51 protein-coding genes and 1 pseudogene (1 of these 52 only partly in view) are annotated in these 43368 nt (G+C 34.2%); all 52 read right to left on the bottom strand.

Annotated elements, in window-relative coordinates; translation table 11 throughout:
- On the bottom strand, positions 1 to 242 hold a 242-nt coding region (locus Ctaglu_RS02380; RefSeq protein ID WP_124997822.1), incomplete at its 3' end, for a BMC domain-containing protein.
- Between the two features lie 89 nt (positions 243 to 331).
- Positions 332 to 631, bottom strand: a complete 300-nt coding sequence (gene eutM / locus Ctaglu_RS02375; protein ID WP_124997690.1) for an ethanolamine utilization microcompartment protein EutM — start codon at positions 629 to 631, stop codon at positions 332 to 334.
- Between the two features lie 27 nt (positions 632 to 658).
- A complete protein-coding gene (locus Ctaglu_RS02370) occupies positions 659 to 1309 on the bottom strand; it encodes a phosphate propanoyltransferase (protein WP_124997688.1) in 651 nt (216 codons plus the stop codon).
- A gap of 1 nt (position 1310) precedes the next feature.
- Positions 1311 to 2846, bottom strand: coding sequence for an acetaldehyde dehydrogenase (acetylating) (locus tag Ctaglu_RS02365; protein ID WP_124997686.1), 1536 nt, complete (start codon positions 2844 to 2846; stop codon positions 1311 to 1313).
- Between the two features lie 68 nt (positions 2847 to 2914).
- Complete coding sequence (locus tag Ctaglu_RS02360; protein ID WP_124997685.1) at positions 2915 to 3571, bottom strand: BMC domain-containing protein; 657 nt, start codon at positions 3569 to 3571, stop codon at positions 2915 to 2917.
- Between the two features lie 32 nt (positions 3572 to 3603).
- Positions 3604 to 4314, bottom strand: a complete 711-nt coding sequence (locus Ctaglu_RS02355; RefSeq protein WP_124997683.1) for a cupin domain-containing protein — start codon at positions 4312 to 4314, stop codon at positions 3604 to 3606.
- Positions 4315 to 4351: 37 nt separating this feature from the next.
- Positions 4352 to 4900 carry a BMC domain-containing protein gene (locus tag Ctaglu_RS02350; RefSeq protein WP_124997681.1) on the bottom strand — a complete coding sequence of 183 codons (549 nt, stop codon included), beginning with the start codon at positions 4898 to 4900 and terminating at the stop codon, positions 4352 to 4354.
- A 1-nt stretch (position 4901) separates the two neighbouring features.
- Complete coding sequence (locus Ctaglu_RS02345; protein WP_124997679.1) at positions 4902 to 6230, bottom strand: 4Fe-4S dicluster domain-containing protein; 1329 nt, start codon at positions 6228 to 6230, stop codon at positions 4902 to 4904.
- Between the two features lie 107 nt (positions 6231 to 6337).
- Positions 6338 to 6601, bottom strand: coding sequence for a EutN/CcmL family microcompartment protein (locus Ctaglu_RS02340; RefSeq protein WP_124997677.1), 264 nt, complete (start codon positions 6599 to 6601; stop codon positions 6338 to 6340).
- Complete coding sequence (locus Ctaglu_RS02335) at positions 6595 to 6900, bottom strand: BMC domain-containing protein (RefSeq protein WP_124997675.1); 306 nt, start codon at positions 6898 to 6900, stop codon at positions 6595 to 6597. The genes Ctaglu_RS02340 and Ctaglu_RS02335 overlap by 7 nt, the downstream gene beginning before the upstream one ends.
- A gap of 17 nt (positions 6901 to 6917) precedes the next feature.
- A complete protein-coding gene (eutJ, locus tag Ctaglu_RS02330) occupies positions 6918 to 7763 on the bottom strand; it encodes an ethanolamine utilization protein EutJ (RefSeq protein WP_124997673.1) in 846 nt (281 codons plus the stop codon).
- The gene (locus Ctaglu_RS02325; RefSeq protein ID WP_124997671.1) at positions 7745 to 8431 is read right to left on the bottom strand and encodes an ethanolamine utilization protein; all 687 of its coding nucleotides are present in this window, start codon (positions 8429 to 8431) and stop codon (positions 7745 to 7747) included. The genes eutJ and Ctaglu_RS02325 overlap by 19 nt, the downstream gene beginning before the upstream one ends.
- A gap of 1 nt (position 8432) precedes the next feature.
- Entirely contained in the window at positions 8433 to 8891 is a 459-nt protein-coding gene (locus tag Ctaglu_RS02320; protein ID WP_124997669.1) for a EutP/PduV family microcompartment system protein, read from the bottom strand.
- Positions 8888 to 9241: a BMC domain-containing protein gene (locus Ctaglu_RS02315; RefSeq protein WP_124997667.1), complete on the bottom strand. Its 354-nt coding sequence runs from the start codon at positions 9239 to 9241 to the stop codon at positions 8888 to 8890. The genes Ctaglu_RS02320 and Ctaglu_RS02315 overlap by 4 nt, the downstream gene beginning before the upstream one ends.
- A 43-nt stretch (positions 9242 to 9284) precedes the next feature.
- Positions 9285 to 10235: a choline TMA-lyase-activating enzyme gene (cutD, locus tag Ctaglu_RS02310; protein WP_124997665.1), complete on the bottom strand. Its 951-nt coding sequence runs from the start codon at positions 10233 to 10235 to the stop codon at positions 9285 to 9287.
- A gap of 115 nt (positions 10236 to 10350) precedes the next feature.
- Positions 10351 to 12891 (bottom strand): choline trimethylamine-lyase, encoded by a 2541-nt coding sequence (gene cutC / locus Ctaglu_RS02305; RefSeq protein WP_124997663.1) that lies wholly within the window; start codon positions 12889 to 12891, stop codon positions 10351 to 10353.
- A gap of 98 nt (positions 12892 to 12989) precedes the next feature.
- On the bottom strand, positions 12990 to 14480 hold the full coding sequence (locus Ctaglu_RS02300) for an aldehyde dehydrogenase family protein (protein ID WP_124997661.1): 1491 nt from the start codon (positions 14478 to 14480) through the stop codon (positions 12990 to 12992).
- 78 nt (positions 14481 to 14558) lie between these two features.
- On the bottom strand, positions 14559 to 14870 hold the full coding sequence (locus Ctaglu_RS25745; RefSeq protein WP_226099128.1) for a BMC domain-containing protein: 312 nt from the start codon (positions 14868 to 14870) through the stop codon (positions 14559 to 14561).
- Between the two features lie 6 nt (positions 14871 to 14876).
- Positions 14877 to 15170: pseudogene (locus Ctaglu_RS25830) on the bottom strand (BMC domain-containing protein); the annotation flags it as partial.
- A gap of 383 nt (positions 15171 to 15553) precedes the next feature.
- Positions 15554 to 15820, bottom strand: coding sequence for a hypothetical protein (locus Ctaglu_RS02290; RefSeq protein WP_124997657.1), 267 nt, complete (start codon positions 15818 to 15820; stop codon positions 15554 to 15556).
- Positions 15821 to 15824: 4 nt separating this feature from the next.
- A complete protein-coding gene (locus Ctaglu_RS02285; RefSeq protein WP_124997655.1) occupies positions 15825 to 16907 on the bottom strand; it encodes a DMT family transporter in 1083 nt (360 codons plus the stop codon).
- Positions 16908 to 17681: 774 nt separating this feature from the next.
- A complete protein-coding gene (gene lipA / locus Ctaglu_RS02280; RefSeq protein WP_124997653.1) occupies positions 17682 to 18542 on the bottom strand; it encodes a lipoyl synthase in 861 nt (286 codons plus the stop codon).
- A gap of 25 nt (positions 18543 to 18567) precedes the next feature.
- Positions 18568 to 19548, bottom strand: coding sequence for a lipoate--protein ligase (gene lplA, locus Ctaglu_RS02275; RefSeq protein WP_124997651.1), 981 nt, complete (start codon positions 19546 to 19548; stop codon positions 18568 to 18570).
- Between the two features lie 349 nt (positions 19549 to 19897).
- Entirely contained in the window at positions 19898 to 20332 is a 435-nt protein-coding gene (locus Ctaglu_RS02270; protein ID WP_124997649.1) for an MOSC domain-containing protein, read from the bottom strand.
- Positions 20332 to 20811, bottom strand: coding sequence for a cyclic pyranopterin monophosphate synthase MoaC (moaC, locus tag Ctaglu_RS02265; protein ID WP_124997647.1), 480 nt, complete (start codon positions 20809 to 20811; stop codon positions 20332 to 20334). The genes Ctaglu_RS02270 and moaC overlap by 1 nt, the downstream gene beginning before the upstream one ends.
- An 18-nt stretch (positions 20812 to 20829) precedes the next feature.
- Positions 20830 to 21789: a GTP 3',8-cyclase MoaA gene (moaA, locus tag Ctaglu_RS02260; protein ID WP_124997645.1), complete on the bottom strand. Its 960-nt coding sequence runs from the start codon at positions 21787 to 21789 to the stop codon at positions 20830 to 20832.
- A 77-nt stretch (positions 21790 to 21866) separates the two neighbouring features.
- Complete coding sequence (locus Ctaglu_RS02255; RefSeq protein WP_124997643.1) at positions 21867 to 22358, bottom strand: MogA/MoaB family molybdenum cofactor biosynthesis protein; 492 nt, start codon at positions 22356 to 22358, stop codon at positions 21867 to 21869.
- A gap of 147 nt (positions 22359 to 22505) precedes the next feature.
- Positions 22506 to 22820 (bottom strand): hypothetical protein, encoded by a 315-nt coding sequence (locus Ctaglu_RS02250; RefSeq protein WP_124997641.1) that lies wholly within the window; start codon positions 22818 to 22820, stop codon positions 22506 to 22508.
- 170 nt (positions 22821 to 22990) lie between these two features.
- Entirely contained in the window at positions 22991 to 23443 is a 453-nt protein-coding gene (locus Ctaglu_RS02245; protein ID WP_124997639.1) for a EutQ-related cupin domain-containing protein, read from the bottom strand.
- Positions 23444 to 23530: 87 nt separating this feature from the next.
- Positions 23531 to 24643, bottom strand: coding sequence for an ethanolamine utilization protein EutH (eutH, locus tag Ctaglu_RS02240; protein WP_124997637.1), 1113 nt, complete (start codon positions 24641 to 24643; stop codon positions 23531 to 23533).
- Positions 24644 to 24711: 68 nt separating this feature from the next.
- Positions 24712 to 24993, bottom strand: a complete 282-nt coding sequence (locus tag Ctaglu_RS02235; RefSeq protein WP_124997635.1) for a EutN/CcmL family microcompartment protein — start codon at positions 24991 to 24993, stop codon at positions 24712 to 24714.
- A 74-nt stretch (positions 24994 to 25067) separates the two neighbouring features.
- Positions 25068 to 25805 (bottom strand): hypothetical protein, encoded by a 738-nt coding sequence (locus Ctaglu_RS02230; protein ID WP_148097578.1) that lies wholly within the window; start codon positions 25803 to 25805, stop codon positions 25068 to 25070.
- 66 nt (positions 25806 to 25871) lie between these two features.
- Complete coding sequence (eutD, locus tag Ctaglu_RS02225) at positions 25872 to 26498, bottom strand: ethanolamine utilization phosphate acetyltransferase EutD (RefSeq protein WP_124997631.1); 627 nt, start codon at positions 26496 to 26498, stop codon at positions 25872 to 25874.
- Positions 26499 to 26511: 13 nt separating this feature from the next.
- Positions 26512 to 27267, bottom strand: coding sequence for a cobalamin adenosyltransferase family protein (locus Ctaglu_RS02220; RefSeq protein ID WP_124997629.1), 756 nt, complete (start codon positions 27265 to 27267; stop codon positions 26512 to 26514).
- Positions 27268 to 27418: 151 nt separating this feature from the next.
- Positions 27419 to 27715: a BMC domain-containing protein gene (locus tag Ctaglu_RS02215; RefSeq protein WP_124997627.1), complete on the bottom strand. Its 297-nt coding sequence runs from the start codon at positions 27713 to 27715 to the stop codon at positions 27419 to 27421.
- 45 nt (positions 27716 to 27760) lie between these two features.
- The gene (locus tag Ctaglu_RS02210; RefSeq protein WP_207669439.1) at positions 27761 to 29227 is read right to left on the bottom strand and encodes an acetaldehyde dehydrogenase (acetylating); all 1467 of its coding nucleotides are present in this window, start codon (positions 29225 to 29227) and stop codon (positions 27761 to 27763) included.
- Positions 29227 to 29832: a BMC domain-containing protein gene (locus tag Ctaglu_RS02205; protein WP_124997623.1), complete on the bottom strand. Its 606-nt coding sequence runs from the start codon at positions 29830 to 29832 to the stop codon at positions 29227 to 29229. The genes Ctaglu_RS02210 and Ctaglu_RS02205 overlap by 1 nt, the downstream gene beginning before the upstream one ends.
- Before the next feature lie 14 nt (positions 29833 to 29846).
- Positions 29847 to 30500: an ethanolamine utilization microcompartment protein EutL gene (gene eutL, locus Ctaglu_RS02200; RefSeq protein WP_124997621.1), complete on the bottom strand. Its 654-nt coding sequence runs from the start codon at positions 30498 to 30500 to the stop codon at positions 29847 to 29849.
- 30 nt (positions 30501 to 30530) lie between these two features.
- Positions 30531 to 31409, bottom strand: a complete 879-nt coding sequence (eutC, locus tag Ctaglu_RS02195) for an ethanolamine ammonia-lyase subunit EutC (RefSeq protein ID WP_124997619.1) — start codon at positions 31407 to 31409, stop codon at positions 30531 to 30533.
- A gap of 18 nt (positions 31410 to 31427) precedes the next feature.
- On the bottom strand, positions 31428 to 32792 hold the full coding sequence (locus Ctaglu_RS02190; RefSeq protein WP_124997617.1) for an ethanolamine ammonia-lyase subunit EutB: 1365 nt from the start codon (positions 32790 to 32792) through the stop codon (positions 31428 to 31430).
- Positions 32793 to 32814: 22 nt separating this feature from the next.
- Complete coding sequence (eutA, locus tag Ctaglu_RS02185) at positions 32815 to 34248, bottom strand: ethanolamine ammonia-lyase reactivating factor EutA (protein WP_124997615.1); 1434 nt, start codon at positions 34246 to 34248, stop codon at positions 32815 to 32817.
- 178 nt (positions 34249 to 34426) lie between these two features.
- Positions 34427 to 35836, bottom strand: a complete 1410-nt coding sequence (locus Ctaglu_RS02180; RefSeq protein ID WP_124997613.1) for a sensor histidine kinase — start codon at positions 35834 to 35836, stop codon at positions 34427 to 34429.
- Positions 35829 to 36401, bottom strand: a complete 573-nt coding sequence (locus Ctaglu_RS02175) for an ANTAR domain-containing response regulator (protein WP_124997611.1) — start codon at positions 36399 to 36401, stop codon at positions 35829 to 35831. Before Ctaglu_RS02175 ends, Ctaglu_RS02180 begins: the two co-directional genes overlap by 8 nt.
- 38 nt (positions 36402 to 36439) lie before the next feature.
- Complete coding sequence (locus Ctaglu_RS02170; protein ID WP_124997609.1) at positions 36440 to 36871, bottom strand: EutP/PduV family microcompartment system protein; 432 nt, start codon at positions 36869 to 36871, stop codon at positions 36440 to 36442.
- Between the two features lie 9 nt (positions 36872 to 36880).
- The gene (eutS, locus tag Ctaglu_RS02165) at positions 36881 to 37225 is read right to left on the bottom strand and encodes an ethanolamine utilization microcompartment protein EutS (protein ID WP_124997607.1); all 345 of its coding nucleotides are present in this window, start codon (positions 37223 to 37225) and stop codon (positions 36881 to 36883) included.
- A gap of 224 nt (positions 37226 to 37449) precedes the next feature.
- Positions 37450 to 38619 (bottom strand): 1-propanol dehydrogenase PduQ, encoded by a 1170-nt coding sequence (locus Ctaglu_RS02160; protein WP_124997605.1) that lies wholly within the window; start codon positions 38617 to 38619, stop codon positions 37450 to 37452.
- 196 nt (positions 38620 to 38815) lie between these two features.
- The gene (locus Ctaglu_RS25740) at positions 38816 to 38953 is read right to left on the bottom strand and encodes a hypothetical protein (protein WP_207669438.1); all 138 of its coding nucleotides are present in this window, start codon (positions 38951 to 38953) and stop codon (positions 38816 to 38818) included.
- Between the two features lie 228 nt (positions 38954 to 39181).
- Positions 39182 to 40087, bottom strand: a complete 906-nt coding sequence (locus Ctaglu_RS02150; RefSeq protein ID WP_124997603.1) for a sensor histidine kinase — start codon at positions 40085 to 40087, stop codon at positions 39182 to 39184.
- Between the two features lie 90 nt (positions 40088 to 40177).
- Positions 40178 to 40921 carry an ABC transporter permease gene (locus tag Ctaglu_RS02145; protein ID WP_124997601.1) on the bottom strand — a complete coding sequence of 248 codons (744 nt, stop codon included), beginning with the start codon at positions 40919 to 40921 and terminating at the stop codon, positions 40178 to 40180.
- A complete protein-coding gene (locus Ctaglu_RS02140) occupies positions 40914 to 41837 on the bottom strand; it encodes an ABC transporter ATP-binding protein (RefSeq protein ID WP_124997597.1) in 924 nt (307 codons plus the stop codon). The genes Ctaglu_RS02145 and Ctaglu_RS02140 overlap by 8 nt, the downstream gene beginning before the upstream one ends.
- Before the next feature lie 106 nt (positions 41838 to 41943).
- Positions 41944 to 42630 carry an ABC transporter permease gene (locus tag Ctaglu_RS02135; protein WP_124997595.1) on the bottom strand — a complete coding sequence of 229 codons (687 nt, stop codon included), beginning with the start codon at positions 42628 to 42630 and terminating at the stop codon, positions 41944 to 41946.
- Between the two features lie 18 nt (positions 42631 to 42648).
- On the bottom strand, positions 42649 to 43368 hold the 3' portion of the coding sequence (locus Ctaglu_RS02130; RefSeq protein ID WP_124997593.1) for a hypothetical protein. Its footprint extends 21 nt past the window's final position; only the last 720 of its 741 coding nucleotides appear in the window; the start codon falls outside the window, past its right edge; the stop codon is at positions 42649 to 42651.

The following is a 43368-nucleotide window of genomic DNA, read 5'->3' as shown; positions in this document are numbered from 1 at the left end:
TGTGGACGAGGGATAACATGAACAGAAATCAATTCTCCAACACGTTGTGCAGCAGCCGCTCCTGCATCAGTTGCTGCCTTTACAGCACCAACGTCACCTCTTACCATTACTGTTACTAGACCACCACCAACAAATTCTTTACCAACTAGATAAACATTTGCTGCTTTAACCATTGCATCTGCAGCTTCAATAGCCCCAACTAAACCCTTTGTTTCGATCATTCCTAATGCATCATATTTCATTTTTATTTCCTCCTAATTTTTTATTTTTTATTTTTTATTTTTGAAATTATTATCTATAATTTATATGAATTATTCTCATGCCGACTAATCTATTTTATATCTTCTTCCCTCTTTAACATTTTAGGAAGAATACCTTCAACTTCAACGTGTGGACGAGGGATAACATGAACAGAAATCAATTCTCCAACACGTTGTGCAGCAGCCGCTCCTGCATCAGTTGCTGCCTTTACAGCACCAACGTCACCTCTTACCATTACTGTTACTAGACCACCACCAACAAATTCTTTACCAACTAGATAAACATTTGCTGCTTTAACCATTGCATCTGCAGCTTCAATAGCCCCAACTAAACCCTTTGTTTCGATCATTCCTAATGCATCATATTTCATTTTTATTTCCTCCTAATTTTTTATTTTTTATTTTACAATTTTAATTTTTGATAAGGAATTAAGATTCATAGCATTTGCTTCTTCTGTGTCAATATGACATTCTAAAGCCGAAGCGTCATTTGCTCTAACGGCAACATTATTGTAAATGCCCCCGCGCGGACCACTAATTTCAATACTCACTGACTGTCCGTCATGCACGCCGAAACGCTTCGCATCTTCAGGAGTCATATGAATATGCCTCTGTGCAACAATCAGACCTTCTGTAGTCTGAATAGATCCCTTCGGACCAATTAGCGTAATTCCAGGTGTTCCTTGTAAATCACCTGATAGCCTTGCTTGTGAAACTACACCAAGCTTGAAGGAATCTCCTGTAAGAACTTCTATCTGCGATTTACTACGCACTGGACCAAGAATTCTAACTTTCTCAATGGCACCCTTTGGACCGCATATTGTTACTGTTTCCTTGCATGCATACTGTCCGAGTTGTGACAAATCTTTACTCTTAGTAAGTTGATAACCTTCCCCGAAGAGACTGTTCAAATCAGCTTGAGAGATGTGAATATGGCGATTAGAAACTCCTACTGGAATTTCATACATATCCCCTTTCACGTCACTAGAAGACATATTAGATTGAACAGCCTCTAGCAAAAGCTTCAGGGCAGTTTCATAGTTATCCATTTTAGTTAGCTCCCTTCATTGCATTTACTAGATCGCTTACCAACTTCAAAAGTTTTTCATTATCAGTAGAAGCGTCATTGGATGCATATGAGGCAGGACTTGTACCGCATCCTACGCCTTGCTTAACATAACTGGAAGATAGTTCAGGATGGTTGAATGCAGGATCTTCAGAAGCTAATGTACTACAATCTTTAATGCCATATGCGACTCTCTTGATATTAATCAAATGCATCGGACCAACATTTTCAGAAACAGAACTTCCTCCCCATGTACCGCAACCTAGTGTAAATGCAGGTAAAAGTCCTGTGCTTAAACCAGTACCTCCTTGAGTTCCACCAGTATTAACCAAAATACGAGCTGCTGGTTTTTTAGCAAACTTCATTACAATACCTTTATCCTCTGTATGAATGCTCATAGTGTGTCCTATACCATTTTGAAGCAGTTTGATACTGAGGTCACATGCCTCGTGCCAATCTCTAACTGTATAGAAAGCAAGTACAGTTGTCAATTTTTCGAAGGATAGTGGATAAGCATCACCAACACCTTGCTGCTCACCTATTAGAACCTTTGTTCCTTCTGGAATTGAAATTCCAGCAGCTGTTGCAATAACCTGAGGAGATTTGCCTACGAACTTGGCACTCATGCTATGACCACCATTCTTAAACAGTAGTCCACAAACTTTTGCAGTTTCTTCTGACGTCATAAAATAGCCGCCCTGCTTCTTAAATTCAGATACTACCTGATCATGATTGCATTCTTCAACAATAATAGACTGTTCGGATGCACAAATGGTACCATAGTCAAAAGTCTTACTTGCAATAATATTTTTAACTGCTTGTTGAACATTAGCACTTCTCTCAATATAAGCTGGTGAGTTTCCAGCACCAACACCCAATGCAGGCTTGCCCGCACTATAAGCGGCCTTTACCATTCCAGGGCCTCCAGTTGCGATAATCATAGAAACCTCACTACATTTCATTAACTCATTTGTAGCCCCTACAGATAGCGTAGACATACCGCTAATAATATTGGCAGGAGCTCCTGCAGCTACTGCAGCATCATTCATAAGAGTTATAGCCTTCAGTGTACATTTTAATGCAGCAGGATGTGGTGAAAATACAATTGCATTACGTGATTTAATTGCAATTATTGCTTTGTAAATAGCAGTTGATGTTGGATTTGTAGAAGGTACAATACCCATAATTAGTCCAACTGGCTCTGCAATATCAGTTACCCTATCAGCCACATTTTCACTAATCACACCAATAGTCTTCATATCTTTGATAGCATTATACACAATAGTGGAAGCCATATGGTTTTTATAAGCCTTATCCTCAACTTTTCCAAAACCAGTTTCTTCCACGGCCATCTTAGCTAAACAAACCACATTTTCTTCTGCTACTCTAACCATATTGCACAAAATCTTATCTATTTGTTCCTGAGTATAATCAGCTATCTGTTCTGTCGCTATTTTTCCGAGTCTTGCAAGATTTCTTGCTTCTTGTATAGATCGTAAATCCTTATCGAAATTTTCCATCTTATAATTCCTCCATTCGTTTTCTTGTAAAATTTTCATGATATATTTTTATAATTGTTATAACTGCTTTAATTATTTCCGTAATGTTCTCTGAATTTTGTAAGTAGCAACCTCTTATTTGCCTTAGAAACCGACCTTCCCGCAATACCAAAGTTCTTATATTCACGAGCTAGATTTCGAAGTTCTATAACCTTAAACTTGCTCAAAACCTCAATTGTTTCTTCCAAACCGTATTCAAGTACCATCTTATCTACAGCTTCCTTATTAGGTATCTCACTTAAATCCCTTTGCAAAGAAGCAGTTGTTTTTTCTGCATCGAATTCCGTAATTTTTGAATCTTTCACTACTAAATTTTCAACTTCAACCTCTGCAGTGTATTCTTCAATTATTTCAGCTTCGGATTCAGTTTTTGTTGCCTCTACAGTTGACATTTCTCTATCTTTCAGCGGTGCCTCTGGTATAATTATGTTTTCCAAATCCTCATGTGGGCGAGGAATCACATGCTCTGAAACCAGGGATGCGCTGTTTATTTTTCTAACTGCAGCGCAGCCAGCCTCTACAGCTGCTTTCACCGCGCCCACATCTCCAGTTACAACAATGGTAACAAGACCTCCGCCTACATATGTCTTTTCCAAGAGGTTCACATTTGCTGCCTTAAGCATAGCATCTGCACTCTCAATAGCTGCAACGAGTCCTATTGTTTCAATTAACCCAAGTGCCTGCATTTCCTAACCCTCCTTAACTTTAGTCAAGCCTTCTAATATGTAGCATAGAATGCTTTCATCTTGTCAGGTGAACCAAATGCTAATTTAGCTCCCTTAGGGAAGAATACTGAATCACCTGAATGTGCAGTGTAAATCTTTCCATCCACTGTTACTGTCAATGTACCTTCTATAACATAGTATAGCTCTTGGCAAGCGGTTTCCCAGTCGAAGGTGCAACCTTCAATTGTAATAACCCCTGCATTCATTTTGCAACCGTCATCCCCATTAATAATTTCCTGATAAAATACTTTATCGCTAGGGTTTCCAGTATCAAGAACTTCCATCTTTACCGAACTACCACGAACTACCTTTAAACCACAAGGATCAATCTCAGCAATATATGGCTTATTAGAAAAAGAATCAAGGATTCCATTTAAAAGCCCTTTATCCATCATAGCTTTGAATACCTTATAAATCATATCTGTGTCGATTCCACCATCACTGGCTTTTGCCAGTGATGAGGCTATTTCTTCACAAGAATTTTTTGCTGCACAAGCCTGCGGCTGGGAACTCTTTACCTCACAAACATTAGCTTCGGAACTCTTTACCGCGCATACAGGAGTCTCCGTAGAAAACTCTATTCCACAAGCTTTCGCTGCGTCTTTGGCTGATGGCGTAATAATTGTATTACTATCAATATAAAATACTTTTTGACCCTTCTTTTCCACATTCTCAACATCTTTTACACAAATCAATTTTTTCATTCCTTCACATCCTTTCATAAATATAAGTTCTCATATATTAGAACAAAGATGACAACAGTCTGCCTGAAGGCGAAGCTATAACTTCTGCATTTACAAGCAGTCCTTTTTCTTTTGCAATAGCCTTTCCTGTTTCAATACCGGTTTCAACCGCAGCCACATCGCCGGTGAAAGTAAAGAATGACTTACCGCCTAGTCCATTTCCCAACCGGAGCTCTATAGGCTGTAATTCCGCTGCTTTCAAGATTGCATCAGCAGCGATAACCATGGTTGAAAGAGAGAAAGACTCCATAATTCCTAGTGCCTGAATTTCATCTGGCATAGTTGCACCTGTGATTGCTGGGAATACTAACGGGCTGACATTTGGTATAACAATAGAATCAACCAAAAATTCTTCTGCTAACCGCTCACCAATACTTACGGAATCTTGAACTGATGCAACATCGCCCTCAACAATAACTATATACTTACCGGGGCAAACAGAACTAGCTGTTACTATTTCCACATCAGAAATTTTCAGCATCTGATCTGCTACATATATACCTCGTGCAATACTTGTAAATTCAACCATACCTATTGCTTTCGACATATCAGTCCCTCCTTATCGTAATAAAATCATTTCCACACTCTACAACCGTTCCTGAAATGCTAGCATGAATTGTAGCCCCCAAATTATCTTCAGGAATTTTGCCGATTAGCTGTCCCAGCTGCACATGATCGCCAGTAGAAACAACGGTCACCGCAGGTGCCCCTACATGCTGCCTTGTTGCAATACGTACCAATTCAGGTTTTATTTCAACTTTCGTCATAAGCGCTGGCTTGTCAAAATCATGTAGTCCCAGTCTAGCGACAATACGCTTACTTGGAACCAAACGATACTCACGGCTTTTGCGAGAAGCGAATTCTGATTGCATGGGCTTGTACCTTATATTCTGCTGGGCCAATTTTTCTTTAAAATAAACATTTGCAGATTTCGGATATAATCCTACCGGGCATGAGAATAATTCACATAAATTACACTGACAACATAACTGTGAAACCTTCTGGCCTTCAACATCCGTTAATGCATAATTTAAAGCTCTCATCATCTTATGTGGCTGTACATTATGTCCAAGAAGATAGCGAGGACACATATCCGTACACATACGGCACTGCTCACAAGAAGCCCTATTCACTCTTCTTGCCTGCTCTAAGTTCATAGATTTCTTGCGAATCAGAGAATGCTGCTTTTTCAAAATTACAAATCCCTTATTCTTCTTTGTAACATATCCATCTATATTACTCATGACAGGCCCCATCATAGGACCACCATCAATAACTGCATAATCATCAAAATTTTCTATACCACTCAGCTTTAGCACATCTATAATAGGTGTGCCTACTGGCACTTTTACAGTCAAGCTTTTAGGTATATCTCCTGCAACTGTGATATATTTTTCTGTAACTGACTGTCCCAGGGAAGCATTGTAAATATTTAATGCCGTTTCTGTATTGACTACTACACATCCAACCTGAATTGGGATACCCATTTCAGGAACAACTCTACCTGTCAATTCATAAACCAAAACTTGCTCATCACCTACAGGATAAACATCTGGAAGCTCTTTGACCTCAACGAAATCACCTACCTGCAATGCCTTAATTCTCTCTCGCAGAATAGAAATCCCGTCTTTATGCTTTCCTTTAATACCTATAATAGCTTTGCTTGCAGAAACCAATCTTCCTGCTGCTTCAAATCCTTTAATTACCTCATCGGGAAATAGTTTCATCAACTGCTGATCCACCCGAAGCAGAGGTTCACATTCAGCTCCGTTAAGAAGTATATATTCCGATTTTGATGCTAGTTTTACATGGGTAGGGAACCCTGCACCCCCTGCACCAATAACACCGGCTTCTCTCACCATATCAAGAAGACTCATTCTTACCCCTCCTGTTATTCTCTGGGGCACATAACAATTATCAATTGTTATGCCTCCTGTAATTGTCTGAGGCACATAAGAATTATTAATTCTTTTGCCTCCTGAATTTATCTGAAATTGCAATCATCATCAATAATTCCCACAACAACCGCATCTACTGGGATATCGTCATTACCTAGCATTCGGCGAGCCGATGAGCCAGTGCTTACAATAACCCTATCTCCAATACCGGCACCGATAATATCTACAACAATCAAACGCTCACCGGCACTACTACCGCCAATTACTTCTGCCAGCATAAACTTTAGTCCATTAAGTGATTCTGCTTTTCTTGTTGCCCATATGCTATCAATCAGTTTTGCTGTTAACATAAATCTTTCTCCTTTTTAAGCTGCTGCTTAATCTCTTGGATTGCAGATTCAACAGATGCAGTATCGCCAAAAATCGCAATCATTATCATGTTCTGCGGACAACTTCCTCTGATATCTTCTACTGTGACACCAACCGCCTTTTCAGCAATGTCCGCTGCGCAAATCATCTCTATCATTCTTCCCTGCACAAGACCAACTGCATCAACACAAATCCTGTTTTTGTCCACACCCGGCCCCATTCGCCGCATAAGAATATCTACAGTACCAACTGTCGGTGATTTAATAATTCGAAACTCCATATCTAAAATCGCCCCCTTTACCTTATACTTTGCTGCGTGCAGCTAAGTGCTATTCCTAGTGGGGTTACAAACATAGGATTTTGCGGCTTATGAGTGAAAATACCTGTCTGCTTTTCTATGATTTTTTCAATACCAGTTAGGCAGCATGTTCCGCCAACCAAACATATTTCCTTTACATCATAACCTTTGATATGCTGATTAATAATAGATGCAATTTTTTCAACTACAGGCCTCAGTACTGGTAACAGTTCCTTGTGATTTTTAGGATCACGCTTATACAATTCGCCTTCCGGAAAAGACATTTTATATGCACCTGAAACAACTAAGGAAAAATGTGTACCTCCTGTTGGCTCATCCTCAATGCAAACAACTTCTCCATCCTTTAAAATCGAAATTCCGGTTGTTCCACCACCAACATCTACAACTGCACCATCCTTAATTTTAAGGACATTATTGGCAGCTGTACATTCATCAAGCACATTTGTCACTTCAAAACCAGCAGCCTCAACCACATTCTTAACTGCTCCTGAATCCAAAGCATCTGTCCCCGGCGGAATGGCAGCCGCTGCATAAATAAGTTCTGTACCAATCTTCTCCTCAATCTCCTGCTTCAGTTCTCTTACAATTTTAATTGCACCCATATAATCTACAACCATACCATCTCGAACTACATCTGCATACCTATAAGCACCTGCCACGGGTTTGTAATTTTCATCCAAAACCGCTAAAACAACACATGCCGTTCCCAAATCAACTCCTGTATAATAAACAGAAGATTTACCCACAATGGGATGTTCCACTACATATTCAAAATCCCGGACAAGCTGATCACAGTATTCAAAATTTAACTTTTTTTCTGACATTTTCCACCTCCTAAAACCGAACAAATAATTTGGGACAAGGTATTAACAATCTGATTAACCTTCCCGATAATTTCTATGCACAGCTCATTATCCTCATTACTTCCCTCATATACTTCTAAAACAACTGGTTCAATTTCGCGAAGATTACAACGTAACCTATGCAAAATTATGATTTCTCTTCCCTTTGCAAGCTGCATATGGAACTCTGTAATTTCAAAACAGTCATCCAAATCATCAGAAAATTTATCTGCATTAACCCCTGTGCATTCAGCGCTACTGAGGTTCTCGGCAGAACCTTTCCCCTCCGCAGCATTTTTAATGCAGGTGAATTGTTTGCCTAAATTAATAACTCTCTGTGCCAAGAAAACATCCTCACTCAAAAGTTCTTGTTCAGATAAAAGAAACAATGCCTCCATGGACTTCATCTTGCTACTAAGTTTCTTCTTTTTCCAATTATTCTTCTTCTCAGGTACTTCAGGTGGCTGTTTTTCTTTTACATTTACAGTACTTTTCTTTGTAAAAGGATCATTTTCATACATATTGATCCGATGGTCCGACAGAAACTGACGTGCTCCAGGCGTAAGTCTTGCTCCTGGTTCTAACTCATAAGTTGTAAAAGGTTCTATTTTATTGAAATCCCGCAAATCACTTTCGGTAATAAATTTCATTTTATTCCCCCTTTACTTTTTTTTCAAAAGTAAATAAATATTCTTTTAAAGCAACCATGCCTACACCACTAGAAGCACTAATCTTATAATAAGGCTCAGGTATTCCTATTTGCTTTAGCTGCTGGAAACACAAATCCTCATTTTCCGCCATTAAATCACTTTTCGTTATTACACCAATTACAGGGCATCTAAACGCCTTTACAAAACCAGGTGGATAAACGTTACTGACTCTTGACTGATCAACTAAAATCAAAACATGTGATGCATCTTGCGCGGTTGCAATTAAATGTTTGTACATCCAGGGGCTTTCAATATAAGCACCTGGAGCATCTATAGTATTCTTTCCATAAATAATATCCTGTGTTTTCCTGAGTGGTCCATCATAATCATTAAGCGAATTAACCAATGTGGTCTTTCCGCAATTCATCGGTCCTATCACCATTACTCGCTTCTTTCTCATGTTCTTGTAATAGGAGCTGTCATAAAGTCTAGCAAATTTTTCAATGTATCATTTACCGCATTAAGTGCTGTTTCAACGCTCTGAACATCACCGGTGATAATTACAGACCCAGTAAAACGATCCAGAAAACCAATTTCAACATCCGCTGCCTTTGTTGCAACATCTGCTGCAATAATAGCTGCTTCGTAGGGTGTTATAGTTAAAATTCCAATTGACCCTTTATTGTCTATCCCCAAGCGCTCATAAATATCCGGCATAGGTGAGGCAATAACATGAGCAATTGTAACCTGCTTTCCTGGTACCGATTCTTCTATGACACGTTGTATAGATTTTTCACCAACTGTTCCCATAAAAGCTACCTCTCAATCTATTTTCTATTCTAACAATCATTTATCAGTGTTTGATAACCGCAACTGGGAAATCATATTTTTTAATCCAGCTCTCAATCATGTCAAGATCTTCACTGCTTAAGCTTGGATCTCCCTCTATTGGATAGTCCATTTCTAATTGTGTGTACTTATTTACACCCATTTTATGATAAGGAAGCAAATCTATTCCCTTAAAGTTTTTGTATTCACGGAAAGGCATCAAAAATTCAATTACACTCTCAATCTCATCCCGTCTATCATTTATACCTTTAAGCAAGGGCATTCTCACCTTAACATTATACCTACGTTTTAAAAGTTCCTTTAAGTTTTCTAGTATTCTCTCATTGTGAACTCCCGTAAGTTCATAGTGACGCTGGGCATCAACATGCTTTATATCAAAAAGGAATAAGTCTGTAAACTGTGCAACATTAAGTATTGATTCCAGTTTTGCATAGCCTGATGTTTCAATAGCAGTATTGATTCCTTCTTGCTTACATGCCATAAGTAAATTTGTTGCGAATTCAGGTTGCATAAGTACCTCTCCGCCACCTAATGTAACGCCACCACCTGATACATCATAAAACATAACGTCTTCTTGAATGATTTCCATAAGTTCGGAAACAGTTTTTACCTGCCCTACAATAGATAATGCAGATTCAGTACAAATTTCCTCACATTTTCGACAACCTATACAATCAATGCTATGGTTCACCTCATGTTTTAACTCTTTTGACATAGTATGTATAGAAACCGGACAAACACTAACACAGGCACCACAATCAATACAGGCATCTCTTTTAAACATAACTTGATATTTTCGTTCAAGTCCTTCAGGGTTAGCACACCATTTGCAACGCAATGGGCATCCTTTAAAAAACACAAGTGTCCTTATTCCCGGACCATCATACATATTATATTTTTGAACATTGAAAATCATTGCTTTTCTTTCTATTACAGCTACTTTTGTATTGCTCATAATATCTAATCTCCCGTTCAAATAAATAATTCAACTGCGCCCAATCCTGCATAACCTGCATCATAAAATAATTGGGCGTCAGTTAAGTCACTTTAAAGTCAATGGAATACCCTAATTAAAAATGTGTTAGCATAGTTCTGCTGATAATATCATCTTGAACACTCTTTTCCAGTTCGACAAAGAATGCACTGTACCCTGCCACTCTAACAATCAAGTCACGATAATTCTCTGGATTCTTTTGTGCTGCAATCAATGTTTCATTATCAATATAAAGGAACTGCATCTCTCCATTGCCAAAGGCACAAGCACTACGAAGTAATGTAATCATACCCTCTTCGCCTTCAGGTGTATCCAGTAATCCCGCCATAATCTTAAAGTTGTGAACCATTCCTATGTTCATAGTGTCACAAGCCATCTTGGAAACAGATTTAATAATAGCAGTCGGTCCCTTGAAATCTGCACCTTGAGTCGGACTAATACCATCAGATAACGGTGTCCAAGCTGCACGTCCGTTAGCAGATGCACCAAGCATCTGACCAAAAGGTGTATTGTTTGAGATAGACAAAGTGCCATGGCTTAGTACTGAATAAAGCGTCTTATACTTTCTATGTTCCCTCTCTGTGAAATTAATCAAATCGGAAGCAATCAAATCTGCATAATCATCATCATTACCGTACTTAGGAGCTTTCAGGCAATCACTTTTCATTTGTTCATATCCCACAAATTCAGCTTTTAATCCTTCATTTAGTTGCTTCAAAGTATACTTCTTCTCATCGAATACTAACTTCTTGATAGCAGCCATAGAGTCTGTATGAGTAGCCAGCCCAGACCATATAACACCAGGTCCAAAGTTGTACATAGCTCCACCAGCAGAAACATCCTTGCCACTCTCCATGGTGCCCTCAAACATAATGGACATTAAAGGTTTTGGAGCAAGTTCTCTGTGTACACGTTGAGTAATAACAGTAGCAACACTTGACCACTTTGTAATATATTTAATTTGTTCCTTAACAGCATTGTCGAACTGTTCATAAGTTTTGAAATTATCCAAGTCTCCCATATCAGGACAAACCTGCTTCTTATACCATAGAGGAACACCGTGGTTTAGAACTAGTTCAATACATATTGGCCACTGGGTATAAGCAGTTGAAGTCCACTGATACAAACGACCTGATTTTTGAGGTTCAACACAACCCATAAGGCAATAGTCACGGGCATCTTCCATAGAAACACCTTTTGATAGCATCATCTTAATATGAGCATCATCAAAATGGCAAGCTGGGAATCCCATACCAGCACGAATAACATCAACAATTTTCTTCATATACTTCTTAGGTGACTTAGCGTGAATACGTGTAGCTAGTGATGGTTGATAAATTTTAACATGACGAACAGCATCCATAAGTAGGTAAGTTAGGTCATTTGTTGCATCAAGACCCTCACGAGTAACTCCGCCAACACACATATTTACAAATGGCTGATACCCTGCAAAGAACTTAGAACCGCCTTCACTTGTAATCCACATCATCTCAGACATTTTAATAAGCATACTACCAGCTAGTTCAAATGCTTCAAACTCACTCATACGACCCGCTTCTATATCTGCCTTGTAGAATGGATACATATATTGGTCAACACGACCGATAGACATTCCAGTTTGATTTTCTTCAACTACAAGCAACGATTCAATAGTCCAAACAGACTGAATTGCTTCCCAGAAAGTACGAGGCTTATGTGCAGGAACATGTGCATTTATTTCAGAAATCTTCATTAATTCTGCTTTACGCTTAGGATTTGTTTCCTTTGCAGCGAGCTGCGCCGCATGATCGGATAAACGCTTAGCATAAATCATAACTCCTTCAGTAGTATCAATAACAGATTTATAGTAATAAATTTTTTCAATATCATCAGGGTTTTCGTAATTCAGTTTTTCCAAATGATCTTTTGCTTCCTGCTGAATATCTAGCATTCCCTTCTTCATAAGGATTATATCGTATCCAGGGTTTGAATCACCACCACCATTTATTGCATGGTAAGAGCAATCTGAAACGTAAGATTCCCCAGATAGTTCCCAAAGACCTGCCTCACGGAACTGATCTTCACAGTATTCATCAATGGATTTTCCTTTCCAGAAAGGGAAAAGTTCTTCACGCATAAACTTTTTATCCTCATCAGAGATATAAAACGGATCTTGACCACGTGTACCAATGGTATCAATTTCATCTTCCATCCATCTCCATGCAATATCAGGAGAACATGCTCCTGAACGAGGTGCACCACAAGGAGCTCCTACAATAAGTTCATCCTCTTGAATTAACAAAGGTGCTGTTTCACAAGAATACTTGAAACTTTTACCACGGAATATGCTTTTAGGCATACCAGGATTTTCCTTTGCAATCTTAGTAATTGCACGAGCACGATGAGTAGTGATAGTAGGCGTCCATTTTAAATAGCTTTCTTTCAGTCTTTTAAGACGCTGCGTAATTCCATCTGGAACTTTTCCATCATTCTCGTTAGATGCCACATAACTTACAGTATCCACTTTTGTAATTTCCTTTGAAACCCCTTCAAACATCTTCATTAAAGATGCTCGTTCTTCTGCAGACATATTTTTAGTTGCTTCTGCAAATTTATTTGTAAATTCACGAATATCCATATTTTTACCCCTCATTCTTTCATAATTATTTCAGATTTTGCATCTGATCTTTTTTAGTGTTTACTTCTTATTTTAATTCTCCATATACATCTGTACCGCTATTTAATCTCTTCGAGAGCTTTTTTTAAGATATTCTGCAACATCTTTATATTCTCTGGATTATACTCAGGCATCTTTGCAATGCTATCCACGGGAGTTTTTTCCTCTGCATGCATTCCATCAATAATATCCTCTATATTTCGCACACCATATCCTACTTTGCGGATATAAATAAGATTCATTGGTGAAACATTATCGGAGGTCATACCTAGTCCCGCAGAGCCACTGCCCAGAGTCAAAGCAGGAACCAAATTAGTTGTAGCACCCATGCTACCAAGGGAAGCAGGTGTATTAACAAGTACCCTGCCCACAGGTTTTTTTAATGCAAACTGGCGAATCACTTCTTCGTTTTTTGAATGTATAACAAGAGTGTGTCCATGCCTCTCACTTAAGAGTAACTCAATGCACTTCTCGCAAGCATGCATCCAATCGTCTTCGATGTAATAAGCTAGTACCGGGCAAAGTTTTTCCTTCGAATAAGGATTAGTCTCAGAAACATATTTCTGCTCGGAAATCAAAAGTTTTACACTCTCCATAACAGAAAAGCCTGCTCTCTTAGCCAAGTCCTGTGCCGATTTTCCCACCATTTCTGAATGCAAACTCCCATCAGAATGGTAAAAGAGAGAACCAAGTTTTTGTGCTTCTTCCTCTGTCATAAAATGCGCACCGTTACTTTGAAGTTCGCGTTTTACCTCAGCTGCAATACAGCTATCTACAACAATAGATTGTTCCGCACCTGATACAATTCCGTTATCAAAGGTTTTACTAGCAATAATATCATGCACAGCTTGTTTGATGTCAGCTGTGCGTTCAATAAATGCCGGTCCATTGCCAGTTCCTCCATAAATGACAGGTTTTGCAGACTCATAGGCTGCTTTAAGCATTCCAGGAACACCTGTATTCATAATAAGAGACGTTGCTTTATGATTCATTAGCTGGATTGTGCCACTAGTCGTCACAGTATGTAAATACGCAAGAGCTCCTACAGGAAGTCCAAACCCTTCTGCTGCTCGAATCATAATATCAAGTGCCTTGCAAATTGTCTTCTTCGCCCTAGGATGCGGTGAAAAAATAATCGCATTGCCGGACTTGATTGCAATTAAAGCCTTGTAGATGGTTGTAGAAACCGGACTGGTTGCAGGACATAAAGCAATAATTACACCCATAGGTACGCCTATATCCATGGTCTTGTTTTGAAGGTCCTCATCAATGATACCTACACAACGCATTCCGCGAAGTTTAACTAGCAAATACTCGGAGGCAAATCTATTCTTGATATATTTATCCTGCCATTTGCCATAATCAGTTTCATCTCGGGACATCATAGCAAGTTCGCAGGCATACTTTCCGATTTCCTCCGCCATACGTTCAACAATTTCATCCAATTTTTCCTGTGGAAAAGTTGCTAGCAGTTTTTGTGCTTCATCTGCATTTTCGGCAAGAATTCGAGCTTCTTGGATGGAGAGTAAATCATTGTCAATAATATTCATTTCTGACTCTCCTTTTCATTTCATTAACTAAGTATTGTACTTTTGCATTTTATGCATTGCTACCATATCAGCCAAATATTAAGGATTCAGTGTTTCAAGTGAATAAAGTGCAATAATTTTTTCAAGGTCCGGGTGTGGACTTGCAATAACAACTGAGCTATAAACTTCAGCACTCATATCTAATACAGCTTTTACGCCAGTATCTACAGCTGATCTACATGCACCTACGTCTCCACGAACTAACACCGAAATATAACCAGAAGCTACATTTTCAAAACCAATCAATTCAACATTTGCAGCTTTACACATTGCATCTGCAGCCTCTAAAGCAAAAACTATACCAAATGTTTCTATTAAACCTAAAGCTCTGTAACTACTCGCCTGTGGTATTTCCTTTGCATCGATGTCATATACTGAAACAATATCTCCAATATCTTTAATCGGTCTTGGCATAACATTTTGTGCTGTTAATGTACCTATTGCTGTAGCTGCCTCAGCTCCTGCTTCTACAGACGCCTTAACGGCAGCAATATCACCCTTTACCATAATTGTAACCAGAGTGGAACCTATATTTTCATATGCTACCAATTCAACATTGGCAGCCTTAAGCATTTTGTCTGCCGCCTCAATTGCAGGTACCATCCCTAATGTTTCAACAAGGCCTAATGCTTCTTCTCCATAATACCTCACTAAATATTCCTCCTTTTATATTATATTTTCTGGAATCTTTTAGACACTTACTTATTAAGGGTCTTGACTCCCTCAGAATTTAACTTTACTAAGCAAGACATTCTAAAACGTTTTCTTTATCACACTATTACCAACTCAACTACCATTTCACTTTATGTTAATAATAACTGAACAAGGCATTTTTTCATGGCATAAAGTGCGCTATTTTACCGCATTATATCCACCAGTTTTTTTGAAGTTTTTGTACTATCGTTACATTCTTGCACTAATAGTATTATTTTTTATTTTTACTCAAGATATTAAAGGAGATTTAGCCTCCCACTTACATAAGTAGGAGACTTTCTTTCTTAAATGTGATTAAAATAATACAAATACAAAAATTATTAGTCCTTAATGTAGTTATTAATTGTAGCTGCGCCTTCATCATTTGCATGATAGTAAATCCTTAAATTACCGGACTTATCCATACCAAAACTTTTTTCTTCAAGAAGACCATTCGCTTCAGCTGTCATTAAAGCTGCAGTAACAGCATCTTTATTAAAAGCTTTGAAGTTACCATATTGACCTTTTAAAGCTTCAATAACGTCGTCTGCACATGCTCCTTCAATTTTTGTAAAATGTTTTAAAATAGCATAATTAAGTGGTTTCATAGAATTACGCCTCCTTTTTCTTAAGTAAATCCATTGGATTTACTGCGATTATCAAAATACCAATTGCCATTAATACAGCACAAATCCAAGATATAGGAGAGAGTGACCAACCTTTTATCCCGAACCCCACACCAAGTATTATCCAGCAGCAGAATGGTCCGAAGAAAGAATAAGTACCATTAGTTGCCATACCAAGCGCAACACCAGTCATACTAGAGCCCTTATACCAACTCATAAATGAAAGATAAGCACAAAGACCACTAACTGCAAACCAAATCATAGCAGGACCGCTTGTAAATGCTTGACCAATAACATGGAATGAAAGACCTGCATTTCCTCCTACTATAGCTATGATAGGAATAAATATAATTAAATTTGCAAGGCCTGATGTTGTCTGACGAATAGCAATACCAATCTCTGAATCTACCATTGCTGTACTATAACCAGCTATACAGCCTTCAATACCCCAGCCAAGCGCAGCTATAATAGCAGCTATAATACCTATCCCTACACCCTTTTGTGCACCTCCAGTAATACTTGAGATACCAATCAAAGCACTTGCAGAAACACAGATACCAATTCCTAAAATCATACGTTTTGTTAATGGTTGTTTGTATAAAACTCTACCTAAAATAGCGCCAATAGCTGGGCAAAGGGCAGAAATCGGAACAATAATTGAACCAGCTGATGCAAGACCAATAACATAAGCTGAATTAGCAATAGGGCCTCCCATAAGTGCAGCTAACATAATCATGCGACCCGGTTTAGTATTAAGAGTTCTAAAGAAATCTCCAAGTTTGCCGCGAATTCCTGCCATACCTAATGCCCAAACTGCACTACAAGTATCATTTACGCCACAACCAAGTGCACCAAGCATATATACAAGAGCAAATGAAGATAAACCAGCTGTATTTGCTCCAAACCAATCGCTCCAAACCCCCTGCGTCATAGCATATGCCAAAAATGCTGAGAATAATCCATATGAAAATCCTGAGAACAAACCAATTGTAACTCCTTTTCTAAAAAATCCTGATAATAACTTTTTTTTAGCAACGACTGCAGTCGAATTAGCTACTGCTTCTGACATAATATTACCTCCAATATTTTGTTGTTTTTCCAAAAAACCTCATTTTAATAAAGTCTTTCAGACCTTTACGTGTATTCTAGAACAGACATAATAAGTTCCAATATTCATTGATGCACAAATCATCTTACCTACGGATTTAATAATAGCTACAGGGCCTTTAGTACTTAATCCCTGAATGGGGCTTAAAAAATCAAAAGGAATATTATTCGCACCCGTGATTACTGCTACCTCCCCCTTTTTTCTTTACATAGTAAATTACAAATTTCTTTGAAGCGTTTTCATTAACAATATGTTGCGGTCTGGAAGTACTATTTCACTTTATGTTAATAATAACTGAACAAGACATCTTTCTATGGCATAATTTTAAATATTTTACTGCATTATATCCCCGAGTTTTTTGAAACTTTTGTACTATAGTTATTTTCTTGCACTAATAGTATCTATTTTTATGTTTAATTCGACATCATAATCCATTTTTTCTTATAATTCCATTTATTTATTCCAAACTTTTTTATTTTATAATTTATTTGCCAATTAAACCTTTTTATAACAAAAATATAACCCCCATGATTATAAAACTATAATCACGGGGGTTATATTTAGTTGTTATGTTCCTCCAATATTCCTACATTTCTAATAATTAACAGTATTTAAAAGGTATTTTTTTAATTTTTAGTAATAAAGTCCTATTTCTATGTTAATAATTTTAATTTAAGTTATGTTGTCTTTCCAATAAAGCTGCATGCCCTTCGGTATAACTTGGTTTCATAAGCACTACAAAATATTAGAATTTAAAGCTTCAGCTGCATTATAGGAACTTCTAACTAATGGCGATGATGCAATATACCTAAATCCCATCCTCATTCCTATATCCTTATATTTTTTAAACATATCTGGATGAACGTATTCTACAAGTTCAATATGATCTTTTGACGGCTGAAGATATTGACCAATTGTAACTATATCACATTGATATTCTCTTAAATCCTTTAATAATTCTATAACCTCTTCCTCTTTTTCCCCTAGACCTACCATAAATCCTGATTTAGTAAATATACTCCTATCAATCTCTTTTACTTTCCTCAAAAGTTCTAATGAACGAGTATATATGCCTTGCGGTTTTACCCTTTTATATAAATTTGATATTGTCTCAATATTATGGTTCAATATCTCTGGTTTTTCATCTAAAATCACCTTTAAGGCCTCCCAATTACCTTTTAAATCTGGAATAAGAACTTCTATTGTTGTATCTGGTGTTATTTTTCTAATCTCTCTTATTACTGCTGCAAATTGACTTGCTCCGCCATCCTCTAAATCATCACGTGTAACAGAGGTTATAACTGCATGCTTAAGCTCTAATTGCTTTACAGCTTGTGCTACACGAATTGGTTCTCCAATATCTACATATTCACCTTTACCCGTTTTCACATTACAGAAGCCACAATTCCTTGTACACACACGACCAAGTATCATAAATGTTGCAGTTCCTTTACTGTGACACTCTAATTTATTAGGACAATTAGCCTCATCACAAACTGTATTTAAATTTAAAGTTCTTTTAATTACATTAACCTTTTTTGTATTATCATTAGATTGAAGTTTTATCTTTAACCATTCCGGTTTTCTTTTATACATATGCCACCCCTAAATTAATTATTTGTTAAAACATAAGGCTTAAAATCTCTTCATTTTTTATCCCATTTATATATTCATTAATATCAATATTGTCTAAAATCTCTTTTATATTTTCTTCGCTATGCTTAATTTCTTTAAATTTATCTTCCAATGACTTTATATCTTTCTTAAAAAAGAAGTCTCCGTAAAGTTTCATTTTTTTTATGTATCCCTTTTCAACGTTGAAATTAACTTGGATAGTACTTCCACCACACCTTGCTTGTTTTGAATAACTATATTTAGGCGAATTCCCAAAATTCCACTGCCAAGTAGAAAATCTATTCTTTGCTATTTCATCTATTTCTTTTAATTCTTTTCCGGAAAATTCGTACAATTCTTTTTCAGCAAAAGACTTCATTACATAATCTACTATATATTTTTTAAAATCCATCACATTCATATTATTATTTAAATGCTCACTTATATTTGTTACCCTAGATTCCACGGATTTAACAGATTTTTCTTTAAATTTTAATGGATTTACCTTAAGTGCTTTTGATAACTCTGTCATAGAAGTTAAAAACAGTAATGTTCCATGGTGTAAAACCTTATTTTTATAATAATACTGAGCATTACCTGAAAATTTTTTCCCCTCTATAACCAAATCATTCCTACCTGAAAATTCAGCTTTTACACCTAAAGCAATTAAAGCTTCTAATATAGGTTTTGTGAATTTTCTGAAATTCTCAACAACATTTTCGGAAGATTTGCCTATAAATGTGAAATTTATATTACCTAAATCATTATAGACAGCTCCACCTCCAGTTAATCTTCTCACTATTTTTATGCCCTTTTCTTTTACATATTCTGTGTTTATTTCTGCCATAGTGTTTTGATTTCTTCCTATTAATATGCTTGGCTCATTTCTCCATAGCATAAAACATTCATCCTCAATATTTTCTAATACATATTGCTCAGCAGCATGATTAAAATATATATTGGTATTATTATGATTTATAAATATCATAACTCTCCCCCTATCTTATTATGAGAATAATAATATAATGTGACTTCAAAATTAATTATAACAACCTTTTTTACATATTTGTTGATTTTATGAAAATTTAATTAGTAATATACAAATAACCATCCCTGGGGACTTAAATCCGTTATATTGCTCCCAGGTTTGGGTGCACAACAAAACCCCATGATTATAAAACATAATCATGAGGTTTATAAAATTTAACTATTATCCTCTTCCTATTCAAAAAATTGAACTTTCTCCATAATTCCTTACCTTCTATCACCTTAGTATTAAATAAATTTCCAGGTTTTAACTCCATTTTATTGCATCTATACTGCGTGCATCCATAATACTATGCCTCCACTACAATATCATCTCCAGCTTTGATATATCCCTCTGTAAGCACTCTCGCAAATATGCCTTCTCTAGGCATTATGCAATCGCCAACTAATTTCATGATTTCACAGCCTTTATGACATTCCTTTCCTATTTGTGTTACCTCTAAAACTACTTCTCCTATTTTAAGTTTAGTTCCCACAGGAAGCTCGTACAAAACTATTCCCTCTGTAGTAATATTTTCAGCGAACTTTCCGGAAGATAAGCCTTCTACTCCAGCAGCTCTCATTTTATCAATGCTCTCTTCTCCAAGAAAACTAACCTGTCTATGCCAATTTCCAGCATGTGCATCTCCAACAATCCCATGATCAATTTTTAAAAATCCACTTTCTATAGGATGTTTTACTACACCTTTTTTCTCACTTATATTTACAGCAGTAACCTTTGCCATTACAATCCCTTCCTTTCGAATATTCCTGATTTCCCCCCACTTTTTCGCGCGAGCATAATATTATTTATAACCATTTCCCTATCAATTGCCTTGCACATATCATAAATTGTTAGCGCTGCAACAGATACCGCAGTTAGTGCTTCCATTTCAATTCCTGTTTTTCCTACAGTTTTAGTTGTAGCAGTTATTTCAATCTTATTATTTTCAAAGTCTATTTTAAAACTAATATCGCAGCCAGATATCATTATAGCATGGCACATTGGTATTATTTGCGAAGTACTTTTCGCACCCATAATTCCTCCAACCTGTGCTACAGCTAGTACATCTCCCTTTGAAATAGACCCTTCACTTATTCTTTCTAGGGTTTCTCTTTTCATAGATATTGACCCAACTGCTATAGCTTCCCGGATAGTATCGCACTTTGCAGATACATCCACCATCTTTGCTCTTCCTTCTTCATTTATATGGGTAAGTTCCATTTTCTACCTCCTTTTTATTTAGCCCCCTATTTGGGACATTCCCTTAACACTTCTACTAGCACTTTCCTCTCGCAGATGATGTTCAAGTGGTTTACTCTCAATTGCCGATTTTATTGCATTTGTAAGCATCTTTTCATTATTGAGATATTTCCTAAGGTTTATCTCTTCCTTTGAATGAAGACAAGGCTTAATTGTTCCTGTGGAAGTAAGTCTTATTTTATTACAATCCCCACAAAATTTACAACTTACTGGACTAATGAACCCAATCTTTCCTTTTGCACCAGTTAGCTTGTACAACTCCGCAGTGCTACTTTTTTCAGTTCCAATTTTAGTGAGCTCTGGATGAAGTCCTAGCATCTCCATAAAGCTTAAATTGTTTTTTTCATAGATCTTAATACCTTCCCCTATAGGCATAAGCTCTATAAACCTTATTTCTACTGGTAATTCACGAGTTAAATTTAAAAAATTCTCAAACTCTACATCGTTTATGCCTCGCATTAATACCGTATTTATTTTAACAGGTTTTAATCCAAGTGATAAACACTTATCTATACTTTCCATTACTTTATCTAAATTTCCTACTCTTGTTATGCTTTTATACTTTTCACTATTAAGGGTATCAAGGCTAATATTAACTCTTTTAAGCCCTGCCTTTTTTAAATCCCCTGCCATATCAGATAGTAAAATACCATTTGTAGTTATGGCAATGTCATTTATTCCTGGTAGTTTAGAAGTTTCATATATTAGTTTGTCTATATCCTTCATAACTAGTGGTTCTCCACCAGTATATCTTATTTTATTAATACCTAGTGCCGTGGCTGCCCTTACAATTTTTAAAGTATCTTCAAAACGCAAAATATCTTCATGTTTTAAACTCTTGATGCCCTCTTCTGGCATACAATACACACACCTTAAATTACATCTATCAGTTACCGATACCCTTAAATAATTTATGTTTCTTCCATAAGTATCTCTCATAAAAACCCCTCCTAAACTTCAATAATTTCCCCCAAGCACTTTAGTTCAGTATTTTATCTTAAGTTGCAGCCCACTGGTTAGGTTCTAGCGCATTCACTAGCCTCTCCTTTAAGTATTTCAATCCCATGTGGAATTGCAGGCAATATAAATCCTAGATTTTCCACCGCAGCTTTTGGGCTGCCGGGAAGATTAATAATTAAGGTTTTTTTGCGAATCCCTGCAATACTTCTTGAAAGCATGGCCTTTGGTGTAATAGCAAGGGATTTCATTCTCATAGCTTCACCAATACCTGGTACATATTTCTCAATTACATTTTGAGTTGCCTCTGGAGTGACATCTCTTTGTGAAAACCCCGTTCCTCCATTAGTTAAAATTAAATCCACCTTAAGCTCATCACATAAATAAATAAGTTCACTTTCTATTTCCTGTTTTTCATCAGGAATCATTTTATAGTAGCTTATAATAAATCCCTTATCTTCTAATTCTCTTCTAAGTGCAGGCCCTGTTCCATCAATTCTTTCTCCTCTAGAACCTTTATCACTCATAGTTAATATTGCAGTTTTTATCATTTTCATCACTCCTAAATATATCTTTCTTAACAATTTGTGCGCTGGAAACTTAAGAACCTTGTTTTTTTCTCCTTGTTCAATAATTCTTCCCTTAAATACTATTTATAAAAAAAGAACTCCATTATTGGAATTCTTCTTTTGACTTTGTCATATGGTTTTATTAGCCTGTTCTACCAATCTAATTCCTTCAAAATCTATGTGTATTTTATCCTCACAAACTTTTTTTACATTATTATCATATTTTATGCTATGGCTGCCACCTTTTAAAAAAGCTTCCGCTTCTTCATATTTTATAAAGCCTAACCTTTTTAATTTTCTTAAATGGAAAGCAAACTCTTGTTTCTTGTCATGGGGATCTTTCTCTTCTAATTTATAATTTTGAATTTCAAATGGCATTCCTGGTAGCATATCAGCATCATAAATATCAATTATTATCTGATTTTCTAGTTTACTCAATTCCATATGATACTCTCCTCTATAATATAATATAATATAATATAATATAATATAATATAATATAATATAATATAATATGTATATTCTCTATGTCTTTGCAAATTCCTTCTAATTATTACATATTTAATTTGTTTATATTTATATTATGAGGTAGTACCCTTTAAATTAAAAAGTGTCTACTCTAACTCCGCCCAATTAGCAGGATATGTTACATACATAAACTTTGCATAATTTGGAACACTGAATTGAATTTTAGAGTTTTTAGGAATTAAAATTATTTCACCCTTATTGGCTACAACTTTTCTTCCATCAATGTTTACTTCTAAAGTTCCATCTATAACATAATCTATTTCATCATATTTTAATGTCCAATCAAAGCAAGTCTCTTTCATTTCCATAAGTCCACATCCAAGTCTTGGACTTTCTTCTAGTGTTAAAACATCCTTTAAAAGTACGTCATCTCCCTCTTTGCCAGTATCAAACTTATCCAGTTTTACAGTGTTTAATTTTACTGACATTATACCACTAGGATCTATGTGCTTTTCAAATTCACATTTTTCCTTTGATAAAGTTTCTATTATTATTTTTCTAACCATGTCTTCAATTAATTTTGCATCTATATTTTCCATTTTAACTCCTCCATTTAAGCACCTTCAAATAATTAGAAATCGAAATACTATTATATTTATTTGAGTGTGCTTTATTATTATATAATATTATGCTTTAACAGACCTATCTCTTTTACTATTTGAAGATATATTTTTTGAAAGTATAAAACAAGCTAAAGCAACTGCTGTAACTCCACCAACTAATTTTGCAACTATCATAGGGAATATCATTCCTTTCTCTACTCCAGCAACAAAACCTAAATGATCTCCAAATACGAAAGCTGCACTAACTGCAAATGCAACGTTTATTATCTTACCTCTATCATCCATGTCCTTCATCATTCCAAACATTGGTATACTATTTGCAAGACTTGCCACCATACCTGCTGCTGCAATATCATTCATACCTAGTAATGAACCAAGCTTCATAAGAGGTTTTTTAAATACTTTTGTTATAACAAAAACCATTGGGAAGGCTCCTGCAAGTACTATTGCAATAGATCCTACTATAGCTATACCATCAGATAATGGTGCCATACCAGGAATAAGAACTACTCCTGTTAGAGTTTTTATTATTATTGCCGCGAGACCTATTGTTATAACCACAACTACCCCTTTTCCAAAAACAGTAAAGCCTTTTATCATTTTTTCAGGAATTCTCCATAATCCTATAGCAAGAAGTGCTGCAACTATTATTATTGGTACAAGGTTTTTAAGTACCATTATTACTCCAAAGCCAGCTATAAGTCCTCCTATAAATGCTCCTATAGGAATTGTTATTATTCCTGCAAGTACGCCTGTTGCTAAAAACTTATGGTCTTCTTTTCTAATTATTCCAAGAGCAACTGGTATAGTAAATACAATAGTTGGTCCCATCATAGACCCTATAATTACACCTGAGAAACTTGCCGCCTGAGCTGTTTGTGCAAGTTCTTTTGCAAGAGGATATCCTCCCATATCGCAAGCAAGTAAAGTAGTAGCAAACATTGATGGATCTGCACCGAGTGCAGTGTAAATTGGAACTATTACAGGTTTTAATACACTAGCAAGTACTGGTGCTAAACAAACTACACCCACCATGGCTATAGTTAATGAACCCATTGCCATAAAACCCTCTTCAAATTGTTGCCCTAACCCAAATTTATTTCCTATGCACTTATCGATCGCACCTAAAACCATAAAAACAACCATTATATAAATAATAATTTCATTTATTCCCATATTTTTGTCCCCCTTACCATAAATGTTTTTTTAAAGATAAATATTATTTTTATAATTTTTCCATTTTATTATTTTAGAAATTCTTCATCAACTTCTAAACTATCTATTATACCCACTATAACAGCATCCACAGGTGCATCTTTTATATGTAGTGATGCCCTTGCAGCGCTACCTTTAGTTACTAATACATTATCCCCAATTCCAGCACCTACTATATCTGCGGCAACAAAAATTGTGCTTTCCTTACCAGTTGCAGATTTAGATGGTTCTATCACCAAGAATTTTAATCCATTTAATTTTTCATCTTTTCTTGTAGCCCAAACACTTCCTATAACTTTACCAATGATCATTAACTGTCCCCCTTCATTGTATTTGCAAGCTATTCTGATTAATCATTCATCTACTAAACTATTTTAAAATAATCCTATACTCTATTTATTTTTAATTGGTTTATTCTTATAAAGTCTTGAGCCAGTGGGGTTAATATAGCCTTCTTAATTAAGTTTACTTCCTTTATCCCATTCATATATAATTTTCTAAGGTCTGATTCTGTAATAAGTCTTTTGTTACTTATTTCTACTACTTGATGAGATTGCACACTATTTTCTAAAAGCAAGGATTTAGATGGCACTTCACTTTTACTATGAATATCACTGCCTGATTCTACTAAGCAATCTTTTTGCACTGACTTCTCATTGCAATCTGCACCTATTTCCATGCTTTTCAATAAATCTTTTTCATTTACTATAATCGCTCCATAGGACATGATTTTGCATTCATATTGACTATATAAATTATATAGTGCTTCATTAGCCTTTGTTGAATATTTTCTATATTGTATTCCCTCTTTTAATACATAAACCCTCTTACCCTTAAAAAGAGCCTCTACTATCAGTTCTTGTGACTTATCATTGCATAAACCAAGTGCCATTGATGATAAGCCTTTGTTACATAAATTTGTAACTATTATACTTTCATAGTTTTTCAAATTTATATCTTCCCCATCATAAACAATAACCTCATATTTATATTCTAAAAGCTCTTTAACTTCTCTTAATTCTTCTTCACATGAACTTATTACTAATACCTTTTTCTTTTGGGTTACCATGCTATTTGCACTGCTGGTAATTCTCTTCATAACTTCTCTCGTGATCATTTCCACTAATTTTTCCATCTCCACTTAAATCACTTCCTTTATATAAGAATAATAATTTTTAAAACAAGAATTCTATTTTACAATTTTTGCAGTAGAGCCCTTAATATATCCACAAGCATTTGCTTCATCATAATCTATGTGCATAGTACTCTTATATTCACTACTTACCCTGATTACAACATCATCAAAAATTAATGGTCTTTCTCCAGATACCTCAGCCTTTACTATTTCTTTATCACCTACCTTAAATAGCTTTGCATCTTCTGGTGATAGATGTATATGGCGCTTTGCAACAATTAAACCTTCTTTAATTGTTAAAGAAGCTTTTTCTGTAGTTATGGTTATACCTGAAGTACCTTCTAGTTTTCCAGATTCGCGAATTGGGGCTTTTACCCCTAAAATAAGACCATCAGTTTTAGATATTTCTACCTGGGTTTGACTTCTTTCTGGTCCAAGTATAACCACATTTTTAATTGTTCCTTTAGGTCCAGTTATACTAACTCTTTCGCTGCAGCTATATTGTCCTGGTTGTGATAATTCCTTTGCCTTTGTTAATTTATAATCCGTTCCAAATAATAGATCAATACTTTCTCTTGAAAGGTGAACATGTCTTCCCGAAGCCTCTACGATAACTCGCAGCTTTTCACTTACTCTTTTTATTACTTGTTCTACAATATATTCAATGTTCATATCTGTCATAAAAGCATCTCCTCTATTTATATTTTCCTGATAAAAACTTAAACATCATTATATATAAACAGCTACTTAATCTATTTAAATATTTCATAATATCATTTCTTGTTATCTCCCCATCAATATCTTTAAACGCCTTAAATCCATATACTTCAACTTCCCTTGTATTACTTCTTATGGAGTTAAGTGCAATAACTATTTCACCCATTTTATAACTAGGCATAAAATGATCCATATTAAAGTACTTTTTAGGATTATGTGATATTTCGCGAAGGTCATTCTCACTCATTCCCAGTAGCGAGAATTCAGGAAGCTTTTCTTCTAATACTTCTGCCCTTAATATATTCCGTACAAAATTTAGAATTTGTTCTAAATCTTTTACTACCCCTTCATTTTGAAGCTTTGAAGCTAGAACTTGAGTTTCTAAAATATTAGATTCAAGACTATCGAGTCTCCCTCTAAACTCTATCCTCCTATGATCTTTAGGTACTAATTTGTTTCCATATAACTGTGTCATATGCTCTGGTTTTTCCTCTAAATAACCACCCTGAATGCAAATATATTTCCGAAAAGTCTTTCCTTCGTCTTCTTTTTCACTTTTAGAATCATCTTGTTTACTGGCACCTAAGGTATCCACAATTACCAATTTAATATTTTTATCTTGCAGATATTGTTTTGCAGATGGTGTAATAATAACCCCCTTTGCTACTTCAAATTCTTTAATATCCGTATTTTTAAGTTGTTTTCTTAGTTCACTTTCGGTTATCAAACTCATATAACTCACATCCCCTTAATCATCACCTGCGGTGCTGCAATATTAACGACTTGGCGGAGACTTCCCTCCTACAATGTCGCTAAGAATGTTGTATATAAACATACTACCCACCATAGCTCTTTGAGCTGTAGGGATAGTATATTTCAAAATATTAGGCTTCTACTTCTGCTTTTACTTTTGGAAGTATTGCATCTACTTCAGCATGTGGTCTTGGAATTACATGAACAGAAATTAATTCTCCTACCCTCTCTGCGGCTGCAGCTCCTGCATCAGTTGCCGCTTTAACAGCTCCAACGTCTCCTCTAACCATTACAGTTACTAGTCCTGCACCAATATGTTCTTTCCCTACTAATGTAACATTTGCAGCTTTAACCATAGCATCTGCCGCCTCTATTGCACCTATTAATCCTCTTGTTTCAATCATTCCTAATGCATTTGTACTTGCCATTTTATATTCCTCCTAAAATTTATTTTTTATTTATATCAATTATTTTTATAATTGGCTTCTTAATTTTTCCATGATTTTTTCTACTATTAGATTTATAGAGTCTTCATTTAAACTTTCACTTTTGATACTGGAGCTCGCAGTATTATTTCTATCTACTATATCCTCTATTTCTCCTGTTCCATAAGCCATTCTTCTTATATTAATCAAATTCATAGGCCCGATATTATCAGAAGTTGCACTTCCCCCAACTGCTCCACAGCCTAATGTTAACGCTGGTACGAGACTTGTAGTAGCTCCGATTCCACCAAGGGACCCTGGTGTATTAACCAATAGTCTTGATACAGGCTTTTTAAGCGCAAACTCTCTAATTATAGCTTCATTATTTGAATGAATTATGAGAGTATGTCCTGCTCCCTCATTGTTTAATATTTCAATACATTTTTCGCAAGCCTTTTCCCAAGTTTCTTCACAATAGAACCCTAAAATTGGAGCTAATTTTTCTCTTGAATATGGATAATCATGCCCTACATTTGTTTCCTGGGCTATAAGTACTCTAGCTCCAGTTGAAACATTTAAGTTGGCCATTTTAGCTATAGCTTCTACACTTTTTCCTACTATTTGAGGATTCATTGACCCATTACTTCTAAGTATAAATCCTGCTAGTCTATCAGCCTCTTCTTTATTTAAGAAATAAGCTCCCTGCGCTTTTAATTCAGAAATTACTTTATCTTTAGTGCAAGATTCAACTACAATAGATTGCTCTGAGGCACATATAGTTCCGTTATCAAAAGTCTTACTGTCCAATATTCTCTTTACTGCTAGTGCAATATCTGCAGATTTTTCTATGAAAGCTGGTCCATTTCCTGGGCCTACACCTATAGCTGGGTTACCTGAACTATAAGCTGCTTTAACCATAGGAGTGCCACCGGTTGCGAGTATTAATGAAATATCATTATGCTTCATTAATTGATCTGTACCTTGCATTGTAGGTATTGACATACATGCAATAGCACCTTCTGGTGCTCCTGCGGCCACAGCTGCCTGCGATATTATTCGCACAGTTTCCAATATACATTTTGTAGCCATTGGATGTGGTGAGAAAACTATTGAATTTCCTGCTTTTATAGCTATCATTGCTTTATATATAGCTGTAGATGTAGGATTAGTTGACGGAATAAGTCCTGCAATAACTCCTACCGGGACTGCTACCTCAATTAATTTCTTATCTTTATCTTCATTTATTATTCCTACAGTTTTTAAATCTTTTATATATTCATAAACTGATTTGCTAGCAAAGGTGTTTTTCACAATCTTATCTTGCCATTTTCCAAATCCAGTTTCTTCTTCTGCCATTTTAGCTAATTTCTCAGCATTATTGTAAGCTGAATCACAAATAGCTTTAACTATTTTGTCTATTTCATTTTGACTCATTTGACCTAATTTCTTTTGTGCTAGCTTTGCGTTAGCTATAAGATTTCTAACTTCTTGAATTGACACTAAATCCTTATCCACTACTTCGTCCTCCTTTGATAGAACAATATAATCTCTTCCACAAGCCTATCTTTTTTAGCAAATTTTATCTGTTTCTTAGTCATATTATCTAAGCTAAGACTTCTTGCTAATGTTCTGAGATCATTTACTTTTTTATTCTCTAACTCTTCTCTTAGGCTTGTACTGTTTTCTAGTGAATTATCTTTAAACTCTATCTCTTTAATCCTTTGTATTTTTTCTTCTTGATTTACATTCTCGTTTTTTTTAAATTCATCCTCAATGCTTTCACTTTCAATAAGTAGTAAATCTTCATTATTTTTTTTGTGTTCATAAATTTTATCATCAGTATTTACATTTTTCTCAATCATATCCCAAACTGATGTATCTGGTCTTGCAATTACATGAACTCCTACTAAAAAATCTAACTTTATCATACCAATTTCAACAGCCTCTACAGCTGCTTTTACTGAAGAAACATCACCTTCTAGCTTTACAGTAACCAAACCACCTTTAACTATTTCACAACCTATGAGACTTACATTAGCCGCCTTAAGTGCTATATCTGCAGCTTCTATGGCACCAAGGTAGCCTTTTACCTCAATTAAACCTAAGGCTCTCCTATTCATATAACTTTCCTACTTTAAAAGCTTGTAGGATTTTCAGCTACAAATTGAACTGCTGCTGCAAATGCATCACAAGCAGCTTTACAAGCTGATTGGCTTCCTGTAAGCAATGCTCCACCAAAGTTAGTTTCTGATGGTGGTCCGTAGAAAGTCACGAGCTTAACATCTGCTGCTTTCAGAGCTGCATCTAATGCATACATAGCTTCAAGTGGAGGTGCTATTAAGTAAGCTAAAGGCTCTCCTTCTTTAATATTTGCTGATTTGGATAAAAAACTTCCTGTCCTTGATACGCAGTGAGCAAAATATGGCACTGAATTATCATCATTAGCACTTACAAAATTCGCTCCATTTCCAATGAAATCTATAGCACAATTAAGTCCACTGCTAACCTCTGCTGGACTTGGACCAGCCATTATTCCTATAACTTCACCTGCAAGTTTTGTACTTGCATTTGCAGAACCTGCATACATTGATTTAGCATACACTATTTCTACCTCTGCTGATTTAGTGGCTTCATCTAAAGCAGTATACGTAACATCATCTATATCTGCTGTTATAATTCCTAAACTCTTATGATGTGGAGATAAATTAAAAGCCTCTACCAAATCTTGGCTAACATTTGATATTATTTTTACACCTAATACCGTTGCACGAATAGCTTCATTTTTCATATATTTGCCCTCCTACTTATAATTTCTTTACTATAATTTTAAATCTACTCCACTTGCTTTCTTTTCAAGCATTAATTTTATTATATCGGCTAGGTGAGCACCTGCTTCTACTGGAGGCGTACCGCCTTTATGGATATTAGATACAACGGTTCTTCTAGCTTCTGGCATATTTACAGTAGCTTTGTATGCTATATAAGCACTCATACTTTCTGCTGTAACTAGACCTGGTCTTTCTCCTATAAGTACACAAGTAACTTCAGCTTCTGTAGTTTCAGATACTACATCCATAGCCCCTACTCTTCCATTTTTAAGAAAGAAGGGGGTTCCTACAGAAATTCTGTAACCCTCAAGACCTTGCACAATAGCTGGAAGTACGTCACGAACATTAGCTTCTATAGCTGCTGAGCTTAATCCATCTGATACATATATTTGTACCTGCGGTCTCATTTTGCAGTTACCTTTTATAGCTTTTATACCCTCGGAAGTTATTTTTTTCCCTAAATCTGGTCTTGTTATATATTCATTCTTATCTTTGCACTCTGTTTTAATCGAAAATAAATTCATTTCCTTTAAGAATTCCTCTGAAACATATGAAAAAACTGAATCTTGAGCTGCCGCATGGTCTGCTCTAACTCTTAAAGCTGTTTCTGTTTTATACCTAGGACCCGCTCTCCAAATCCCTAATCTTGCTGGAGTAGATTGTTTCATTTTTAAATATCCTTTAGCATCTGCTGGATTTGGAACTAAAAGTTGTTTTTTTATGTCAACAGTTGTAATATCCTCAATAAATCCATCTTCAACCTCAGCATTAATAACATTTTCAGCCTTCGCTACCACTGGCTTAGATTTAGATGTCATATCTAATAACACCTGCTCAACCAATTTTTTTAATTCGTTTTCTGATACCATTATTTATTCCTCCTCTCATTATTTAAGAAATACAGATGCGTCTCCTGCTTTTTCAGTTAATTTTCCATCTTTTGTGAATCCCATTTTTTCCATCCAATCATCAAACTCTTTTATTGGTCTTAAATTTAATAGATCTCTTAGTGTTGCTGTTTCATGATATCCAGTAGATTGATAGTTAAGCATTATATCATCCCCATGAGGTAATCCCATAAAGTAGTTACATCCTGCTGCTGTAAGAAGTACAGATAAATTTTCTATATCATTTTGATCTGCTTTCATATGATTTGTATAACAAGCATCAACACCCATTGGTATTCCAGTTAATTTACCCATGAAGTGATCTTCAAGACCTGCTCTTATAACTTCTTTGCTATCATATAAATACTCAGGTCCGATAAATCCAACAACAGTATTTACTAAGAATGGGCTATATCTTTTAGCAAATCCATAACATCTTGCTTCCATAGTTAATTGGTCAACACCATAATGACTATCTGAAGATAATTCAGATCCTTGTCCTGTCTCAAAATACATTACATTAGGACCAGAACCTGTTCCTTCTTTAAGTGCTAATTGTCTTGCCTCTTCCAACATATCTGCTGTTATTCCAAAAGCTTCATTTCCTTTTTGAGAACCTGCTATACTTTGGAAAATTAAATCTGCAGGAGCTCCACGTCTTATAGCTTCCATTTGTGTTGTTACATGAGCCAGTACACAGTTTTGAGTTGGAATTTCCCATTCATTCTTAAAGTCCTCAAAGGTTTTAAGAATTCTCATTACACTTTCAACGGAATCATCTACTGGATTTAATCCTATAACCGCATCCCCAACACCATAAGTTAATCCTTCCATAAGAGATGCTAAAATCCCCTGTGGATTATCTGTGGTATGGTTAGGCTGAAGTCTTGCAGACAAGGTTCCCTCAAGTCCTATTGTTGTATTACAATGTGCAGTAATCCTTATCTTTTTTGCTGCATAAATCAAATCTAAATTTGACATTAACTTAGTTACGGCAGCTACCATCTCACTAGTAATACCGCGACTAGCCCTCTTAATATTTTCTCCTGTGGTATTTTCATCTAGAATCCACTCTCTAAAATCAGATACTGTTAAGTTTTTAATTTCAGCGTATATCTTTTCATTAACATCATCTTGAATTATTCTAGTTACCTCATCTATTTCGTAAGGTACTGCCGGGCAATTTCTTAAATCTTCTAAAGTTAAATGACTTAAAACTACCTTAGCCGCTACTCGCTCCTCTGAAGATTCTGCTGCAATCCCAGCAAGCTTATCTCCTGATTTTTCTTCATTTGCCTTTGCCATAACTTCCATTATTGATTTAAAATCATACACTTTTCCAAATAACTTTGTTTTTAATTTCAAGATAATTCACCCCTCTTATTTTTTATGAACTAAATATCAGCGTTTTGATTATTACTGGTAAAACTCTACCATTTGCTAGAGGTTTACCTATGTCTATGTAGTCACCATTTTCAACCTTTATAGTGTCAATACAGATAACTTGTTTTTTAAAGTCAAGCTGCCTATATAAAGTTTGTCCCAAAACCTTGGCTATATCATTTTCTATTACTAAAATAGTTGGAAAATCCGATTTTAAAATATCTTCCATACCTGCCATTAAAGTTTCACCTAATTTTTGTATTTCTACAAAGCTAGGATTTAATTTCCCTTTTATAGCTATAGCAACAGGTTGAAGCTCATTTTCAAGTGTAAACCACTTAAGTTTTTCCTTTATAACTTTTACCATGTTTTCATAACCGGAATTTTCTTCTTCCTCTGAAAGCTTTAGTATTGGAAGGTTTTTAATCGGAAACTTATCCTCTGTATATGTTATTGTACTTCCGCTAATATTTGTGGTGTGTGAACCAGCTCCTACCACTGTAGCCCTTATGGTTTCTATAGATCTTTTAACCACAAGTTTAGTACATAAGTTTGACTTACTAATAGCCACTCCAAGTAATACACCTATATCTCCATACTTAAACATATCCTCAGTGTCCATTTTGTAAACATAATCAGCAACTCCTCCAGAGAAAGTAATATACTCTACTTCTATATCCTTCTTAATTCCCTTATTGGTAAGTATCCTTTCATAGAAATTGCTTTTGGATCTTATATTCACACTTTCCTCTAAAAGTTTAACCATTTCATCCACTATGATATTCAAAGCTTCAAGTGAAGGCTTTACACCTTCTTCTATATGGATATGCTTTAACTCTGCCAGTTCCTTTATCTTCTCAGCAATATATATAATGACACCTGACTCCTTATCAATTTTAATAAGTCTTCCACCTATATCTAAACATCCTGTATCTAAAAGCTTTCCCTCTTTAAAAACTGCTATATTAGTAGTTCCTCCACCAACATCCAAGTTAACTACAGTAGAGTCGTAATCCTCTGAAATTTTATCTGCTCCTGCACCCTTTGCAGAGATTATTGATTCTAAATCAGGTCCAGCAGTGGCAACAACAAAATCTCCTGCTAATCCACTTAAATTTTGCAGCACCTCATTTGCATTTTGCTTTCTAGCAGTTTCCCCGGTTATTATAACAGCCCCAGTTATAACATCTGATGTAGCTATTCCCGCACTGTTATATTCTCTTTCTACTATTTCCCGAACCTTTTCCCCATCTATCTCCTTTTGAGATTTAAGTGGGGTGAAGTATATTTCACTTCTATATATAACTTCTTTATCCACAATGGATATTCTAGGTATGGCAAAACTTGAGGCTAAATTTTCTATAGTTAACTTGCTAAATACAAGTTGTGTTGTGGAAGTACCAATATCTATACCAACACTTAGAATTTCTTCTCTCATATTAATTCCTCTTTTCAAATGTTTATATAGATTTTTAGAAACACAATTTTGGTAACAAAAAAGGCTTAAAGTTATTTATCAAAAATAACTTTAAGCCTCATCGCTTACCCCAAAAACACATCATTGTGTTTCGGTTATCCATATTAATTTATAAAAAATCTAATCTTTTATGTAACACTTAATTCTTAAAATCAAATAAAACTTTAGTTCCTTCTGAATCTGAAGCTATATTAATATTCCCATTTAGCTTATCCACAACTATACTATTTACTACGCTAAGTCCTAGGCTATTTTTTCTAACATTATTTATATCAAAACCTGTGCCATTGTCAACTACAGTAATAGTAGAATATATTCTACTTTTTTCAATTATAAGATCTATATTCCCAGAATCTTTATCTATAAAAGCATATTGCAATGAATTCTGAAGTAATTCATTTACTACAAGGGCTATTGAGGTTGCTTTATCAGAACTTACTTTAAAATTATCTCCAATTAAATTTACTTCAATATTTTTATTAGCTGCATTAAAATATCTAATAGCGTTATTTTTGATATTAATAATAACTTCTTGTATATTTACTTCATCCAAACCCTCTTGAGATAATAATTCATGGGTAGCTGCTATGCTTAAAATTCTATTCATACTTTCATTTAATGAATCTTTAGTCTGCTGGTTATCACTTCTTCTTGCTTGAAGTCTAAGTAGACTTGCTATAGTCTGTAGATTGTTTTTCACTCTATGGTGAATTTCTTTAATAGCTACAGATTTTAAAATTAATTCCTTGTCTTTTTCCTTCATCATTGTTATGTCCCTAATCATAGTAACCAGTTTTAAATTTTTATCAGTTAATATTATTCTCTTAACTTTAAAAAACAATTTTCCTAAATGCACTTCACATTCATTAGAACTGGTGGAACGCATTACTTGCTCAAAATTAGTATCATCTAAAGCTAAATTGTCATAATCCATACCTATTAAGGTTTCTTTATAGCCAAGCTTTTTGTATAATAACTCCGCAATAGGATTTTTAAACCTAACTACACCTTCTTCATCAAAGATAATAATAGCTTCTTCTAAGTGATCTGCTATGTTATTTTCATTTTCTGTAGACGATACTAAGGTATTTGCTAGCTGCTCATAGCCTTCTGCTAACATTTCCATATGCTTATTTTTATTTATTTTTTCTGTTATGTCCTTTTCTACTATTAGAACCCCTATAACTTTGCTATTATTCTCTATAGGTGACACCGTTTGCCTCACATTTATATGTTCTTGAGTCAGAGCCTTCAAGTCTTTTGTTGCTATGCCAAGATCTAAGGTTCTAAGCACAGCAGGCTCATTATCTCTTAATGCTAGTTCCCCTACTACAGTGTTTTGATACAATGAAGGTCTGTTAATAGGTTTTGCCTGGGCTACAACTATTGCTTCATCAGCTTCTCTAGTTGGACAATCTATAAAAACATCTGCATTTAGAATATCCGCAAAAGATTTAATACAAGATGACATTTGTTCTATTTTTAAAATATCATCCTCATTTAAATTAGTGTACATTTTGCATAGTTCATATATATTTCCACTATTCATAACTCATTATTATAGCCTGGGCTATATCTCCCATTGAACATCTCTTCTTCATACTAAGTGTTCTAATATTGTCATAAGCATCTTGCTCAATGATTTTATCTCTTTGCATCAACAAGCCTTTGGCTTTTTCAACAATTTTTCTTTCCTCTAACTTACTCGAAACTTTTTCAATTTCTATTTTTATCTTTTTTATTTCTGCACTCTTGGATATAGCTACCTCTAAAGTTGGAATAAGTGATTTTTCATCTATAGGCTTAACTATATATCCTATAGCACCTACCTTAGTAGCTTTTTCTACGAACTCTTTGCCACTATAAGCAGTGATTAATACTACTCCACTACCTAAATTTTCATTTTGAATTATTTTAGCTGCATTTAGTCCATCAAGAAGAGGCATCTTTATATCCATAAGCACTAAGTCAGGTGAATGTTTTCTACACAATTCTACTGCATCAAATCCATCTGAAGCTTCTCCTACAACATCGTATCCTTCAGCTTCTAATATTTCTTTTAAATCCATTCTTGTAATAGGCTCATCATCGGCTATTACTATTCTTTTATTCATATTTCACCTCATAAAATAAAAATAGATTTTTGAAAAGTTTAATCAATAAGATAATCCTTTAAGTTTTCTAAACCAATTTTACCAAAAGCACTTACTTTAAAAATTCTTTCTACACCTGAGCTTATTAGAACCTCTTCTGCTGCTTTTATCTTGTTTTCATCACAGCACAAATCAGTTTTTGTAATAATTCCAATAACTGGCTTTGCAAATATACTAGCAAAGCTTGGAGGAAAAATATTAGCTTCCTCGCTGCAATCCTGAATCAAAGCGATTACATCGCTTTCTACAGAACTAACTATAAGTGCCCTATAATAAGATCTGTTTTCAATGTACTCACCGGGAGTATCTATAATGCCATCAATAACTTCAACTGTCTGGGTTTTTTTATACTGTAATTCTTCTTGGTTTAAAGCTTGAGTCAAAGTAGTTTTTCCACAACTTGTTTTTCCAATTAACATTAACGTTTTCATATTGCACCTCTAAGATCTAGTTATTTTACATTCGGAAAAATCAAGCACATTAGTAAGAACCTTTATAACTTCAGTAAGTGCTGACTCTACGCTACCTACATCACCAACTATAACCACTGAGCCACTAAATCTGTCTACAAAACCAATAGATACATCTGCTGACTTTGTCGCCACATCTGCTGCTATAATAGAAGCCTCACTAGGTGTTATAGTAAGTATTCCTAAGGCATCCTTATGGTCTGATGTAAGTCCTAATTTTTTATATAGATCTTTGTTGGGATTCGCAATTAAATGGGCTAATGTAACTTGCTTTCCAGGAACATATTCCTGTATTACTCTTTGTTTTTCTTCCATAGTATCACCACAAATCCTTTAAATTTTATAAAAATATAGGCTTCTTAAAAATATAATTATATTTTTAAGAAGCCACATTGCTTTCTTTAAGACTTGCACGCCATTGTGCACCCATATTTAGATTCTATACCCCTTGGTTTAATTTGTCAATATTAAAATTCAATCAATAGGAAATATTTTTAATATTGTGAATTTTTCAGTGTGATTTATTTTAATGTGCCTTATTAATTTTCATAAAAAACCCTTTCAAATAAATCTTTTATTTCCCCTTGGCAAGGTATTCTTGGGTTTGTTTCAGTGCATCTATCCGCTATAGCTATATTAGACATTTCTAAAATTTCCTTTTGAAAATCTTCTTCCCTTATTCCTGCTTCTTTTAGTGATTTAGGCATATTTAATTCCTTTAAAAGCTTATTTATAGCTCCTATTAGATTTTTTACCCCTTGTCTAACATTTGAAGATGGCAAGCCTAATATTTTAGCTATTTCACAATATCTTTTAGCTGCCTCTGTATAATCACTTGAATTAAAACCTTTTATATGTGCATTGTATTCTATTACATGTGGCAGTACTATAGCATTAGATCTTCCATGAGACACATGAAATTTCCCACCAATAATATGTGCCATTCCATGATTTAGTCCAAGTGATGCATTATTAAACGCTATACCTGCTATACATGAAGCATTATGCATTTTCTTTCTTGCTTCAATATCATTACCATTCTTATAAACCCTCATTAAATTTTGAAAAACCAGTTTTATAGCTTTTTCGGCTAAGGCATCCGTATAGTCTGTTGCCTTTGTAGAAACATAGGCTTCTATAGCATGGGTTAATACATCCATACCTGTATCTGCTGTTATAAAATTTGGTACAGGTATAACAAGCTGTGCATCTAATATAGCCTCATCAGGAATTAATTCATCTGATACTAGTGGATATTTTATATTTTTACTTGCATCTGTAATCACAGAAAAACTTGTGACCTCTGAACCTGTACCACTAGTTGTAGGTATAGCTATAAATTTAATTTTATTAGTATTTTTAACTCCACATCCTATACGCTCTTGCACTTTAGAACTAAAAGAACATATTGCCTTTGCTGCATCTATAGCAGAACCACCACCTAGAGCTATAACTACCTCTGGATTAAATCTCATCATAACCTCTATACCTTTTACTACAACTTCAATGGGCGGATCTGGCAAAATATCTGAAAATATTAGATACTTAGCACCTCCCTTTAAAACTTCATCAGTAATTTTATTTATAGCACCTGACTTTACCATAAAGGGATCCGTAACTATAAATACCTTATGACAATTAAGCTTACTTAATCTTTCTAATGAATCGTCCCCAAAATATATCTGTGTTTTAATGTTAAAACTTTCCATTAATATTCTCCTTTCACAATACAATAAAAAAAGCCCCATAGGAATTATTTCCCATGGGGCATCTTTGCTCATTTAATACACTTCATTGTGCATAATTTAAAATATGAAATTATACTATAGTTGAATTTTATATTTTATATTATGATATGTCAAGAATTAATAAGTTAAATTCGAAAATCCTATGTGCATATTAATGTTACTTTTCAGTTTTTAAATTTCTCATATACATTCTAAAAACAAACTCTTCTAAAAAATTAAACACACTTGTAGTTATCAAATATATACCCACTGCAATTGGCGCTGCCTTAGCAACAAATAAACCACCTACTGCCATTACTATAATACTACTCTTACTAATTTTAGCCTGACCTTCAATTTTTAATAAAGTTACATATGAAAGCAAGCTTGGAGTTAATGATACAATCACATATATTAGTGGAACAACAAAATAACTGTCGGATATCTTAATGCATATATTGGAAAATTATTATACATACTCTTATAATTTTAAATTATCCCACTTATAAACAAACTATGTTATTATTTCCTATATGAATATCAATTATGATTTGATAATTTGAAACTTACAATAAATATTTAAGGTTTTATCTATAATATCTGCTGTTATATCCCCGTTCATCTTCTGAACTAATCCTTTTACAATTGCAAGTCCCAAACCAGTTCCCTTATCACTCCTTGTTTTATCTGCCATATAAAATCTATCAAAAATATGTTTTGCATCATCTAAAGTCAAATCTTTATCAATGTTACTAATTCTCAGTAGTACCATATTATTCTCTATTTTCAAACAAATATCAACAGTATCTTTTGCATATTTAACGGTATTACTTAATAAATTTTCTATTACACGCTCTAAGGATTTTTCTTCAGCTACTATATATATGTTTTCTTTAGGTATTTCTATATTTACCCTTATGTCTCTATTCATAAAATCAGCATATTTGCTTAGCATAACTTCTTGCAGTATTTTATTAATATTTATTTTTTGTAAATACAACTCATAATCTAATGATTCTATTAAAGACAACTCATAAAAATCATTTAACAAACACTCTAGTGATTTTGCTCTTTGCTCAGCTATATCCAAATATTCTTTTTTTTCATCTTCACTTATATTATCTAGTTTTAAAAATTGAATATACCCTATAATCGATGTTAAAGGTGTTCTAAGATCGTGAGACATATTTGCAATTGTTTGTCTTAAATCATTTTCACTCTTGATTTTATTTGCCTTACTTTGTTTCTTCACCTGTATAATCCTATTTATTTCTTCAGCTAATGCTTCAATCCGTTTACTTAATAATCCTATTGTTAACTTTTTATCTCTTTTATTTTCATTAATATCTATAAGCTGCTTTGTTATACTTTCTACTCCTCTTTCCACATAAAACAAACGAGTTATTAAAAATGTTACTATAATTAATAAGACTGCAATTATATATATCATTTTCCTCCCCGCCTTTCGTTAGTTACCCTCTACTTTAGAAGTGTGAGCTTTCTTTAAGTCATCACCTTTGGTACTGTTACATTAACGACTTCAACTTATGTCGGCTTTTTTGAAAGCATACCCACCTATTGTTGTAGCTATACATATAGTTATTATAGATATAATAGCCGCCTGTAGAGCTGACCAGGATGTGAGACTATTTGATGCTACTATACTTGGCTGAACAAATATTGATTTCTTACAAATTGACATTAATGCTGGTTTTTGAATAGCTAATATCATAAATATTCTATTGATAAAATCCAATGATACAATTAACGCCATAGTAACAATAAGATTTCTAGATGTAAATGCTATTAAAACATTAATACTCCCTATAGCAGCATATATAAGTAGCATTAGCAGAAATAACCCTACTACAAACAATAAAGAATTAACCGTAATTGATTCTCCATATCCATTAATTACCGTATTTATACCTGTCATTAATAATGGTGGTATAAAACTAATAATTACAATACCTACATAATAGGCTATACTTTTTGCTGTGAAAATACTTATTCTTTTATGTCCATAGGAAATTGTGTTTTTGATACATCCAGAAGTAAACTCAGTTACTATATAATCCGAAGCAAATATTCCTATTAATATTATTAATGCTAAGGAACTTTGCATATTAAATATAAATGCTAGTGATTTTTTGCCATTCATAACTCTTAAATTGTCTGAAAAAATATAAATTACAACAGCTTGGAGTAAATTAACAAATATTATGAAATAAAATAACTTAGAAGTTTTTAATTTATAGAATTCAACTTTTATTAAATTAAGCATTTTGGAGTCCTCCTATGACTTTAGCAAAATATGTTTCCAAATTTTCTCTCATAGGCATAATTTGTTCCACTATAATTCCTTCTTTTACAAGTACCTCTGTTACTTTTCCTGAATCATCTATATAATCATATAGTTTTATAATATTATCAGATAAAATATTAAAATTTGAAGTTTTTAGCTTTTTTTCTATTATAACGGCTACTTTAGATGCATTATCAACTTTAATATGAATAAATTTTTTACATCTTTCATTTAACTCATCTGCAGTTATTTCTTCTATTAATCTGCCTTTATGAATTATTCCATAGTAATTCGCAATATGATAAAGTTCTTCTAATATATGACTAGAAATGAGAATTGTCATTCCATATTCTACATTTAATTTTTTCAATAATTCACGTATCTCAATTATACCTATTGGATCCAACCCATTAATTGGTTCATCTAAAATTAAAAATTCTGGTTCACCAAGTAGTGCCATTGCTATACCTAATCTTTGCTTACTTCCTAAGGACAGTGTTTTCACCTTTTTATATTGTACATCCATTAGGCCTACTATGCACAACCACTTTTCTATACACGCTTTTCCTGGAATGCCTTTTTGAATTCTATCCATATGCATATTCTCATAAACGGTTCTATTTTCATAAAGTGCTGGCGACTCTATAATGGCACCTATTCGCCTCCGACTATTTTCTATTTTCAAAGCTTCATGCTCACAAAACAACTCCATACTTCCACTGTTTTTTTCTATAAGCCCTGTTATAATTTTTATTAAAGTACTTTTTCCCGCTCCATTTAGACCAATAAGTCCATATATTTGTCCTTTTTTTACTGTCATACTAATATTGTTAAGCACACTTATATTTTTATATTTTTTTGTAAGCTTATTTATTTTTAATACAAAGCTATCCATTTCATAAATATCCTCCATAATCAACTAATAAAAGTTTTTAATTAAATATTCCAGGCTGCTTTCACATATTAATAAAAATTCCATCTAGCTTGTTATAATAACCATCCTACATGTTTTTTCTGTAAATTATAACACAAGCTGATCCTAAAAATAGTATTCCACAGCTTATCATAATAATGGACTGGTGCAGAGTATAATTACCTATATAAAATCCAGTATTAGCTATATAGAATGGCAAATTTAGTATAACATGTTTTAACATTTCATTTCTGCTAGATTCTAATGCTTGATTTAAAAGTGCTAGAATCAAATCAAAGTACATTACATAACCAATAATTCCTGTAAGTATAGCATTAGGCGTAATAACTGAAACTAATAATATAAAAGAACCCAAAGTAAAAGCATAAATAAGAAATACATGTAATTCATTAAAAAATGTTGCTCCATTAAAAGTATTGCATATAATTGACATGATTTCATAAAATATAAAGCATATTATAGATGTAACTATACAACTAATTATTTTAGAAACCATTATTTCATTTCTACTAAATATACCTGTAAATATGATTTTATCTGTTTTATTTTCAAACTCCTGTGTTAATGAGACACTGTAAATAACTAAAATTATATATGGAACCAGTTGTAATAACATTGATGGTATTCTTGTCATTCCACCTTTTACACAAACTAAAAATAAAATACAAGTCAAAGCAAATAAAGAAATTATTAAATTCTTTAAAAATCTTTTTTTCTTTATCTCTAAGGTTATAACCTTTAAAATTCTTTCCAAAACAAATCATCTCCTATTCTATTTAATTTCTCTTTTATTAATAATAAAAACAGATAAAACACAAAAGAACACTGCCCACTCTATATTTATTAATACTGATTCCATGTTAAACTGACCTTGCATTAAGAGCACTGTATTATAAAAAGGTGTTTTCATATAAGTAGAAAAATTCTTTGCAATTTCTGGACGCCTACCAATAAGAGTTGTAATAGCCGCAGTATAAAAATTCACCATGCTAAGTATTACTATAAAAAATAAAATAGATTTTTTTTCGCTAAACATTATAGAAACAATAAGCACCATAAGACTGCCCATACAAAATGTTATAACAATATAAGTAATAAATAGGTGCAAATGATTTAACTCTAAAAATCCAGTGATTCCTATTTTTTCATGCAAGATGCAAGATACTAATACATTATTTATCTCAACTATTACAGAAAAAATAATTCCCCATATAATTAAACCTATCCCTTTTGAAATCATTATTTCTATTCTGCTAAAGACTCCTGTAAAAATAGTTTTTGTGGTGTTAAACCTTATATCATTTCTAATAATTGAAACAGCTGCATATAGTATTATTACATATAAAAAACGTCCAAATTCAAAATCGTAGGCCTCCAGTCCATACTGCGCAGGGTGAACAAGAAAAACCCATAACATAGAATAAGAAAAAGCTGCAATTATTCCTAATAAAAACTCCTTGGAACATGCTGCATTTTTAACATTAAGCCAAGA

It is taken from the genome of Clostridium tagluense, assembly GCF_003865095.1.
Taxonomy (GTDB): domain Bacteria; phylum Bacillota; class Clostridia; order Clostridiales; family Clostridiaceae; genus Clostridium_AD; species Clostridium_AD tagluense.
Note: the sequence above shows the minus strand (reverse complement) of the source record. Positions and strands in the feature narration are given on the sequence as shown.

Coding starts and splice junctions, on each gene's coding strand:
- eutM (WP_124997690.1), bottom strand. CDS start 631: ATGAAATATGATGCATTAGGAATGATCGAAACAAAGGGTTTAGTTGGG.
- Ctaglu_RS02370 (WP_124997688.1), bottom strand. CDS start 1,309: ATGGATAACTATGAAACTGCCCTGAAGCTTTTGCTAGAGGCTGTTCAA.
- Ctaglu_RS02365 (WP_124997686.1), bottom strand. CDS start 2,846: ATGGAAAATTTCGATAAGGATTTACGATCTATACAAGAAGCAAGAAAT.
- Ctaglu_RS02360 (WP_124997685.1), bottom strand. CDS start 3,571: ATGCAGGCACTTGGGTTAATTGAAACAATAGGACTCGTTGCAGCTATT.
- Ctaglu_RS02355 (WP_124997683.1), bottom strand. CDS start 4,314: ATGAAAAAATTGATTTGTGTAAAAGATGTTGAGAATGTGGAAAAGAAG.
- Ctaglu_RS02350 (WP_124997681.1), bottom strand. CDS start 4,900: ATGTCGAAAGCAATAGGTATGGTTGAATTTACAAGTATTGCACGAGGT.
- Ctaglu_RS02345 (WP_124997679.1), bottom strand. CDS start 6,230: ATGAGTCTTCTTGATATGGTGAGAGAAGCCGGTGTTATTGGTGCAGGG.
- Ctaglu_RS02340 (WP_124997677.1), bottom strand. CDS start 6,601: ATGTTAACAGCAAAACTGATTGATAGCATATGGGCAACAAGAAAAGCA.
- Ctaglu_RS02335 (WP_124997675.1), bottom strand. CDS start 6,900: ATGGAGTTTCGAATTATTAAATCACCGACAGTTGGTACTGTAGATATT.
- eutJ (WP_124997673.1), bottom strand. CDS start 7,763: ATGTCAGAAAAAAAGTTAAATTTTGAATACTGTGATCAGCTTGTCCGG.
- Ctaglu_RS02325 (WP_124997671.1), bottom strand. CDS start 8,431: ATGAAATTTATTACCGAAAGTGATTTGCGGGATTTCAATAAAATAGAA.
- Ctaglu_RS02320 (WP_124997669.1), bottom strand. CDS start 8,891: ATGAGAAAGAAGCGAGTAATGGTGATAGGACCGATGAATTGCGGAAAG.
- Ctaglu_RS02315 (WP_124997667.1), bottom strand. CDS start 9,241: ATGGGAACAGTTGGTGAAAAATCTATACAACGTGTCATAGAAGAATCG.
- cutD (WP_124997665.1), bottom strand. CDS start 10,235: ATGAGCAATACAAAAGTAGCTGTAATAGAAAGAAAAGCAATGATTTTC.
- cutC (WP_124997663.1), bottom strand. CDS start 12,891: ATGGATATTCGTGAATTTACAAATAAATTTGCAGAAGCAACTAAAAAT.
- Ctaglu_RS02300 (WP_124997661.1), bottom strand. CDS start 14,480: ATGAATATTATTGACAATGATTTACTCTCCATCCAAGAAGCTCGAATT.
- Ctaglu_RS02290 (WP_124997657.1), bottom strand. CDS start 15,820: ATGAAACCACTTAATTATGCTATTTTAAAACATTTTACAAAAATTGAA.
- Ctaglu_RS02285 (WP_124997655.1), bottom strand. CDS start 16,907: ATGTCAGAAGCAGTAGCTAATTCGACTGCAGTCGTTGCTAAAAAAAAG.
- lipA (WP_124997653.1), bottom strand. CDS start 18,542: ATGTATAAAAGAAAACCGGAATGGTTAAAGATAAAACTTCAATCTAAT.
- lplA (WP_124997651.1), bottom strand. CDS start 19,548: ATGATATTTATAAATCATAATAATACCAATATATATTTTAATCATGCT.
- Ctaglu_RS02270 (WP_124997649.1), bottom strand. CDS start 20,332: ATGGCAAAGGTTACTGCTGTAAATATAAGTGAGAAAAAAGGTGTAGTA.
- moaC (WP_124997647.1), bottom strand. CDS start 20,811: ATGGAACTTACCCATATAAATGAAGAAGGAAGAGCAAAGATGGTGGAT.
- moaA (WP_124997645.1), bottom strand. CDS start 21,789: ATGAGAGATACTTATGGAAGAAACATAAATTATTTAAGGGTATCGGTA.
- Ctaglu_RS02255 (WP_124997643.1), bottom strand. CDS start 22,358: ATGATAAAAACTGCAATATTAACTATGAGTGATAAAGGTTCTAGAGGA.
- Ctaglu_RS02250 (WP_124997641.1), bottom strand. CDS start 22,820: ATGGAATTGAGTAAACTAGAAAATCAGATAATAATTGATATTTATGAT.
- Ctaglu_RS02245 (WP_124997639.1), bottom strand. CDS start 23,443: ATGGAAAATATAGATGCAAAATTAATTGAAGACATGGTTAGAAAAATA.
- eutH (WP_124997637.1), bottom strand. CDS start 24,643: ATGGGAATAAATGAAATTATTATTTATATAATGGTTGTTTTTATGGTT.
- Ctaglu_RS02235 (WP_124997635.1), bottom strand. CDS start 24,993: ATGATCATTGGTAAAGTTATAGGAAGTGTTTGGGCTACAAGAAAAGAT.
- eutD (WP_124997631.1), bottom strand. CDS start 26,498: ATGACAGATATGAACATTGAATATATTGTAGAACAAGTAATAAAAAGA.
- Ctaglu_RS02220 (WP_124997629.1), bottom strand. CDS start 27,267: ATGAGTTTGATAACCGAAAGTGAACTAAGAAAACAACTTAAAAATACG.
- Ctaglu_RS02215 (WP_124997627.1), bottom strand. CDS start 27,715: ATGGCAAGTACAAATGCATTAGGAATGATTGAAACAAGAGGATTAATA.
- Ctaglu_RS02205 (WP_124997623.1), bottom strand. CDS start 29,832: ATGAATAGGAGAGCCTTAGGTTTAATTGAGGTAAAAGGCTACCTTGGT.
- eutL (WP_124997621.1), bottom strand. CDS start 30,500: ATGAAAAATGAAGCTATTCGTGCAACGGTATTAGGTGTAAAAATAATA.
- eutC (WP_124997619.1), bottom strand. CDS start 31,409: ATGGTATCAGAAAACGAATTAAAAAAATTGGTTGAGCAGGTGTTATTA.
- eutA (WP_124997615.1), bottom strand. CDS start 34,248: ATGAGAGAAGAAATTCTAAGTGTTGGTATAGATATTGGTACTTCCACA.
- Ctaglu_RS02180 (WP_124997613.1), bottom strand. CDS start 35,836: ATGAATAGTGGAAATATATATGAACTATGCAAAATGTACACTAATTTA.
- Ctaglu_RS02175 (WP_124997611.1), bottom strand. CDS start 36,401: ATGAATAAAAGAATAGTAATAGCCGATGATGAGCCTATTACAAGAATG.
- Ctaglu_RS02170 (WP_124997609.1), bottom strand. CDS start 36,871: ATGAAAACGTTAATGTTAATTGGAAAAACAAGTTGTGGAAAAACTACT.
- eutS (WP_124997607.1), bottom strand. CDS start 37,225: ATGGAAGAAAAACAAAGAGTAATACAGGAATATGTTCCTGGAAAGCAA.
- Ctaglu_RS02160 (WP_124997605.1), bottom strand. CDS start 38,619: ATGGAAAGTTTTAACATTAAAACACAGATATATTTTGGGGACGATTCA.
- Ctaglu_RS25740 (WP_207669438.1), bottom strand. CDS start 38,953: ATGGCAGTAGGTGGTTTATTTGTTGCTAAGGCAGCGCCAATTGCAGTG.
- Ctaglu_RS02150 (WP_124997603.1), bottom strand. CDS start 40,087: ATGATATATATAATTGCAGTCTTATTAATTATAGTAACATTTTTAATA.
- Ctaglu_RS02145 (WP_124997601.1), bottom strand. CDS start 40,921: ATGCTTAATTTAATAAAAGTTGAATTCTATAAATTAAAAACTTCTAAG.
- Ctaglu_RS02140 (WP_124997597.1), bottom strand. CDS start 41,837: ATGGATAGCTTTGTATTAAAAATAAATAAGCTTACAAAAAAATATAAA.